This is a genomic window from Cellulomonas jepli, from assembly GCF_047229345.1.
GTDB lineage: Bacteria > Actinomycetota > Actinomycetes > Actinomycetales > Cellulomonadaceae > Cellulomonas_A.
This window is the reverse complement of record NZ_JBFTER010000035.1, coordinates 1-41313: the sequence shown is the minus strand read 5'-3', so window position 1 is coordinate 41313 and position 41313 is coordinate 1. Positions and strand designations below refer to the sequence as shown.

The 41313-nt window shown below is 75.3% G+C and carries 36 protein-coding genes and 1 tRNA gene; 17 read left to right on the top strand and 20 right to left on the bottom strand.

Annotation, left to right across the window (positions count from 1 at the left end):
* Both AB6N24_RS10400 and AB6N24_RS10395 read right to left on the bottom strand, forming a co-directional pair.
* On the bottom strand, positions 1–436 hold a 436-nt coding region (locus AB6N24_RS10400; protein ID WP_412869334.1), incomplete at its 3' end, for a hypothetical protein.
* Positions 437–600: 164 nt separating this feature from the next.
* A complete protein-coding gene (locus AB6N24_RS10395) occupies positions 601–1302 on the bottom strand; it encodes a hypothetical protein (RefSeq protein ID WP_412869333.1) in 702 nt (233 codons plus the stop codon).
* Between the two features lie 134 nt (positions 1303–1436).
* Here AB6N24_RS10395 and AB6N24_RS10390 point away from each other — a divergent pair, with 134 nt between their 5' ends.
* The 6 genes from AB6N24_RS10390 to AB6N24_RS10365 all read left to right on the top strand — a co-directional run bounded on the left by AB6N24_RS10390 (position 1437) and on the right by AB6N24_RS10365 (position 7269).
* Positions 1437–1793 carry an ArsR/SmtB family transcription factor gene (locus AB6N24_RS10390; RefSeq protein WP_412869332.1) on the top strand — a complete coding sequence of 119 codons (357 nt, stop codon included), beginning with the start codon at positions 1437–1439 and terminating at the stop codon, positions 1791–1793.
* Positions 1790–2401, top strand: a complete 612-nt coding sequence (locus AB6N24_RS10385; RefSeq protein WP_412869331.1) for an SRPBCC family protein — start codon at positions 1790–1792, stop codon at positions 2399–2401. Before AB6N24_RS10390 ends, AB6N24_RS10385 begins: the two co-directional genes overlap by 4 nt.
* A gap of 124 nt (positions 2402–2525) precedes the next feature.
* On the top strand, positions 2526–4046 hold the full coding sequence (locus tag AB6N24_RS10380) for a protein kinase domain-containing protein (protein WP_412869330.1): 1521 nt from the start codon (positions 2526–2528) through the stop codon (positions 4044–4046).
* Positions 4043–4549 (top strand): mucin-associated surface protein, encoded by a 507-nt coding sequence (locus tag AB6N24_RS10375; RefSeq protein WP_412869329.1) that lies wholly within the window; start codon positions 4043–4045, stop codon positions 4547–4549. The genes AB6N24_RS10380 and AB6N24_RS10375 overlap by 4 nt, the downstream gene beginning before the upstream one ends.
* Before the next feature lie 153 nt (positions 4550–4702).
* Positions 4703–6883 carry a SpoIIE family protein phosphatase gene (locus AB6N24_RS10370; RefSeq protein WP_412869328.1) on the top strand — a complete coding sequence of 727 codons (2181 nt, stop codon included), beginning with the start codon at positions 4703–4705 and terminating at the stop codon, positions 6881–6883.
* Complete coding sequence (locus AB6N24_RS10365; RefSeq protein ID WP_412869327.1) at positions 6880–7269, top strand: ATP-binding protein; 390 nt, start codon at positions 6880–6882, stop codon at positions 7267–7269. The genes AB6N24_RS10370 and AB6N24_RS10365 overlap by 4 nt, the downstream gene beginning before the upstream one ends.
* An 84-nt stretch (positions 7270–7353) precedes the next feature.
* Here the strand turns inward: AB6N24_RS10365 and AB6N24_RS10360 are convergent, their stop codons facing one another.
* Both AB6N24_RS10360 and AB6N24_RS10355 read right to left on the bottom strand, forming a co-directional pair.
* Positions 7354–9078 carry a metallophosphoesterase gene (locus tag AB6N24_RS10360; RefSeq protein ID WP_412869326.1) on the bottom strand — a complete coding sequence of 575 codons (1725 nt, stop codon included), beginning with the start codon at positions 9076–9078 and terminating at the stop codon, positions 7354–7356.
* Between the two features lie 133 nt (positions 9079–9211).
* The gene (locus AB6N24_RS10355; RefSeq protein ID WP_412869325.1) at positions 9212–9445 is read right to left on the bottom strand and encodes a hypothetical protein; all 234 of its coding nucleotides are present in this window, start codon (positions 9443–9445) and stop codon (positions 9212–9214) included.
* Positions 9446–10131: 686 nt separating this feature from the next.
* Between AB6N24_RS10355 and AB6N24_RS10350 the strand changes: the two genes are divergently transcribed.
* The gene (locus AB6N24_RS10350; RefSeq protein ID WP_412869324.1) at positions 10132–13440 is read left to right on the top strand and encodes a glycosyl hydrolase; all 3309 of its coding nucleotides are present in this window, start codon (positions 10132–10134) and stop codon (positions 13438–13440) included.
* Positions 13441–13509: 69 nt separating this feature from the next.
* On the opposite strand, the gene AB6N24_RS10345 is transcribed toward AB6N24_RS10350, so the two are convergent.
* On the bottom strand, positions 13510–14496 hold the full coding sequence (locus tag AB6N24_RS10345; protein ID WP_412869323.1) for a LacI family DNA-binding transcriptional regulator: 987 nt from the start codon (positions 14494–14496) through the stop codon (positions 13510–13512).
* A gap of 233 nt (positions 14497–14729) precedes the next feature.
* Positions 14730–15314 (bottom strand): DoxX family protein, encoded by a 585-nt coding sequence (locus tag AB6N24_RS10340; protein WP_412869322.1) that lies wholly within the window; start codon positions 15312–15314, stop codon positions 14730–14732.
* A 189-nt stretch (positions 15315–15503) separates the two neighbouring features.
* Here AB6N24_RS10340 and AB6N24_RS10335 point away from each other — a divergent pair, with 189 nt between their 5' ends.
* The 4 genes from AB6N24_RS10335 to AB6N24_RS10320 all read left to right on the top strand — a co-directional run bounded on the left by AB6N24_RS10335 (position 15504) and on the right by AB6N24_RS10320 (position 20815).
* A complete protein-coding gene (locus AB6N24_RS10335) occupies positions 15504–16226 on the top strand; it encodes an alpha/beta fold hydrolase (RefSeq protein ID WP_412869321.1) in 723 nt (240 codons plus the stop codon).
* 47 nt (positions 16227–16273) lie between these two features.
* Entirely contained in the window at positions 16274–17161 is an 888-nt protein-coding gene (locus tag AB6N24_RS10330; RefSeq protein WP_412869320.1) for a class I SAM-dependent methyltransferase, read from the top strand.
* A 150-nt stretch (positions 17162–17311) separates the two neighbouring features.
* The gene (locus AB6N24_RS10325) at positions 17312–19060 is read left to right on the top strand and encodes a bifunctional metallophosphatase/5'-nucleotidase (protein WP_412869319.1); all 1749 of its coding nucleotides are present in this window, start codon (positions 17312–17314) and stop codon (positions 19058–19060) included.
* Between the two features lie 108 nt (positions 19061–19168).
* Complete coding sequence (locus tag AB6N24_RS10320; RefSeq protein WP_412869318.1) at positions 19169–20815, top strand: LCP family glycopolymer transferase; 1647 nt, start codon at positions 19169–19171, stop codon at positions 20813–20815.
* 11 nt (positions 20816–20826) lie between these two features.
* Here AB6N24_RS10320 and AB6N24_RS10315 read toward each other — a convergent pair whose 3' ends face one another.
* The 5 genes from AB6N24_RS10315 to AB6N24_RS10295 all read right to left on the bottom strand — a co-directional run bounded on the left by AB6N24_RS10315 (position 20827) and on the right by AB6N24_RS10295 (position 26423).
* Positions 20827–21291, bottom strand: a complete 465-nt coding sequence (locus AB6N24_RS10315; RefSeq protein WP_412869317.1) for a DUF6069 family protein — start codon at positions 21289–21291, stop codon at positions 20827–20829.
* A gap of 43 nt (positions 21292–21334) precedes the next feature.
* The gene (locus AB6N24_RS10310) at positions 21335–22771 is read right to left on the bottom strand and encodes a glucose-6-phosphate dehydrogenase (RefSeq protein ID WP_412869316.1); all 1437 of its coding nucleotides are present in this window, start codon (positions 22769–22771) and stop codon (positions 21335–21337) included.
* A 166-nt stretch (positions 22772–22937) separates the two neighbouring features.
* Positions 22938–24341, bottom strand: a complete 1404-nt coding sequence (locus tag AB6N24_RS10305) for a DUF2252 domain-containing protein (RefSeq protein ID WP_412869315.1) — start codon at positions 24339–24341, stop codon at positions 22938–22940.
* 92 nt (positions 24342–24433) lie between these two features.
* Complete coding sequence (locus tag AB6N24_RS10300; protein ID WP_412869314.1) at positions 24434–25873, bottom strand: hypothetical protein; 1440 nt, start codon at positions 25871–25873, stop codon at positions 24434–24436.
* Between the two features lie 130 nt (positions 25874–26003).
* Positions 26004–26423, bottom strand: coding sequence for a hypothetical protein (locus AB6N24_RS10295; RefSeq protein WP_412869313.1), 420 nt, complete (start codon positions 26421–26423; stop codon positions 26004–26006).
* Between the two features lie 347 nt (positions 26424–26770).
* Here AB6N24_RS10295 and AB6N24_RS10290 point away from each other — a divergent pair, with 347 nt between their 5' ends.
* Positions 26771–27343 (top strand): HdeD family acid-resistance protein, encoded by a 573-nt coding sequence (locus AB6N24_RS10290; protein ID WP_412869312.1) that lies wholly within the window; start codon positions 26771–26773, stop codon positions 27341–27343.
* A gap of 23 nt (positions 27344–27366) precedes the next feature.
* Here AB6N24_RS10290 and AB6N24_RS10285 read toward each other — a convergent pair whose 3' ends face one another.
* Positions 27367–28812: an MFS transporter gene (locus AB6N24_RS10285; protein WP_412869311.1), complete on the bottom strand. Its 1446-nt coding sequence runs from the start codon at positions 28810–28812 to the stop codon at positions 27367–27369.
* A 358-nt stretch (positions 28813–29170) separates the two neighbouring features.
* Here AB6N24_RS10285 and AB6N24_RS10280 point away from each other — a divergent pair, with 358 nt between their 5' ends.
* The 4 genes from AB6N24_RS10280 (at position 29171) to AB6N24_RS10265 (ending at position 31242) form a co-directional block, all read left to right on the top strand.
* The gene (locus AB6N24_RS10280; RefSeq protein ID WP_412869310.1) at positions 29171–29947 is read left to right on the top strand and encodes a DedA family protein; all 777 of its coding nucleotides are present in this window, start codon (positions 29171–29173) and stop codon (positions 29945–29947) included.
* 86 nt (positions 29948–30033) lie between these two features.
* Positions 30034–30513 carry a hypothetical protein gene (locus AB6N24_RS10275; protein WP_412869309.1) on the top strand — a complete coding sequence of 160 codons (480 nt, stop codon included), beginning with the start codon at positions 30034–30036 and terminating at the stop codon, positions 30511–30513.
* Between the two features lie 16 nt (positions 30514–30529).
* The gene (locus tag AB6N24_RS10270; RefSeq protein WP_412869308.1) at positions 30530–30802 is read left to right on the top strand and encodes an SHOCT domain-containing protein; all 273 of its coding nucleotides are present in this window, start codon (positions 30530–30532) and stop codon (positions 30800–30802) included.
* Positions 30799–31242 carry a DUF6325 family protein gene (locus tag AB6N24_RS10265; protein WP_412869307.1) on the top strand — a complete coding sequence of 148 codons (444 nt, stop codon included), beginning with the start codon at positions 30799–30801 and terminating at the stop codon, positions 31240–31242. Before AB6N24_RS10270 ends, AB6N24_RS10265 begins: the two co-directional genes overlap by 4 nt.
* A gap of 84 nt (positions 31243–31326) precedes the next feature.
* Here the strand turns inward: AB6N24_RS10265 and AB6N24_RS10260 are convergent, their stop codons facing one another.
* Positions 31327–32742 carry an ATP-binding protein gene (locus AB6N24_RS10260; protein ID WP_412869306.1) on the bottom strand — a complete coding sequence of 472 codons (1416 nt, stop codon included), beginning with the start codon at positions 32740–32742 and terminating at the stop codon, positions 31327–31329.
* Positions 32743–32933: 191 nt separating this feature from the next.
* Between AB6N24_RS10260 and AB6N24_RS10255 the strand changes: the two genes are divergently transcribed.
* A complete protein-coding gene (locus AB6N24_RS10255) occupies positions 32934–34781 on the top strand; it encodes a SpoIIE family protein phosphatase (protein WP_412869305.1) in 1848 nt (615 codons plus the stop codon).
* Positions 34782–34963: 182 nt separating this feature from the next.
* Here the strand turns inward: AB6N24_RS10255 and AB6N24_RS10250 are convergent.
* From AB6N24_RS10250 to AB6N24_RS10220, 7 genes are all read right to left on the bottom strand, one after another.
* Positions 34964–35037, bottom strand: a tRNA-Pro gene (locus AB6N24_RS10250).
* Between the two features lie 53 nt (positions 35038–35090).
* Positions 35091–36203 (bottom strand): hypothetical protein, encoded by a 1113-nt coding sequence (locus AB6N24_RS10245; protein ID WP_412869304.1) that lies wholly within the window; start codon positions 36201–36203, stop codon positions 35091–35093.
* Positions 36200–37744, bottom strand: a complete 1545-nt coding sequence (gene der, locus AB6N24_RS10240; protein WP_412869303.1) for a ribosome biogenesis GTPase Der — start codon at positions 37742–37744, stop codon at positions 36200–36202. Before der ends, AB6N24_RS10245 begins: the two co-directional genes overlap by 4 nt.
* Before the next feature lie 34 nt (positions 37745–37778).
* The gene (locus tag AB6N24_RS10235; RefSeq protein ID WP_412869302.1) at positions 37779–38507 is read right to left on the bottom strand and encodes a lysophospholipid acyltransferase family protein; all 729 of its coding nucleotides are present in this window, start codon (positions 38505–38507) and stop codon (positions 37779–37781) included.
* Positions 38504–39253 carry a (d)CMP kinase gene (gene cmk, locus AB6N24_RS10230; RefSeq protein WP_412869301.1) on the bottom strand — a complete coding sequence of 250 codons (750 nt, stop codon included), beginning with the start codon at positions 39251–39253 and terminating at the stop codon, positions 38504–38506. Before cmk ends, AB6N24_RS10235 begins: the two co-directional genes overlap by 4 nt.
* Positions 39235–40350 carry a prephenate dehydrogenase gene (locus AB6N24_RS10225; RefSeq protein ID WP_412869300.1) on the bottom strand — a complete coding sequence of 372 codons (1116 nt, stop codon included), beginning with the start codon at positions 40348–40350 and terminating at the stop codon, positions 39235–39237. Before AB6N24_RS10225 ends, cmk begins: the two co-directional genes overlap by 19 nt.
* On the bottom strand, positions 40347–41313 hold a 967-nt coding region (locus tag AB6N24_RS10220), incomplete at its 5' end, for a pseudouridine synthase (protein ID WP_412869299.1). The genes AB6N24_RS10220 and AB6N24_RS10225, both read right to left, overlap by 4 nt.

Sequence of the window (41313 nt, the reverse complement as noted above, 5' to 3'; positions counted from 1 at the left end):
CCGCGAGGTCGGGCGACGCCCACCAGACACCCACGATCCCCGCGGCCGCGGCGGCGGGCGCCGGCACGACGTCGCCGCCGGCCACCGCGACGTCGGGTGCGTCGGGCCACGCAGCGGCTTCGCGGGTCACGAGGCGGACGACGTCCGCGACGCGGCCGAGCCGGCTGCGCGCGAGCGTCCGCGCCGCGCCCGGGCCGCCCTGCACCGCGTCCCGCAGCAGGGCGGGCGTCGTGCGGGTCCGGGCGTCGACCTCCTCGAGCGAGCGCCACGCGGCCGCACGCTCCCCCGGCGCGACGTCGAGCGCCGCGAGCCCGAGGTGCGTGAGCGCGGTGCCGGTCAGGCGGAACGTCGCGCTGAGCGCACCGAGCAGGTCGCGCGCCGCGGGGTGGCACGCGGCGTCGATCGCGAGCACGGTCGGCGAGGACAGCGTGTACACCGGGGGCCTCGCCTCCGCGCGGGAACTCGGACAGCACGACCGTAAACGCCCGGAGCCCGACCGAGCGGACGAATCCCCCGTCTGCCGCGCCGCCCGCGCCGTCCGGCGCGCGGGGCTCACCCGGCCGGGCGACACGGCGTACCGCCGGTGCGCGGCCCGGCGCGTCAGTCCGCGGCGCCGCCGTCGAGGTGGGCCTCGAGCTCCTCGCGGCTGATGCCGACGTGGTCGGCGATGTGGGTGCGCGTCTGGACGCGAGCGGCGTCGACCCCCCGCACCGCCTCGCGCACGAGGTCGGGGTGGACCGCCGGCCCGCGCGCGGCGAGCTCGCGCAGCAGGCGGTCCCCGTGCGTCGCGTACCAGGCGGCGGCGAGGTCGGTCGGGCTCGGCGCGAGGGCGAGGACCGCGCGGCACAGCTCCCCCGTCGCGACGACGAGCCCCGGTCCGTCGGAGTGGGTCAGCCACGCGGCGACGAGCCGGGTCTCCCGCCGCGCGTCGGTGTCGTCGTCGGCGGGCAGGTGCCGGAACGTGCGGCGCAGGTCGAGCGCGACCTGCATGCGCGTGTCCCAGTCCCACGAGCCGACGGCCTCCGTCGAGGTCGCGAGCGCGAGCGTCCACGGCTCGTCGTGCCCGTGCTGCACCGCCTCGATCGCGCGGAACCGCAGCAGGTGCGCGGCGCTCTGCCCCGCGGAGGCGGTGCGCCGCGCGGCCCTGTGACCGGTGCGGGGGCGCTCCTGTCCGGCCTCCGCGGTGGCCCAGGCGCCGTCGTCGTCGGCTGCGGGCGCCGCGGCGGCCCGGGTCCGGTCGACGAGCTCGAGGATCGGGCCGGCCCACTCGTCGGGCAGCGGGGCGTGGGCACGCGGGGTCATCGGGCGCCTCCTGGGCGTCGGTTCACGGTCGGTGCCCGTCGGCGCACGGGGCGGGCGGACCCCGGCAGCCTACGGCGCACCGGCGAACGCCATAGGCGTTGCCTTATATAAGCACCTACCTATACGCTCTCCCGGTGCACGCCTTCGACGTCCTGGGAGACCCGGTCCGCCGCCGGATCCTCGAGCTCCTGCTCGAGGACGAGCGGTCGTCCGGCGACGTCACGGCCGTCATCCGTGCCGAGTTCGGCATCAGCCAGCCCGCCGTCTCCCAGCACCTGCGGGTGCTCCGGGAGAACGGCTTCGCCCGCGTGCGGGCCGAGGGCGCACGCCGTCTGTACGCCGTCGAGGCGCGTCCGCTCCAGGACGTCGACCGCTGGCTGCAGCCGTTCCGCGAGTACTGGGACCAGCGCCTCGACGCGCTCGGCACGGAGCTCGCACGGGGACGCCGGGACCGGCGCGCCCGCACGTCGACCGAGAGGACCGCACCATGATCGATCTGCTCCAGGAGCTCGCCGCACTGCACCGCGGCGTCGCACGCGACGACAGCGCACAGACCGTCTCCGTGACGGTCGCCCGCGCGTACGACGCCGACGTCGAGGACGTCTGGGACGCCCTGACCGACGCCGACCGGCTCGCCCGCTGGTTCTCCCCGGTGACCGGCGACCTGCGGGTCGGCGGCTCGTTCCAGATCGAGGGCAACGCGGGCGGCGACATCCTCCGCTGCGAGCGCCCGCTCCGGCTCGAGATCACGTTCGGGATGCCGGACAGCGTCGTCTCGGTGAGCCTCGTCGAGGCGGCGGGACGCACGACCGTCGAGCTCGTGCACACCGTGCCGCTCGCGATCGCGGGCAGCGGTGCCGGCGCGTTGTTCGTGGGCCCCGGCTGGGACGGGGCCCTCCTCCAGCTCGGCCGGGGCCTGCGCGGCGAGGCCTCGGGCGACCCGCTCGCGTTCGCCGGGTCGCCCGAGATGATCGAGTTCAACCGCGGCTCGATCGACGCGTGGGCCGAGGCGGTCGACGGGTCCGGCACCGCGACGCCCGACGACGTCGCGGGCGGCCGCGCGGCGGCGGAGGCGCAGTACACGGTCGCGCCGTCCTGAGCCCGGCGGGCGTGCCCGCGGGCGGGGCCGACGTGCGGACCACGTCGGCCCCGCCTACGTTCGAGGCACGACTCGCACGGGGGCGCGCTGGAGTCGGTCGCCCGAGCGCAGGAGGAGGAGCACCGTGGGAGCAGCACCCGACCTCGGCACCCGCACCGTCCTCGCCGACCGCTACCGGCTCGACGACGTCCTGGGGCAGGGCGGGATGGCGACGGTCCACCGCGCGCACGACCTCGTCCTCGGGCGCGACGTCGCGGTCAAGCTCTTCCCGCCCGTCGCGGAGGGCGCCGACGAGCTGCAGCGGCACCAGGCCGAGATGCGGGTCCTCGCCCGGCTCAACCACCCCGGTCTCGTCACCCTGCACGACGCCGGGAGCGTGCCCGCGGGCGGTCCGTTGCGGCAGACCTACCTCGTCATGGAGCTCGTGCCGGGTCGCACGCTCGCGGAGCGGCTCCTCGCCGGAGCGCTGCCGCCGGCGCACGTCGCGCACCTCGGGCGGCAGGTCGCCGACGCGCTCGTCGTCGTGCACGCGGCCGGCGTGGTGCACCGCGACATCAAGCCCGCGAACGTGCTCCTCGCCGGCGTCGGCGAGGGTGACGGGCTCGGCGGCGCGCGTCCCCCGGCGGACGACACGGGCGGCGCGGGCGAGCTCCGGGCCAAGCTCGCGGACTTCGGGATCGCCCGGCTGTCCGACGGCGCACGGCTGACGGTCACCGGGACCACGATGGGCACCGCGAGCTACCTGAGCCCCGAGCAGGCCACGGGCTCGGGGGTCGGACCCGCGAGCGACGTCTACTCGCTCGGGCTCGTGCTCCTCGAGTGCCTCACGGGCGAACGGGCGTTCACCGGGACCGCGCTCGAGGCGGTCGCGGCGCGCCTGACGAGCTCGCCGGCGGTCCCGGGGAGGTTCGGCTCCGCGTGGTCCGACCTCCTCGGCGAGATGACGGCCCGCGACCCGCGCGACCGCCCCACCGCGGCCGAGGTCGCCGTGCGCCTCGCCGTGCTGGCCGAGCAGCCCGCGGGCACGGGGGCCACGCCCGCGCCGACCGTGGCCACGCCGGTCGTGCCCTCGCCCACCGCGGGCTCGGCGACGGCGCCCTCACGGACCGTGCCCTCGCCGACCGCCGCCGCACCCGTCGCGCCCTCGCCCACCGCCGCCGCACCGGTCGTGCCCTCGCCCGCCGAGGGCTCGCGGACCGCCGCCCCTGCGAGCGCGGCACCGCGGGTCGAGCCCGCGTCGCGTCCCGCCGACCCGGGCACGACGGCCGTGCTGCCCGTCGCACCGGGGCGCGGCGTACCCGTCCCCCCCGAGCCGGTCCTCACGCAGCCGGGCGGGGACGCCGTCGCCGGGCCCACGCACGGCTCGACCCGGGTCCCGTCGACCTCGCCCGCGCCGCCCGCGACGGGGGCCGGACGCCCCGCCCCCGTCCTCGACGAGACACCCGCTCCGGGCCGCGAGGCCGACCGGCGCGCGCGCCGCGGCACCCGCCTCGCGGCGGTGGCGCTGCTGCTGTGCGCGGGAGGCGCGACGGTCCTCGCCCTCCAGTCGTCCAGCGGCACCCCGCCGGTGCCGCCGTCGTACCCGGTCGTCGAGGGCAGCCTCGGCGACGCGCTCGACGACCTGCAGCGGAGCGTGCAGCCATGAGCGCAGGACGGGCCCGCGCCCTGCTGGCCCCGGCGCTCGCCCTCGTCGTGGTGCTCGCGGGCTGCGGCCAGGGCGCGGAGCTCGACGCCGAGCGTGCGGCGGCGCTCCAGCAGTCGGTGCTCACGGTGTCGGAGGAGGCCGCCGCGGGCCGCCACGGCGCCGCACAGGCCGCGTTGGCCCAGGTGCGCAGCGAGCTCGAGGCGGCCGTCGACGCAGGCGAGGTGTCGACCGCGCGCTACCGCCAGATCGACGACGCGCTCGACCGCACGGACCAGGAGGTCTCCGCAGCGCTGGCGGCCCAGGCGGCGGCGCAGGCTGCTGCGGAGCAGGCCGCCGCAGAGCAGGCCGCCGCAGAGCAGGCCGCAGCGGAACAGGCAGCCGCCGAGCAGGCCGCAGCAGAGGAAGCGGCCGCGCGGGAGGCTGCGGCGCGCGCGGCGCAGGACGAGGCACCCGGACCCGGGAAGGGCCCCAAGGGCAAGGGCAAGAAGGACGACGACGACTGAGGCGAGCGCCTCACCGTCTTCCCTTGATCCGGGGGCCCCGCCGACCGATAGTGCCTGAGGGGCGCGGTGCACGTCACCGCCCTCCGGGCGCCCGCGACGCGTCCGACGTCCGTCGCCCGGGATCGCTCGGGTCGAACCCGGAGGGGAGGGTCCGTGCCCGGCAGCAGGTCCGACCTGGAGCCGTCCGAGCCGAGCGCCCCGACCCCCGCGGCGCCGACCGGGCGGACGAGCCCGGCGGTGCCGTCCCCGCTCTCCCGCGCCGGCGAGCCCGCACCCACCACCCCCACCGACCCGTCGCTCGTGTCCGCGCTCGGTCGTGCCGGTGTCGAGTCGGCCCAGATCGGCACGTACGCCTGGGACCTCGTGACCGGCGAGCTCGCGCTCGACGAGCAGCTCATGGCCGTGTTCGGCTTCGGGTCGGACGAGTTCGACGGGACGATCGGGGCGGTCGGTCAACGGCTGCACCCGCACGACCGGCCCCGGGTCGCGCGCGCGTTCGAGCTCGCCGTGGAGTCCGAGGGCTACCTCGAGATCGAGTTCCGCGTCCTGGTCCCGCACGCCGACGCGCGCTGGGTGCTCGCGCGCGGGAGGCTCGTGCTGGACCGTGACGGCCGCCCGGCGCGCGCCGTGGGTGCGGCCTTCGACGCGACGGCACGCCAGCAGGGTGAGGCGCGCACGGCACGCCTGCTCGAGGCGATGCCGACGGCGTTCTTCTCGGTCGACGCGGAGTGGCGCTTCACCTACGTCAACAGCGAGGCCGAGCAGCTGCTGCGCCGGCCGCGCGAGGAGCTCCTGGGCGGCGTCCTGTGGGAGGTGTTCCCGGAGACGCGCGGGACCGAGTTCGAGACGGGCTACCTGCGTGCGGCGCACACGGGCGAGACGGTCGGGTTCGAGGCGCACCACCCCGCGCCGCTCGACGCGATCTTCGAGGTGCGTGCCTGGCCCGGGCCCGACGGCCTCGCGGTCTACCTGCAGGACGTCACCGAGCGGCACCGCGCCCAGCGCGCGGCCGAGCACGCCGCGCGGCTCGAGCGGCTCAAGGCCCAGGTCACCGACCGGCTCACCGAGACCCTCGACGTCGAGCAGTCGGTCTCGCGCCTCGCCCCGCTGCTGGTGCCGACGCTCGCGGACTGGTGCATCGTCACCGTCGTCGACCACGCCGACGACCCCGCCACGCCGCCCGTGATGCGCGACGTCGGCTTCGCGCACCGTGACGCGCGCCTGCTCCCTCTCGTCTCCCGGTACGCGGGCTGCCGTCTCGAGTCGCTCCGGGACGAGTCGTACGTCGAGCGCGCGCTGCGCACCGCGCAGGTCGTCGAGGTGCGCAGCGATGCGACGCAGGCGGCACGGTCGGTCCTGGAGCCGGGTGAGGCGCGCGAGCTGGTCACGCGGCTCGCCCCGGGCAGCGGTGCCGTGCTGCCGCTGCGCGGGCGCGGCCGCACGCTCGCGCTCGTCACCCTCTACAACAGCCCCGCCCGCGGGCCGATGACGCGTCAGGAGCTGCGCGCCGCGCAGGACCTCGCGGGCCGGGCGGGACTCGCGCTCGACAACGCCCGCCTGTACCGCCAGCAGCGGCACCTCGCGGAAGAGCTCCAGCGGTCGCTGCTCGCGGAGCCCGCCGGCCCCGAGCACGTCCAGATCGCGGCCCGCTACGTCCCTGCGGCCGAGGCGGCGGAGGTCGGCGGCGACTGGTACGACGCCTTCCCGCAGCGCAGCGGCGACACGGTCGTCGTGATCGGCGACGTGCTCGGGCACGACAGCGCCGCCGCCGCGACGATGGGCCAGCTCCGGGCGGCCCTGCGCGGCATCGCGGTCGCGACCGGCGCCGGGCCCGCCGAGCTGCTCGGCGTCGTCGACCAGACGATGCACACGCTGCGCACGCCCACGATGGCCACGGCCTTCGTCGCCCGGCTCGAGCACTCGTGCGAGCAGGCCGGGCGCGGCGAGGCGACGGTCCGGTGGTCGAACGCGGGCCACCCCTCCCCCGTGCTCATCCAGCCCGACGGGAGCGTCGAGGACGTCGTGGGGGTCCGGCCCGACCTCCTGCTGGGCGTCGACCCGGACGCCGCCCGGTCGGAGGCCACGCTCACGCTGCGGCCGGGTGCCACGCTCGTCCTGTTCACGGACGGGCTCGTCGAGCGCCGCGACGAGGGCATCAGCGAGGGCCTGGCCCGGCTGCGCGCGACGCTCGAGGAGCTGGCCGGTCGCGGCCTGGACGACCTGTGCGACCAGGTGGTGGCGCGGATGCTGCCGTCCCGCCCGCAGGACGACGTCGTGGTGCTGGCGCTCCGCCTCGACCCGGTGCGGACCCGCACGCCCGAGGCGGTCCGGTGAGGACCGACGCGCGCGCCGAGCTGCGCCTCGAGGCCGACCCGAGCGCACCGCACCGCGGGCGGCACTGGGTCGTGCCGGTCCTGCGCGCGCACGAGGCCCCCGAGCCCGCCGTCGACCTCGTCGAGCTGCTGACCAGCGAGGTCGTGACGAACGCCGTCAAGTACGGCTCGGCCGAGCACGGGATCGTGCTCTCGGTGGGCTGGGCGGACAGCCGCGTCACCGTCCGGGTGACCGACGCGAACCCGACGGCCCCCGTGGTGCACCGCTCGGCGCCCGAGGACCTCGGGGGCCGCGGCATGGAGCTCGTCGAGCTGCTCGCGGAGTCGTGGGGTGTCGAGTCGCACGCGGGCGGCAAGACGGTCTGGTTCACGGTGCACGCGGCCTGAGCGCCGGCCGGGCGCACGCCGCCCGCAGGGCGTGACCGGGCCACCCGCCCGCGACGGTGCCGCTCCCGCGGGTCGACCGCCCGGTCAGGGCGTGCGCGCGACCACGTCGTCGAGCTGCACGACGAGCGGGGTGCCCGTCGCGGAGCTCGACAGGTACAGGTTCGCGCCGATCTCCCCGGCGGCCTGCAGCCCCGCGGTCGCGTCGGTCGTCGTGACCTGCCATGTCGCCGGCTCCGGGTCGCCGGCACGCCAGACGCGGGCCCGTACGGTCGTCGGGGACGTGCCCGTGACCTGGACACGCACCTGGAGCCGCGTCCCGGGGACGTGCGCGAGCCCGGGGACGACGACGGCCGGCACGAGCACCGTCTCGCTCGAGCCGGCGGTCCGCGTGAGCGCCACGGCCACGGCGCCGGTCGAGCGGAGGTGCACCTTCGCCCGGTAGACCCCGACCGCGGGGACCCGCCGGCCGTCGACCGAGACGTACAGCCCGCCGCCGGTCGTGGCGCGGTCGGTCGTGGCGGTGAGCGTGAGGTCGGTCGACGCCGAGGAGACGGGCAGCGCGAGCTCGCGCCCGGCCCCGGCACCGAGCTGCACACGCGCTGCGCCGCCCGAGACGGAGTAGCCGGTGCCGCTCGTGCGCCAGGCGCCGCCCGTCTCGGCGCTGCCGAGGCCCGACGCGACCGTGCGCGTGAACGTGTCCGCCGCGAAGGGCGTGCCGCCGGGGTCGGGCGTGCCACCGATCGTGAAGGCGTCGGTGAACGTGCCGCCGTCGGCCCGCACGAACCCGGCCGTGAGCGTCGTGGCGGTCGCGCGCACGTCGAGCACGCCCCACGTCGACGTCGCGAGCCCGGAGGCCGCAGCGAAGTAGGGCGCCTCGCCGTCCGCAGGGTTCACGTCGCGCTGGACGACGCCGCCCGTGCCGACCGTCGCGAAGACCGTGCCGGCGCCCTTGACCATGCTCGCGTCGGCGTCGACCACGCAGTCGAGGTCGGCGGTCCCGGGAGTCAGGCGCGTGCAGCCGGTCCCGTGCCCGAGCTGCTTGGTGCGCTGGTAGAGGTGCTCGTGCCCGTGCAGCACGAGGTCGACGTCCGAGGCGAGCAGCAGGTTGAGGAGGTCGGGCCCCATGTCGCACGGGTACTGGCCCATCGACAGGCACGGGGTGTGCGACCCGACGACGACCCACGGGATCTGCTCGGCCCGTGCACCGTCGATCGCCGCAGCCGTCCACGCGTACCGCGGCGAGCCGGCGGTGTAGGACGCGAGGCCCTCGGGGAACGTCAGGCCCGGCGAGATCATCACGTACCGCACGAGCGGGTCCTGCGCGGGCACGTCGACGTACCACTGCCGACCGTAGGTCCCGACGAGCCCGGGGAGCTGGTTGGGCAGGCACGAGGAGAAGTCGTTGATGTGGCCGTTGGCGCCGTTGGACTCGTGGTTCCCCGCGAGGAGCTCGAACGGGAAGCCCGCGCCGACGTGCTGGGTCACGAGGTCGCACCACGCCTGCTCGCCGCCGACCGCGCCGTACGAGAGGTCGCCGAGCGCGAGGTTGAGGTCGGGTGCGAGGCTGCCGATCAGGCCGAGCACCGCCCGGGACTGGGGGCCGGCGCCGTAGTCGCCGGCGGCGGTGAAGTGCACCTCTCCCTCGACCGCAGCGGCGCCCACGCCGGCGGCGGCAGCCACGCCGGCGGCAGCGGGCGGGCGCGCCGGGAGCCCGGTGGGGGCTCCGCCGACGCCCGTGGCGAGCGTGAGGGTGAGCGCCGTGGCCGCGAGGGTCGCGACGAGCGGGGCGAGTGCGGGGCGGTGCGTCATGTCGGCCTCCGGGCGGCGAGCGGGCGCGCAGCACCCAGACCACCACGAACCGGGGCGAAGCGGAACGGTGCGCGAGGGTGAAGCGCCCCGAGGTGCGCCCGCGCCGGTCCGCCGAGCGGGCGCGGGGCGCGCGTCAGCCCGTGGGGCAGACCCAGCGGCCGCGCGCCGCGACGAACGCGAGCTCGCCCGGCCGGCCCGCGAAGGGTGCGCGTGCGAGCACGTAGTCGGCCTCCGGCGCATCGCCCGGACCGGGGTCGTGCGCGACGTCGGTGACGCCCACCGTGATGGTCTCCCCCGCGCGCACGGACGCCGGCCAGCTGAAGACGTGACCTTCGAGGATCCCGTCGAGACACGTGTACTCCGGCACCGCGGACCTCCCGGTCGTGACGTCGCCCACCGTCGTGGTGGGCGGCGCTCACGCTACGGACGCGCGATGAACGCGCTGTGTCGTCGGCGTGACGGTGCGGGCGCTCGGCCGTCGACCCCCTCGCCACCTGCGACGACGTCGCGGAAGTTCACCCGTCCACCCGCGCGTCGGTGGCCCGCGAGCGCGCGGTGAGGTTTCGGGCCGGTGTCGGGAGTACGTCGAACGGGTGAACCGCGTGACTTCCATTGACTTCGGCGAGCGCCCACCACACGCTGAGCCGTCACCTAGTGACACGATTCACCTACCGAGAACCTCAGCGTGGAGGACTCCTCATGGGCAGCACGAGCTCGCCTGCGGCCGCACCCGCCGCCGCCCCACCCCGTCCGCGGACCGGGTCGGGCTGATCCACCGCCCGCACGCGACCCGGACGGGCCGGCCCAGCGCCGGCCCGCACCGCCGCGCCGGGCAGCACGACCGACGCACCACCTCCCGGCACGCACCACGCCGCCGGGGCACCACCTGCTGACCGGGGGACGCGGGTGACAACGGGGCCGCACCGGCCCCGTGGCGTCCGACGGACCCGTCGGCCGCCCTGTGCACGACCGAGATCGGGAGACATCCGGATGTCTGCAGGGAGAGAACCAACGACGCCGACCTGGCGGCACCGAGCCCGACCCCAGGGCCGCGTGCTCGTCGCGCTCGTCGTCCTCGCGGCGCTGCTCGCCTACGTCCTCCAGGCGGCCGTCGCGCCGCGCGCGGACGCCGCGACCGTCGGGGCCGGCAGCTACGCCGAGGGCACGCCCACGGGCGGGGCCGTCCCGACGGAGTGCAACGGCACGCCCGTGACGAACCCCCGGGCGCACGTCACCGCGAACTTCCCCGCGGGCGCGGTCCCGACGAACGACTGGTGGACGTCGCTGCTGTGGCGCAAGTTCGACTGCGCGTCGATCTCCGAGAACCTCATGGCGCACCCGCTCGCGTTCCACGCGTACACCGACGGGCTCGGGGTCAGCTACCCGACCACCGCGAGCATCTCGGGGACCGCGACCGGCGTCAGCGAGTACCACTACAACTACACCGAGGACTTCCGGCTCGGCATCGCGGGCCTGAGCTCCGACGGCAAGGTCGACGGCTACTCCGACTGGACCGTCAGCGAGCTGTGGACCAACGGCACCAGCAGCCTGCGCACGACGTTCGGCCACGGGCTGCCGTTCGTGTACGCCACGAAGACCGGCGGGAACGCGACGCTGACCGGCAAGGCCGCCCCGACCGTGTGGAGCAACGGCGGCGGCGCTGTCGGCTACACGATCAACGGTCACGACTACGCCGCGTTCGGCCCCTCGGGCTCGACGTGGACCGTCTCGGGCAGCACCCTGAGCTCCTCGCTCAACGGCGGCTCGTTCTTCTCGGTCGCCGTGCTCCCCACGTCGTCGGGCAGCTCGAACGCCGACCGCGTCGCGGCCCTCAACGCCTACGCGCCCTACGCGCACAACCACGTGACCGGCACCAAGGTCTCCTGGTCCTACGACGAGGCCAGCGCGAAGATGACCGCGACGTACGCGTTCACCACGACGGCACGGCAGGGCTCGGGGACCGGCACGGTGTACGCGCTCTACCCGCACCAGCGCGACCAGCTCAGCGGCGCCACGCCGAGCGCGTACTCCTACGTCTCGCCGCGCGGCCCGATGCGCGTCGTGATCGGCAGCTCGCAGTTCCAGACCGTCGCGAGCTTCAACGGCGTGCTCCCGCAGCTCGCGAACACGGGCTTCCCGGCCGGCTCCGCCGACGACACGCAGCTCAACGGCTACGTCGAGCAGGTCGCGACGGGTGACCCGTTCGCCGGCTTCGGCGACGACACCTACTGGACCGGCAAGGCGTTCGGCCGGATCTCCCAGGTCGCGCACATGGCGAACCTCACGGGCAACACCGCCGCGCGGGACCGCCTCGTCAGCTCGATGAAGACGCGCCTGACCGACTGGATGACCGCGTCGCCCGGCGAGACGACCCGCTCGTTCTGGTACAACCCCGCGTGGGGCACGCTCATCGGCTACCCGGCCTCCTACGGCTCGGACACCGACCTCAACGACCACCACTTCCACTACGGGTACTACGTCGTGGGCGCCGCGACGGTCGCGCAGTTCGACCCCGCGTGGGCGGCCGAGTCCGCGTACGGCGGCATGGTCAACACGGTCATCAAGGACGCGGCGAACTGGGACCGCAGCGACACCCGCTTCCCGTTCCTGCGCGACTTCGACATCTACGCGGGCCACGACTGGGCGGCCGGCCACGGCGCGTTCGGTGCGGGCAACAACCAGGAGTCGTCGTCGGAGGGCATGAACTTCGCGAGCGGGCTCATCCAGTGGGGTCAGGTGACCGGCAACAAGGCGGTCCGCGACCTCGGCATCTACCTGTACACGACGCAGGCGTCGGCCATCGAGAACTACTGGTTCGACACCGACGACGAGGCGTTCCCCGCCGCGTTCGGCCACTCGACGGTCGGCATGGTCTGGGGCGACGGCGGCTCGTACTCCACGTGGTTCAGCGCCGAGCCCGAGATGATCCAGGGCATCAACCTGCTGCCCAGCACCGCGGGTCACCTGTACCTGGGCTACAACCCGGCGTACATCGGGCGCAACCTCGCCGAGCTCGAACGCAACAACGGCGGGCCCGCGACGGTGTGGAAGGACATCATCTGGGAGTTCCAGGCCCTGGCCGACGCGCCGACCGCGCTCTCCCAGTTCCGCGCCCAGGCGAGCTCGTATGCCGTCGAGGAGGGCGAGTCGAGGGCGCACACCTTCTACTGGCTCAAGAACCTCGCAGGCCTCGGGACCGTCGACCGCTCGGTCACGGCGAACACGCCGCTGCACGCGGTCTTCGTGAAGAACGGCGTGCGGACCTACCAGGCGGCCAACATGAGCGGCAGCCCGATCACGGTGCGGTTCTCCAACGGCGTCACGCTCAACGTCCCGGCCCGCTCGGTGACGGCGTCCACGACGTCGGCGCCGACCGACACCACGGCGCCGTCGGTGCCGGGCAGCCTCGCCGCGTCGGGCACGACGTCCAGCGCGACGACGCTGTCGTGGAGCGCGTCGAACGACGGCTCGGGCGGCACGGGCGTCGCGAGCTACGAGGTGCTGCGCGGCGGCTCGGTCGTGGGCACGGTGACCGGGACGACGTACACGGCGACCGGCCTGTCCCCCGCGACGGCGTACAGCTTCACGGTGCGCGCGGTCGACGGGGCCGGGAACCGCTCGGCGGCGAGCAACGCCGTCTCGGTGACGACGAGCCCGTCCTCGGGCGGCGACACCACGGCGCCGTCCGTCCCCTCAGGCCTCGCGGCCTCGGGCACGACCGCCTCGGCGACGACGCTCGCGTGGAACGCGTCGACCGACGCCGTGGGCGTCACCGGCTACGACGTGCTCCGGAACGGCTCGGTGATCGGCTCGACCGCGAGCCGGACGTTCACCGTGACCGGCCTGTCCCCCGCGACCGCGTACGCGTTCGCGGTCCGGGCCTACGACGCCGCGGGCAACCGGTCCGCCGCGAGCGCCGCGGTGAACGTGACGACCGCGTCGTCGAGCACGGGCGTGGACGCCACGTCCCGCATCCAGGCCGAGGCCTACAGCGGGATGCTCGGCGTGCAGAAGGAGGCGACGCAGGACGTCGACGGCGGCGAGAACATCGCGTGGATCGCGAACGGCGACCACGTCCGCTTCGACAACGTCAACTTCGGGACGACGCCGCGCGGCACGTTCAGCGCGCGGGTCGCCTCCGGGGCCGGCGGGTCGATCAGCGGACTCGTCAACGTGCGGCTCGGCAGCCCGACCGCGCCGCCGATCGGCAGCTTCGCGGTCGGGAACACCGGCGGCTGGCAGTCGTGGCGCACGATCCCGGCGAACATCCAGCCGACGACCGGTGTGCACACCGTGTACCTGACGTTCGACTCGGGCCAGCCGGCCGACTTCCTCAACGTCAACTGGTTCACGTTCAGCTAGGCCCGCCCGACCAGCAGCACACCGGCCCGGCAGCACACGCTGCCGGGCCGGTGCTGCGTGCGAGCCCGGTCACGTCGACGCGCGCTGCACCACGTGGAAGAGGTCGTCCGGCGCCTGCAGCGACACGCTCGAGCCGTCGAGCGCCGCGAGCACCGCGCGCGTGAGGTGACGGGCCTGCGCGTCGGTCGCCTGCCACACCGTCGTGAGCGCCGGCGCCGCGAGCCCGGCCGCCGGGATGTCGTCGACGCCGATCACCGCGACGTCCTCCGGGATCCGCAGGCCCTCCGCCCGCAACCCCGCGAGGACCGCGAGCGCCACCTCGTCGTTGTAGGCGACGACGCCCGTGACAGGCTCGGGTCCCGCACGCCAGGCCCGCACCGCGGCGGACGCGGACGCGACGTCGAGCTCGACCTCGTGCGGCTGCGGCTCCGGCAGCCCGCGGGCGCCGCACGCGAGCCGCGCACCGGCGAGCCGCCGGTCGGCGAAGACGGCGAGGCGCTCGTCCGCCGGCGCGGCGTACCCGAGCACGCGGTGCCCCCGCTCCGCGAGGTGCTCGACCTGGAGCCGGCCGATCCCGATCTGGGGCACGGAGAAGCTCTCGGGGTGCGGGTCCTCGTCGAGCGAGCTCGTGAGCACCTGGATCCCGGCGCGGCGCATCGCCTGCTCCTCGTCGTCCGTGAACGCCGTGAGCCCGACGACGGCGCGCGGGGTCACGGCACGCCACAGCTCGGCGATGGGCCGGCGCCCGCGGTCGTGGTGCACCAGCATCGACAGGCCCCGGTCGGCGAGCTCGCTCGCGAGGTGGTCGAGCAGCGTGTCGATGACCGGGCCGACCGGCCAGTTCGGCAGCACGCACAGCACGAGGTCGCTGCGGCCCATGCGCAGCGCGCGGCCGGCGACCGACGGGGTGTAGCCCAGGCGCGCGGCCGCGTCGCGGACCCGCTTGCGCGTCGCCTCGGGGATCGCCACGTCGGGGCGGGAGTTGAGGACGTAGCTCACGGTCGTCCGGGAGACGCCGCTCTCGCGTGCCACGTCGGCACCGGTGACGCCTGGCACGGATCCTCCTCGACGCCGCCGACAGCACGTTCAGCGGTCACCCTAACGTCGTGCCCGCACCCGGCACAGCACGTTCCGCCGCGGGGTGCGGTCGGCCGGTACCGAGGGTGACCCCGGGACGAGCATCCGGCGCGCGGGGCGTCCGAGGCGCCTCCCGCGGCCGCCCGGCGCGTACGCCGGCCGGCGAGCCGCGCAGGGGGCGCGTCCCGTCGGCCGGCTGACGGTGGCCGTGCTCAGCGGAGCCAGGACGCCCGCTGCACGACGGGGAGGCCGGCCCACCAGCGGCCGAGACCCCAGGTGTCCCCGGCGAGGAGCGTCGCGCACACGACCAGCACGAGCGCGTACACGAGGTGGTAGTCGACGACCGGGTTGGTCGAGCCCTGAAGGAGCGGCCACTCGGCGACCCACATCAGCACCATCATGATCGAGCCCGCGACGGCGGCGATCCGCAGCCCGACGCCGAGCATGACGGCGGCGCCGATGCCGAGCAGCCCGAGCATGAACAGCCAGTCGCTCACCGGACCGGCCATCGACGCGAACGTGTCCTTGAACGGGCCGACGGCGGCGTACGTCATGAACCCCTGGCTGGGCGTCCCGCCGTCGATCCAGGCGAGGCTCGGCTCGCCCCCGGGGACCGCGGCGCCGGTGCTGTAGTGCAGGCCGAACGTCTTGTCGAGGAACGCCCACAGGAAGATGAAGCCCGTCGCGAGCCGGGTCACGGCGAGCCAGCGCCGGCCGGTGGCGGACGTCACGAGGTCCTGCTCGACGAGCGTGGCGGGGTGGGTCACGCGGGCTTCGGCGGAACGTGTGGCAGACATGAGATGCCTCCTTCATCGGTGGCGTGTTCCGTGCGCCGTGGTGCCTGACCCTTCCGACGATCCTCGTGCGCCCGCGCGCCGCACAGGGCCGAACGTCCCAGGAGCCGGCGGCCCGGGCTGCGGAGGTGACGGGAGGCGCAGGGTCTGGGACCGTCGGGGGTCGGAGCACCGGTGCACGGAGGAGACGGCATGGCCACGTTCGTCCTGATCCACGGAGCCGGCGACGTCGGCTGGTACTGGCACCTCGTCGAGGCGGAGCTGCGGGCGCGGGGCCACGACGTCGTCGCGCCGGACCTCCCGTGCGACGACGACACGGCGGGGCTCGTCGAGTACACCGACGCCGTCGTGGCGGCGGTCGAGCGGTCCCGGGCGGACGCGGGTCCACCGGGCCTGAGCCCCGACGTCGTCGTCGTCGCGCAGTCGTTCGGCGGCTTCACCGCACCGCTGGTCTGCGAGCGGCTCCCGGCGCGCCTGCTCGTGCTCGTCGCCGCGATGATCCCGGCGCCGGGCGAGGTGCCCGCGGAGCACACCGAAAACACCCGTTACGCCGACGACGCGTGGGACGGGTACGGCGACGAGATCGAAATGTTCTACCCCGACGTGCCGCGCCCGCTCGCGCTCGAGGCGCAGCGCCGGGCCCCACGGCAGTCGGAGGCCCGGATGCGCGAGCCGTCGCCGCTGCGCGCGTGGCCCGACGTGCCGACCCGCGTGCTGCTGTGCCGCGACGACCGCGTGCTCACGGCGCGGTACCTGCGGCGGGTGGCCCGCGAGCGCCTCGGCATCACGCCGGACGAGATCGACGGCGGGCACACCCCGGCGCTGAGCCGCCCCCACGAGCTCGCCGACCGCCTCGAGGCCTACGCCGCCGAGCAGGGCCTCGCCGGGACGACGCCGGGGCCGGGACGGAGATGACGGGCGGGCTCCCGGCGGAGCACGGCCCCCGGGTGACGAACGGCGTCGTGAGGGCGGACGGCGTGGTGGCGGACGGCGTGGTGGCGGACGGCGTGGTGGCGGACGGCGCGGCACCGGGCGATGCAGCACCGGGCGACGCGGCGGCGGGCGGGTACGACGCGGAGCTGCGCCGCTACGACCCGGTGCTGCGCCGCGCCGCGGCGGTGCGGCCGGGCGAGCGCGTGCTCGACCTCGGCTGCGGGACCGGCCGGACCACGCGGGACGCCGCCCGGGCGTCGCGGACCGGACGCGCGCTCGGGGTCGACGTGTCCGGGCCCGCGATCGCGCGCGCCCGGGAGCTCGCCCGCGCCGAGGGGCTCGTCGACGTGGCGTTCGAGGAGGGCGACGTGCAGGTGCACCCGCTCCCGCCGGGCGGGTTCGACGTCGCGCTCAGCCGGTTCGGCACGATGTTCTTCGACGACCCCGTGGCGGCGTTCGGCAACGTGCGCCGCGCCCTGGCTCCCGCCGGGCGGCTCGCGATGCTCGTCTGGCAGACGCCGGCGCGCAACGCGTGGCACGTCGAGCTCCGCACGGCGCTCGACGGTGCCGACGCCCCGGCGGACGCGCCGGGGCCGGCGCCCGGGTCCGAGCCCGGTCCCGACCCGTTCTCGCTCGGCGACCCCGACGTCGTGCGCGCCGTCCTGCGGGCGGCCGGGTTCGCCGACGTCGCCCTGACCGACGTGCGCGAGCCCCTGTGCTTCGGTCCCGACGTGAGCTCCGCCCTCTCCTGGGTCCGCGGTTTCACCTGCACCACGTCCGCCCTCGCGGGCCTCGACGCCGAGGCCGCCGCGCTCGCCCTCGACCGCCTCCGCGCGACGCTCGCCGCGCACCGGCGCGAGGACGGCGTCTGGTTCGACGGGCGCGCCTGGCTGGTCACCGCGCGCCGCGACGCCTGAGCACCGACCGGGACCCGGCACGCACCGCTCCGACATCACCTCGTGGACGGCCCGACGTCGCGCCCCGGCCCTCCCCGCGTCGCCGTGCGCGGCGTACCGTCGACGAGGGACGGGCGGGGGTCCGTCCACCGGGCTCGACGGGGAGACATCATGGGCAACGGACCTCTCGTGCGTGGAACGCTCGCCGCGGTCGTCGCGACGACGCTGGCGGGCCTCGCGGTGGCGACGACCGGCAGCACCGCGACCGCCGACCGGGGCGGGTACCGGCCCCGCACGGTCGACGTCCAGCTGCTCGCGCTCAACGACTTCCACGGGGCGCTCGAGCCGCCGTCGGGGTCGGGCGGACGCGTGCAGGTGGGACCGGCGGTGGGCACCGACCCGGCGCCGACCGTGGACGCGGGCGGTGCGGAGTACCTCGCGACCCAGCTCGCGCAGCTCGCGGCGGAGCAGCGCAAGCGCCACACCATCACGGTCGCGGCCGGTGACCTCATCGGGGCCTCGCCGCTGCTGTCGGCGGCGTTCCACGACGAGCCGACGATCGAGTCGCTCGGCCTCGCGGGCTTGGACTACGCGAGCGTCGGGAACCACGAGTTCGACGAGGGCGCCGCCGAGCTGCTGCGCATCCAGGAAGGCGGCTGCCACCCGGTCGACGGCTGCGCCGACGGCACGCCCTACGCGGGCGCCGACTTCCAGTACCTGTCCGCCAACGCCTTCGTGACCGCGACGGGCGAGCCGCTCCTGCCGCCGTACGCGATCCACCGCGTCGGCCCGGTGCGCGTCGGGTTCATCGGCATGACGCTCGAGGGCACGGCCGACATCGTGAGCCAGGAGGGCGTCGCCGGGCTCGAGTTCGCGGACGAGGTGGCCACCGCGAACCGGTACGCCGCGCAGCTGCAGCGGCGCGGCGTCGAGGCGATCGTCGTCCTGCTGCACGAGGGCGGGGCGCAGACCGGTCCGGACGCCTGGGACGTCGACGGGTGCGCGGGGCTGACCGGCCCGATCGTCGAGATCGCGGCGGGCTTCAGCGACGCCATCGACGTCGTGCTCAGCGGGCACACCCACCAGGCGTACCGCTGCGACCTCGACGGCACGCTCGTCACCAGCGCCGGCTCGAACGGCCGCCTCGTCACCGACATCGACCTGACGGTCGACCGCCGCACCGGCGACGTCGTGACCGCCGCAGCGGACAACGTGATCGTGACGCGCGACGTCGCACCCGACCGGCGGCAGTCCGCGCTCGTCGCGCGGTACAGCGAGGTGCTGGGCCCGATTGCCGACGAGGTGGTCGGCGAGACCACGACCGCGCTCACGCGCGAGCAGGAGGCGCTGTTCCCGGGCGCGCTCGGGCAGTCCGCGCTCGGTGACGTGATCGCCGACGCGCAGCTGGCCGCGACGGACGACGAGGCGGGCGCGGTCGCCGCGCTGATGAACCCGGGCGGCGTGCGCGCGGACCTCGACGCGGGCCCGGTCACCTACGAGGAGGCGTTCACGGTGCAGCCGTTCGCGAACAACCTCGTGACGCTCGACCTGACGGGCGCCCAGCTCCAGTGCGTGCTCGAGCAGCAGCTCCAGGTCGGCCGCACGCTGTACCCGTCCGCCACGCTGACCTACGCGGTCGACCCTGCCGGCACGACGGCTCCCGCCGGCACCGACCCGTGCGCGGGCACGCGGGTGGTCGACGCGACCGTCACGATCGGCGGGGTCCCGGTCGACGCCGCGGCGACGTACCGGATCACGGTGAACAACTTCCTCGCGGGCGGCGGCGACGGCTTCAGCACGCTGACGCTGGGCACGAACCGGACGACCGGACCGATCGACCTCGACGCCCTGATCGCCTACCTGGGCGCGCACCGTCCGCTCTCCGCCCCGACCGACGACCGCATCACCGTCGTGGGCTGAGCCCCGGGGCGGGACGAACCGAGGCGGGCGAACCGGGGCGAGACCGACCGGCCCGCACCTTCGGGCGGAGCCTCGCCAGGGCACGGGGGCTCCCGCACAATGGTCCGGGTGAACCCGTCCTCCGGGGTCTCGACCACGACCGGGGCACCGGCCCGCCCGTTCGGGGTGCTGGTGGTCGGCACGCGCAACGTGTGCCGCTCACCCGCCGCCGAGCAGCTCCTGCGCGCGCGGCTCGGCGAGGACGGCGCCGTCGTCGTCCTCAGCGCCGGGACGGCGGTGACGGCCGAGGACGAGCTGCCCGCTCCGCTCCCCGAGCACCTGGGCCCCGTGGAGGCGGACGCGGAGCCGCACGAGGCGCGCGCGCTCGACCCGGACCTCGTGCGCTCGGCGGACCTCGTGCTGACGGCGACGCGGGAGGAGCGCGCCGCGGTCGTGCGCGCCGTGCCGTCGGCGATCCGGCGCACGTTCACGCTGCGGGAGCTCGCCCGCGTCGCGCGGGCCCTGGGTCCGGAGGTGCTGCCCGAGGGTGACGTCGCGGGACGCCTGTCCGCGCTCGTCGGCGTCGCCGCCCGGCACCGCACGCCGACGACACCGCGGGCCGCCGCCGACGACGACGTGCTCGACCCCGCCGGCCGCGACGAGGCCGCGTACGCCGCCGCGCTCCACCAGGTGCTCTCCGCGGTCGAGGGCATCACGGAGACGGTCCGCCCCGAGCTCGCCGCCGAGCACCCCGCCCCGGCGCACGACGAGCGCCCGCCGCCCGCCGCGCGCGCCCGGCGGAGCGTCCTGCGGACCGTCGTCCTCGCCGTCCTCGTGTCCCTCGTGCTCCTCGTGGTCGCGGGGACCACCGGCGCGCTCGTCGCGGTCGACCGCCTCGACAGCCGGGTCCAGCGCTTCCCGGACCCGTTCGCGGACCTCCCGACGCGACCGCCCGAGCCCGCTCCCCCGGCCGCGGGCTCGGCCACCGAACCGGCGCTCACGGTCCTCGTGCTCGGTGCGAGCGGAGACGACGGGGGCGGGGACGACGTCGGAGCGGACGGTGGCGCCGGCACGGACGTCGTGCTGCTCGCCCACGTCGCCGCGGACCGCCGCAGCGCGCAGGTCGTCGCCCTGCCGCCCGACCTCCGCGTCGACGTCCCGGGCTCGGAGCCCGCCCCGCTGCGCTCGGCGGCCGCGCTCGGCGGGCCTGCCGGTGCGGTGCAGGCCGTCGAGCAGCTCACAGGCGTGCGCGTCGACCACGTCGCGCTGACCGACGCCGAGACCTTCGCGCGGGTCACCGAGACGCTGGGCGGGGTCGACCTCGACGTCACGGACGACGTCGTGGTCCGCGGCCGCGTCGCCGTCCCGGCCGGTCGGCACCGGCTGACCGGCGGCCTCGCCCTGGCGTGGGTGCAGGACACCGAGGACGACGCCGCACGGGCCGAGCGCGGGCAGCTCTGGCTGCGCGCGATCCTCGACCGGCTCGGCCACGACGACGTCCGCTCGAACCCGACGACGTGGCTCGAGCTGCTCGACGTCCTGTCGGGCTCGGTGGCGGTCGACGAGGGCCTCGACCGCGGCACGATGCTCGGGCTGCTCGCCAGCCTGCGCACGCTGCGGCCCGACGACGTCCAGGTGGTCACGGCGCCGACGACGCCCGGCACCGCCGCGGACGGCTCCCCGACCGTGGTGCCGGACCCCGGCCCGTTCGCCGCCCTCATGGACGCGCTGCGCTCGGACACGCTCGACGAGCACCTGGCCTCGGGGCGCGGCTGACCCGCGCCCGGTCAGCCGCTCGCGCGTGCCCGGCCGCGGTCGATCAGGGCGCCCTGCGTGCCCAGCAAGGAGCCGATGGCCACCATCACCAGGCCGGACACGACCGACGTCGCCACCTGGCTCCCGCGCGGGGCGTCGTACGCGAACGGCACGAACACGAGGACGACGCCGACGAGGGCGACGATCCACTCGAAGTACGCGACGGGCCGCGGCACCGCCGCCAGGAGCGCGTGCAGCACCCCGGTGAGGACCAGGGCGATCAGCGCCGCGCCACCGGCGACGGTCGCGGTGGTCGACCACCCCAGGCCCGCGATGTCCGCCGCGAGCAGGGGCACGTCGAACACGGCCTGCGACACCGCCGCTCCGGCGAGGGCGATCAGGGCGGCGACGGCTGCCGTGGCGCAGCCCGCCGCCCAGAGTCGTGACGCGTAGGGACGGCCGGCCGTGCGGTTGTCCGGGCTGGTCGGGGCGACCATGGTGCCTCCTCGATGGTGTCGTGCGACGGGGTCGAGCTCGCGCTCACGGTTGCGGGTCCAGCCACCTCGTGCCGGGAGGCAGCAGCCCGTCGGCCTCGGGCGGCCCCCACGAGCCAGGGGCGTACGGGTGCACGGGGAGCCCGGCGGACGTCACGGGGTCGACGACGCGCCAGGCGGCCTCGACCGCGTCCTGGCGGGCGAAGAGCCCCCGCCGGCCGTCGAGCGCGGCACCGATCAGCCGGTCGTACGGGCGCATGTCCGTGCCGGCCTGCCGCGCGAACGTGAGCTCCTCCGCCGCCACCGCCCACCCGGGTCCCGGTCGTTTGCCGACGAGCCGGAGCCCGACGGCGCTGTCGGGCCAGATGCGGAAGCGCAGCCGGTTGGCCGGCTCGTCCGCGAGGCCGCCCAGCACGTCGAGCGGAGGGCGACGGAACTCGAACGTGATCTCGGTGGCCGTGACGGGCAGGCACTTGCCGACGCGGACCAGGACCGGCACGCCCGCCCATCGCCACGAGTCCACGGCGAGGCGCACGGCCGCGTACGTCTCCGTCGTCGACGTGGGGGCGACCTCGGGGGCGTCGCGGTACCCGAGGTACTGGCCGAGCACGGCGCGCTCGGCGTCGAGCGGGCGCACCGCGGCGAGCATGGCCGACTTCGAGGCGACCCACGACTCGGCGACGTCGCCCGTCGGCGGTTCGGCGAGCACGCTCGCCAGGACCTGCAGCATGTGGTTCTGCAGCACGTCCCGGACGGCGCCGGTCCGCTCGTAGAAGCTCCCACGCTCGAGCACCCCGAACGTCTCGGCCATCGTGATCTGGACGCTGCGGACGTGGTCCCGGGTGAGGAGGGGTTCGAGGACCGAGTTCGCGAAGCGCGCGACCAGCACGTTCTCGAGCGGGTCCAGCCCGAGCCAGTGGTCGACGCGGTAGACGCTCGACTCCGGGAAGAACTCGTGGATCGTCGCGTCGAGGCGCCGGGCGCTGTCGAGATCGGTCCCGAACGGCTTCTCCACCATGACCCGTGAGCCGCCGGCACGGCCGACGGCGGCGATCCCCCGCGCGATCCGGCCGAAGAGCGCGGGCGGGACCTCGAGGTAGTAGAGGAACCGGCGCCCGTCGCCCAGCGCGGAGGACAGCGCGGCGTACGTCCCGGGGTCGTCGAGGTCGCCGTCGACGTACCGCAGGAGGTCGAGCAGCGTCCGGGCGGCCGGGCTCCCGGGGTCCATCCCGTTCAGCCGGAGCGACTCCGCGGCGTAGTGGCGGAACTCGGCGAGCTGCCACCCGCTCCTCGCGACGCCGACGACCGGCGCGGTCAGCACGCCCCGCTCGACGAGACCGACGAGCGCGGGGAACGTCTCCAGCCGGGCGAGGTCGCCCGTCGCCCCGAAGATCACCAGGGCGTCCACGGCGCCGGACTGCCGCGTCGTCACCTGCAGGTCGCCGACGGTGCCCTGGTCCGCGACCGGTGGACGGGTCGGCATCAGCGGGCTCCTTCCTCGTCGCGGCGCGGGCACGCTCACGCGACTTCCCCACTGTGCCGACGGGCCCCGAGGTGCACGTCGTCCGGCACGGATGAGCCACGTGGCGAGGGCGGCAGCGACGAGCAGCTCGGGCGGACGGCTCCGCGCTCTCGTCCGGACCGGGACCTCACGCCACCGCGGCCGTGACCCTGCCGGAGGCTGCCGCCTCGGCCAGCGCGTCGTGGTCGCGCGCGTTCAGGTCCGCGTAGGCGTCCGCGAACTCCCCGACAGCCCGGTCGAACCGGTCCGTCGTCCCGAGGTATGCGGCGATGGCCACGCGGTCGCCCGAGCGCGCGTGCGCCCGTGCGAGGGTCCGACCGCAGACCCTCGCGTAGTACGTCATCGCGTCGCGGGCCATCGCCTCGACGACGACCGAGCCCTTGCCGTCGCGCAGCTGACGCACGTAGAAGTCCCGCTCGACGCCGTCGATCCCGTACGCCCGCTGCCATCCCAGGAAGACGTCGCTCGTCGCCTGCAGGAGCCGTTGGCCGAGCACGACCCGCTTGCCCTGGTCGTCGCAGCCCGGGGCGGGCGAGTAGCGGGCCAGGACGGACTCGCCCACCTCCTTGACCTGGAGGAACAGGGGGTCGCCCTCGTCGACACCCTGGAGCAGCAGGATCCAGGCCCGGGTGCCGACGCTGCCCACGCCGACGACCTTGCGGGCCATCTGGACGAAGTGGAACTGCTCGAGCAGGTGGGCGTGGTTCGGCTGCAACGTCCGCCCGTACGCGTGGACGAACCCGTCCATCTGCGCGTACAGGGCGTCGAGCGCCGCTCCCTCCAGCATCTCCTCGACCGGCACGAGCACCGGCGGCATGCTGCGGATCCGCGCGTGGCCGTCGACGACGGACGTGAGCCGCTTGAGTGCGTGGAGGTTGTCCCGGGAGCGGTGCTTCTTGAGCGTGGACCGCATGCGGGCCTGACGTCGTGCGTCCAGCACGCTCCCGATCTCGGACACCAGCTCGTCGGCGTCGAGGTGCTGGTACCACGCGGCCAGGCTGCCGAGACCGGCGAGGTCGGTCATCGCGCTCCGGTAGCCCTCGGCGGCGGACCGGGCGATCCGCCTCGCCTGCTTCCTGCCGAAGCCGTTGCCGCGCGCCGCCACGACGAGGCTCGCGGCGAGGCGCTTGACGTCCCACTCGAACGGACCGGGGAAGGTCTCGTCGAAGTCGTTGAGGTCGAAGACGTGCCGCCGCTCCGGCGACGCGTACACGCCGAAGTTGCTCATGTGCGCGTCGCCGCAGAGCTGGACCTCGAGCCCGGTCCGCGGTGCTCGTGCGAGGTCGGACGCCATCACGAGCGCTGCACCCCGGAGGTGGGCGAAGGGCGACGCGAGCATGCGGCCGTACCGGAGCGGGACGAGCTCGGGGACGCGTGAGGCGGCCTGCCCCTCCAGGAGCTCGACGGGGTCGGTCCGCCCGAGCGTGTCGAGGTAGGCGTGCGCCTCGATCGGCACGGTCTCGCGGACGGACCGGCCGAGCTCCTCGCGCTGCTCTCGGCTCAGCCCGTGGGACTGCTGCTTCAGGAACACCGGGACCACCTCCGGATCGGGTTCGGCGCCGAAGGACGGGGACGAGCCCGACCGGAGCGGGCGTCGTGCCCCCCTCGCCCGCCGACGGCGGTTCAGCGGGCGAGGGTGGCGAGCTCGGGCGGTGGACCCGCGGCCGTGTCGACGGCACCGGCCGGCTCGGGCGTCGCGTCGACCGGGTGCGGGGGGCCCGGTCGGGCGACGAGCTCGAGCAGCGCGACGAGCACCGCGGCGACGAGGGCCGCACCCACGACGAGGCCCGGCGTCGGCGTCGACGCCAGCAGGATCGCCAGCCCGGCGAGCGAGACGATCACCGCACGGACGAACCCCTTGTGCGCCCCGAGCCAGGTGCCGACGGGCCCGGCAGTGACCCCGCGCCGCTCGGCCCAGGTGCGGGACGCGGCGAACGCCCGCGACGTCTCGGCCCGCATGGTGCGCGCCGACGCGCTGCCGCCGCCGAAGTACGCCGCGGCGGCGACGACGAGACCCGCGACGGCGACCGTGCGCAGGGCAGCCCGGATGTACACCACGACCTGGTCGAAGACCACCTCGGCCGCGTCGAGCCGCGCGATCTTGCCGGTCAGCTCGCCCAGGTACAGCGTCCTGCCGAAGGAGAGCGAGAGACCGAGCACGAACATCGAGATCGCCAGGCCGAGCCCGACCACGACGAGCGTCCGGGAGCGGTTGCGTGCCGTCAGGACGCCGGCTGCGAGGAGACCGAGACTGACCCACGGGAGCCAGGTCCCGACGATCCGCACGGTGTTGTAGGCGTTCTGGACCTTCACGAGCTGCGTGGTCTGCACGAGCGTGAAGGAGGCATTCACCTCGGGGATGTTGGCGGCGATGTCGAAGCCCCCCGCGACGAGCCGGTCCTTGAGCGCCGAGATCACCCCCGCGAGCTGGATCGTCAGCTGGCCCTGGTCGCCGACCTGGAGCGTGCTGCCCTCGCTGCCCTGCATGACGGCGACGAGCTGCTCGTGCGCGATCCGGTTGGCCTCGACCCACGCCGTCTCGAACGCGTCGCTCTCGACGACCTGGGTGGCGGCACGGCGCACGAACGACTCGACGCCGCTCGTCAGCGGCTCCTCCATCGCGCCGAGCGCCAGCGCGATGCGCGGGGGCAGACCCTCCTGGCTGCCGATCGCCGTGACGGCGTCGTGCACGAGGGTGTCGACATCGGCGCGTTCCATGACGAGCGCGGTCAGCCGGTTGACGACCGCCGACTGGATGACGGGGTCGCCGGCGAGCGGCCCGATCGTCTCGACGAACCGCTCGGTGTCGGTGAGCTCGCGCTCCGCCCAGGCGGCGACCACCGCGACGGGTGCCAGGAGCAGCCCGCCCACGACGAGGAGGGCCGCCGCCACGGACCTGAGGCGCTGGGGACGGACCGGCCGCCCTGCCGGCGCGGTGCCCCCCTGCGGTGCCGGGGCGGCGACACGTCGGCGGAGCTCGGCGTTCTCGCGCTCGAGGAGCTCGATGCGCGCGGCGAGCTCGTCGGCCGGCGAACCTCCGGCGGGCGTCTGCGTGTCCGGCATCCTCGTGTCCTTCCGCAGGATCGTGCTGGCGTCGCTCAGTGCATGCTTCGTCCCCGGGCGGCCCGGGGCCTCCCCCGTGCCGGGCGAGTCCCGTCGCCGCCACGCGCAGCCACCCCGAGCAGGGCGGAGGTCACGGGGACGCCCGGGGCCCGGCCACCGGCGGCTTCCCGGCGGCGTCCCGCCGGTTGCGCAGGAAGACGAGCGGGAGCAGGAGCGAGCCCAGCGCCGTCACCAGCCAGACGACCAACGTGCCCACGACCCACGCCGTCGCGCCGTCGACGGTGACCCCGCCGGTGATCCACGAGGCCAGGGCGAGCGCGACGAACGTCGACAGCAGCCCGACGCCCCCGAGGAACGCGGAGGCGTAGCGCGCGGTGACCGAGGCGATGAACGGGGCCAGCACGCTCTGCGCCACGGCGAAGATCACCACGGTGGCAAGGAAGCCGGTCGCGGTGAGCCGGAAGTCGTCACCGAGGATCGCGCTCGCCGCCAGCAGACCGAGGGCCGACGACGCCAGGAAGACGAGCGCACGGATCAGGAAGCGGATCATGCGGGCTCCGTCGGTGCTCGGCGGTGGCGGTCACCACGCCTCGACGGACCAGCGTCGTCGAGCACCCGCGGCGTGGCGTGTCCAGGAGCGGACCGGTGCGCTCGCAGCGTCGCGCATCCTCCGGCCCCCGGCGTCATCCCCGACGGATGAGAGCCGCGCGGCGAGGTGCGGCGTCGCCGGTCCTCGTCGCGCGGCCGGGAGCGAGACGTCCGTCGACGGTGGGGCGCGCGCCCCGCGCCTCACCCGATGCAGGTGAGGTCTTGCGGTCCGGACGTCACCACGCTCGACCTCAGCAGGGGGCCCGGTCACCGCGGGCGGGCCCGTCCGGCCGGGACGTGAGGCGACCGATGGCGCAACGATGGGTGACGGCGCTCTACGGCGTCGTGTCGATCCTGCTCGGGATCGTCGTGCAGACACGGCCGGAGCCCGCGGCCAGGATCCTGCTCCTGCTCTTCGCCCTGCACCTCCTGGTCACCGGCGTCGTGCGGATCGTCCAGGCGGCCGCCTCGCGGGGCGTCCCCCGGGGGGCGCGCGTCCTCACGGCGGTGGTCGGCGTGGTCTGGGTCGCCGCGTCGATCGTGCTGCTCCTCGCCCCGATCACGACCCTGACCGTGCTCGCCGTCACGCTCGGAGCGGTCCTGGTCGCCCAGGGGGCGCTCGGGCTCGTCGAGGCGGTCCGGGACCGCACGGTGTGGCCGGCCGTCGCGAACGTCGTGACCCTCGCCGCCGGGATCGCCGTCCTCGTGTGGCCGGGCAGGTCCTTCACGGTGCTCCTGTGGGTCCTGGGCGTGTGGATGGTCGTCTACGGCACGCTCACCCTCATCGGGGCGCTGTTCCCGAACCTCTTCGGGAGCACGGCCCCGTCCGGAGCAGCGGCAGGCGGGCCGTCCGAAGCAGCTGCGCGGGGGCGCCGCGGCTAGCTCGGCTGTGGGGGCGGGCGCGGCTAGCTCGGCTGCGCGGGGCGCCGCGGCTGGCTCGGCACCGCCGGCGAGCCCGCCGGCGACGGCGGCACCGCGGGGAGCCGCGCCGCCGCCACGAGCCCACCGACGCCGATCACGGCGAGGACGCTCATCGCGACGGCGTAGGAGCGACCCGGCTGGGTCGTGATCGCAGCGACGAGGATCGTCCCCGCGATGGCCGCGCCGAGCGAGGACCCGAGGTTGGAGACGCTGCGCGACAGGCCGGAGATCTCGCCCTGCAGGTGCTCCGCGAAGCTCGACTGCACGATGTTCACCGACGGCGTCAGCATCGCGCCGATGCCGAGCCCGATCAGGAACAGCCCGGGCACGAACGCCCAGACGCTGTCGGAGAGGCCCACGACCACGAGGAAGACGACGATGCCGACGATCGTGACGGCGAAGCCCGCGAGGACGAGCGTCCGCTGCGCGCGCCGCTTCGCGAGGCGCTCGGCCGCCAGCGACGAGAGCATCAGACCGACCGTCGCCGCCGTGAAGACCACGCCGGTCTCGATCGCGTTGTAGCCGCGCACGACCTGGAGGTAGGCGGAGACGACGAACGAGACGCCCATGAGGATCATCCACTGGATGTTCTGCGTGACGAGCCCGAGGTTCGACGTGCGGTTGCGGAAGAGCGCCGTGGACAGCAGCGGCTCCTTGCCGGCGCGCTCCTTGGCGCGGGTCGACGCGAAGAACCACACGAGCACGAGCGCCCCGGCGCCGACGAGAGCGAGCATCGCGACGATGTTGTCGTCGGCGAGCAGGATGCCCAGGACGACGAGCACGAGGCCGAGCGCCGACAGGACCGCCCCGCCGGCGTCGAAGGGGCGGGTCCGGTCGGCCGGCAGGGGGTCGCGCACGTACTTCTGGCTGAGCACGATGATCACCACGACGACCAGGGCCTGGAAGACGAACGCGGCCCGCCAGCTGATCGCGGTCGTGATCAGCCCGCCGATGAGGGGTCCGGCCGCCGCCCCGATGCCGCCCATCCCGCTGATCGCCCCGAACGCGCGAGCACGGGAGGTCACGTCGGTGAACAGCAGCGTCGTGAGGATGTAGACCGGCGGGATCAGTAGCGCGGTGCCGATGCCCTCCAGGATCGAGTTGCCGAGGATCAGCACGCCGATCCCCGGCGACACCGCACTGATCAGCGCCCCGACGCCGTACACCGTGAGACCCACGTTGAGGCACAGCTTGCGGCCGTACTTGTCGGTCAGCTTGCCGCCGGGGATCATCAGCGCGGCCATGACGAGCAGGAAGATCGTGATCGCGAACTGCACGCCCTGGACGGTCGTGCCCAGGTCCTCGCTGATGTCGTTGATCATCACGTTCATGTTCGAGCCCGCGAAGCTGCAGATGAACTGCGCGAGCGCGAGGGGGATCAGCACGCGGCGCAGGTCGGTGGACGGTCGCGTCGAGGCAGGATCGGCCACGGTCCCGCTCCTTCCCCCGGCGGCGCGGCAGCGCCTCGATCGCCCCGCACGGGATCGAGTCGCCCCGCACGGACCGACGGGCCCGGAACCGACCCCGGACGCCAGCCTCACGGGGTCCGGAGCGACGCGGCATCGTCCGCGGTGCATGAGGCGCGGCGTCCGGCGCTCCCACCGGCCCGTCGGCCGACCACGTCCGGCGCTCGGCGCGCTGGAGGCGCTCGGGGCGCAGGACGGGGAACGGCACCTCGGCGCTGGAGCCGGTGGTTGCGCGGACGCCCCCGGCGCGCGACGCTGCACCTGACCGGTCGGGCCGCCGCTGCCGCGTCGCTGGCCCTCCGGCGGAGGCGGCGGGTGCGGGATGAGCCAGGGCGGCGCGGACGACGGCACCCCTCGCACGACCGGCCCCCACCCCTCCCACCGCGCCCGGCGAGGGCTGCTCGTCGCGGTGGGCGTCGCAGTCGTGCTGGTCGCCCTCGTCGCGGTCCTCAACCGCGCCGGTGGACGCGACGCGCTGGCCGCCCTGGACATCGAGTCCGAGCCGTGGGCGTACGTCGCCGTCTTCCTCCTCGTGCTCGGCGACGCGGTCATCGCCCTGCTGCCCGGGGAGACCACCCTCAACGCGGCGGCCACGCTGGCGGCGCAGGGCGTGCTGGCGCTCGGCTGGGTCGTCCTCGCGGGGGCACTCGGCGCGGTCGTCGGCGACTCGGCGCTCTACGGGATCGCCCGGCGGGCAGGCGCCTCCGTGGGTCCGCGGCTCGAGGCCACGCTGCGCGACCGGCGCGTCGCGGCGGTGATGTCGTCGATGGGCTCGAGCGCCCCGGTGCTCCTCGTCGCCGGCCGCTACGTGCCCGGCGTGCGGTTCGTCGTCAACGCCTCGCTGGGGCTCGCCCGGTACCCGTACCGCCGGTTCCTCGTGTGGTCCGCGATCGGCGGGACGCTCTGGTCGGTCTACACCTGCTGCCTCGCGTACCTCGTCGGCACGGCCCTGGCGGGCTTCCCGCTCGCCTCGATCGTGCTCTCCGCGACGATCACGACGGTGGCGCTCGCCGCGGTGTTCGTCGTCGTCCGGCGACGTCGGCGCTCGGCGGGCTCGCAGGCCCCGGCCCTGGACGGCGGAGCCGGCTCCGCGCGCTGACCAGTCGCACTGCACACCCGTCGGCGGTGCGGCAACACCCGCGCAGCGGCATTGACAGCGTGCGGGGCGAGGGGTTGCGTGGACGCATGGCCGCCAAGGACGACTTCTCCGAGGACGAGTGGGCTCAGATCGTGCGCGCGCCGTTCGTGGCGGCACTGGCCGTCTCCCTGGCCGACCCCGGCGGTCCGATCGAGGCGGGCAAGGAGCAGATGGCCGCCGTGCGCGGAGCGATGAACCCGCCGACCCGCGAGCCGCTGCTGGCCGACGTCGCCCTCGACGTCCAGGCGATGACCCAGCAGCGCGAGCACCCGCTCAAGGGCTACCGCCCGGGCGGGGGCGGCGACCCGCGGGAGGCGCTGCTGGACGAGCTGCACGCGACCCGCGCCCTCCTGGCCGCCAAGGCGACGCCGCCGGAGGCGACCGCCTTCAGCCGCTGGGTCGTCGACATCGCCCAGGCCGCAGCCGACGCGGCCAAGGAGGGCGGGTTCCTGGGGATCGGCGCCACGCGGGTCAGTGACCGGGAGCAGACCATGCTGGAACGGGTGCGCCACACGATGACCGGCTGATCGAAGGAGCCCGCCGATGATTCTGGTACCCAGGCAGCTGCGGCGCTCGGGGATGACCGGCCAGGTCCCGTACTACGGAGGCCGGCTGACCCCGGCGCAGATCTACTCGCTCCAGCACCCGCAGGAGCAGGTGCCGCCCACGTTGCGGCACCCCCCGACGACCCGGTCCGCGTCCATGCCGCCGAGGGCCGCGGAGCCCGACGCCGTGCGTCAGCTCCGCGAGCTCCGGGACCAGGGAGTCCTGACCGACGACGAGTTCGCGACGTTCGCCGCGCGGGTCTCGCCGTGACCGCTGGACCCGTGCAGGTGCTGGTGCTCGGGCTCGACGAGGCCCACCTCGACGGCTCGGTGCTGTCCGAGCTCACGCGCCTGCGTGCGGCGGGCGTCGTGCGGCTGGTCGACCTGCTCGTCGTGCGGCGCGCCCGGGACGGCTCGCTGGAGACGGTCGAGGGCGACGTCGACGGCCACGGCGAGGTCGTGGCCGCCTTGCTCGAGGGTGTGCACGAGGGGGTCGAGGGCGTCGGTCCCGCCGACAGCTGGTCTCTCGCGGACGTCGTCCCCACGCACGGGCTGGCCGTCGTCGCCCTGATCGAGCACCTGTGGGCCGGACCGCTCAGCGCCGCGCTGCGCGCAGCCGGAGCGACCCTCCTCGAGGAGACCTGGCTCTCGGAGGCCGACCGCACCGTACTCGATGGGCTGTCGTCGGGAGCGCCTGCGCCCCCTGCATGAGACGTCGGCTGCGCACGCCCGACCCCGTCGCGTCGGCGGCCGCCCCGCGAGGCCCGGGGCGGCCAAGGTCTGGGCGGACCGGCGTCACGAGCCTTCGGGGCGAGCGCGCCGCTGCTGCCCCGGATCGCGCGGGTCGATCCACGCGAGGTACAGGGACTGGCCGTCTCCGGCGCCGACCTGCTCGATCACGAAGTCGCACAGCAGCTCGTGGCCCGAGGCGTGCAGGACGGGCAGCAGCAGCGGTACCCCCAGCACGTGGGCTCGGCCCGTGCTGAGGTGCCGGCTGAAGCCGGCGATGTGGGCCTCCCGCAGAGAGGGCGGGATGAGCGTGACGAGGCGCCGCCCGACGAGGTCGTCGACCTCCCAGCCCAGGGAGGCGGCCAGCCCTGCGCTCACACCCAGGATGCGGTTGCGCGCGTCGGAGGCCACGACACCTCGAGGGCTGGACCGGACGCGGTCGATGACCGCCGCGGTCGCGGCGCTCGACCGCGCGGCCTCCGCGTCGACCTCGAAGCGCCTGTCCGCACTGCCGACCCACGGCCGCGGCGGGACCCCGCGCAGCTGGCTCTGCACCTGCTCGCACACCCAGTCCCGGAGGGCGACGATCTCCGGCTGACCGGGGAAGGCCAGGAGCGCACCGTCACGGGCGAGCCGCTCGGCCGCGTCGAGCACGTCCTGCAGGGCAGCGGAGGCGGCAGCGACGGCGGGCGGCACGTCGAGGGCGAGGTGCACAGGTGCCCGGACCTCGCGCAGGGGGCTCGGGTGCCCCTCCGGGAGCGTGACCGGCCGCCCGGTGTCGCTCGGAGCCCTCCGCACCTCGACGTCCACCAGGTCCAGGAGCGCCGTGCGCGCGACCTCCGCGCTGGCGAAGTCGACGCGCGTCTCCGGGTGGCTCGCGCCGTACAGACGGAGCTCGCGCACCATCGCGTCGTGGTGCTCCTGGGCAGCCATCCAGAGCGTCGGGGGCACGCCCGCGAGCACGACCCGGCCGGTCACGGGTGGTGGTGGACCCACGGCCGTCCCGCTCGACGGTGGACTCGGCGTGACCTCCCACTGCTCCTCGTCGAAGGCCGCGAGGATCTCGTCGAGAGACGGCTCCGGCGCCCCCGCGGTGAGGGTGAACCAGGCGATCTTGCCGTCCTCGAGCTGGATCACGCCGCAGTGGTCGGTCATGGCGGCCACCATCCCCATGCCCCGGCCCGTCGTCGCGTGGGCGCCGTACCTGCGCTGCCTGGGGCCTGTGGGGTTGTGGTCGCGGACCTCGACACGCACCTCCTGCGGGCTCAGCATCACGGAGACCTCGATCGCCGTCTGGGCATGGAGGGCCGCGTTCGTGACCAGCTCGCTCACGGCGAGCTCCGCTGCGTCGATCCAGGCGTCGCGTCCGGCACCAGCCAGAAGGTCCCGGACGTGGTGCCGAGCCGCTGCAGGCGCGTGGAGGTCGGGGTCGAGGACGAGATCGCCCCCGGGGTGCAGCCGCAGCGGCCCGTCGTCCGTCACCGCAGCTCCCGCATCGTCGCATCGTACGCACCGCCCGCCGCGCCACCGAGGACCCCTGCGGGTGATCGTTCCGTCCCCGTCGTCGACGGGTGGATCACCGTGCGACGAGCGAGAATGCCTCAGTCAAGGACCTCGCTCACAGCCGTCTGCCTCGTCGCCGACGATCGCGAACCCAACGGGACGGAGTGCACGTGAGTGGGACCGGGGCGTCGCGCGCGGTGGGGCGGACGCACGACGACGCCGCGGGTGACGGCCTTGGACGTGACGTCGTCGTGGACCACGCTGCCCTGTTCGCGCAGATCCCGACGTCCTACCTGGTGATGTCGCCCGTCGCACCCGACTACCGGATCCTCGACGCCAACGAGGCGTACCTCGCCAACGTCGGCCGGGCGCTCGAGGAGATCGTCGGGACCCCGGTGTTCGAGGCGTTCCCGCCGACCGCGGAGACGCTCGACGAGCACGGCGTGCCGTGGATCCGCAGCTCGTTCGACCGCGCGGTGGCGACCGGGCGTCCCGACGCCATGCCGCTGCAGAAGTACGACGTGCCCGACCCGGAGACCGGCGGGATGGTCGAGCGGTACTGGTCGCTGATCAGCGTGCCGATCCTGGACGCCGAGGGTCGGGTGGCCCTCCTGGTGCAGCGCGCGGAGAACGTCACCGACTTCGTGCAGGAGAGCCGGCGCCACGCCGTCGAACGCGAGCGTGGTGAGCACTGGGAGCGTCGCGCCATGGAGGTCGAGGCGGACCTCTTCGCGCGCGCCGAGGACCTCGCGGCGGCACTGCGCGCGAAGGACGTCGCCAGCCGGCGCCTGGCGAGCCTGGCGGACGTGACCCTCCGGGTCGGGTCGGCGGACTCGGTCGCCGAGCTGATCGAGGTGGTGTTCGGGTCCGGGCTCCCCGTGCTCGACGCGAGCGGCGGTTCGATCGCCGTCCGCGAACCCGGCCAGGACGTGCTGCACCTCACGGTCACCCCCTCGCTCGGTGGCGACGTGCAGCGCGCGTTCGGGGAGCTGCCGCTGGACGGGCCGATGCCCTCCTCGATCGCGGCCCGTGGCAGCCTCGTCCTCGTCCCGAACCGCGCCGCGGCTGCCGGGTACCCCGGTCTGCTCGACGCGATGGCGCTGACCGCCGAGCCCACGCATGCCTGGGCGGTGCTCCCGCTGCAGATCGGTCCCCGGCTGCTCGGGTCGCTCGCCGTCGCCTTCGCGAGCGAGCGGACGTTCCCGGCCGAGGAGGTCGAGCTCCTGCGGGCGTTCGCGGCCCAGTGCGCGCAGGCGCTCGACCGGCTCCAGGTGCGCGACGCCGAGCGGCGCCGCGCTGCTGAGGTCCGGAGCATCGCCGAGACGCTGCAGCGTGGGCTGCTCACCTCACCGCCCCCGAGCGACGACCTGGAGTTCGCGGTCTCGTACCAACCCGCCCAGCGGGTCGCTCAGGTGGGTGGCGACTGGTACGACGTCTTCCACACGCCCGACGGGACAGCGCACCTCGTCATCGGGGACGTCGCCGGTCACGACCAGGACGCCGCCGCCGCGATGGCCCAGGTCCGCAACATCCTCCGCGGGATCGCGCAGACGAGGCACGAGTCGCCGGCCGTCGTCCTCGGCGCGCTCGACGACGCGCTGCACCACCTCCAGCTCGACGTGATCGCGACGCTCGTCGTGGCTCAGGTCAGGAGGTCGAGCGACGGCAGCCGGCTCCTGCTCTGGTCCAACGCCGGTCACCCACCGCCGGTCCTGCAGCGCGCCGACGGTCGCGCCGAGCTGCTCGACACCCCGCCCGACCTCCTCATCGGCGCTCGACCCGGGGCGGACCGGCACGACCACAGCATCACGCTCACGTCAGGCGACCACCTCCTGCTCTACACCGACGGGCTCGTCGAGACGCGCGGCGGCGACCTCGCCGCCGACCTCGAACGCCTCGTGCGCCGCGTCGGGGAGCACGACCCGGCACGAGGACCTCAGACCCTGCTCGAGCACGTCGGCGCTCGCCTGACGGCCCACGACGACGACATCGCTCTCCTGTGCGCCCGCGCCCGATGAGGGGCCCGGCTGACGACGAGGTGATGGAGCCATGGTGAGGAGCCGTCCGGGCGTGCTCGTCCGCGCGCGACGGGGCGTGCCCGCGCACGTCCACCGACAGATGGGGCCCCGACTCAGGCGCCAGCGCGCAGAAGAGGCCCGCCCCGACCTGCGGGACGAGCCTCTGACCTGCTGACACACTGTCGGGCTGACAGGATTTGAACCTGCGACCCCTTGACCCCCAGTCAAGTGCGCTACCAAGCTGCGCCACAGCCCGCTGGCCCGCGAACGGACCTCGGAAAGAATACCGCACCCCGGCCGGGGCGCCGGTCACCGACCCCGGGCGGGCTCGTCCGAGCCGGTGTCGGGTGCCTTCGCCGCGGCCCGGGCGAGCCGTCGCTCCGTGATCACGTCGAGCTCCGCGGCGACGACGCCGAGCAGGAACAGGTCGCCGAGGAGCCCGACGGTCGCCGCCCACTCGTCGATGCGGAACAGGAAGATCTGCGTCACGAGCAGGCTGAGCAGGACGGCGCGCCGGAACCAGCGGTAGCCCTCCTCGCGGTCGCGCCGCACGAGCACGAGGCCGCGCAGCGCGCACAGCACCGAGGCCAGCCCGCTCACGAGCATCCCGGTCACGACCCACCCGGGCACGTCGGCGCCCGCGGACCACGCGTAGATCCCGCGCCCGACCGTCGCCGCACCGGTGAGCGTGAGCGCACCCACGGTGACCCACGGGACCCACCGGGCGCGCACGAGGTGCCGCGTGCCGCGCACGATCCAGTGCGCGACCGTGCCGATGACGTCGGGCAGCTCCTCGGTGTCGTCGGACACCCGGTCGAGCAGCGCGCCGACCTCCGCCGCGGCGGGGACGTCGCCCGCGTCGGCCACCAGCCCGCGCGCGTGGCGACGGGCCCGCGGGCTGAAGCCCCCCGCGACGCCGGCCACGGCGTGGTCCACGGCACCCGCGAGCGCCTCCGAGGAGTGCCGCGGGGAGCGGCGGTGCATCGCCTCGACGAGCAGCACGAGGCCGACGACGACCACGTAGATCAGGGCGGCCGTGGGCTCGTAGAAGTAGTCGTTGTCGGACGTGACGAACTTGCCGATCTCGTCCACGAAGAGCCCGAAGCCCACGCCGCCGACGAGCGCGACGACGGGCCGCACGACGGGACCCGCGTAGGAGAGCGACAGCACGATCGCGACCGCGAGCAGCAGCCCGCCCCACAGCACGTGCGCCACGTGCAGGCCGCCGCCGCCGAGCTGCGGGTAGCCGCTGACCGCGAGCAGCGCCCGCGTGAGCAGCACCGTGCTGACCGTCGCGACGAGGAAGCCCGCGAGGTGCTTGGTCGCGGACGGGTCCCGCGGGAGCCCGAGGCGCAGCAGCAGGTGCCGGTCGCGCACGCCGTGGCCCGCGCCCGGCCCGGCGCCGCGCGGCGTCCCGCTCACCGCTTGCGCTTCTCCCGCACCCGGACGGAGATCGAGATCGGGGTGCCCTCGAAGCCGAACGTCTCGCGCAGGCGGCGCTCGATGTAGCGGCGGTACCCGGCCTCGAGGAAGCCGGTCGCGAAGATCACGAAGCGCGGCGGCCGGGTGCTGGCCTGCGTGGCGAACAGGATGCGCGGCTGCTTGCCCCCGCGCAGCGGGTGCGGGTGCGCCGCGACGAGCTCACCGAGGAACGCGTTGAGCTTGCCCGTCGGGATGCGGGTGTCCCACGACGCGAGCGAGCGCTCGAGCGCGGGCACGAGCCGGTCGGTGTGCCAGCCGGTCCTCGCGGAGAAGTTCACGCGCGGCGCCCACTGCACCTGCACGAGGTCCTGCTCGATCTCGCGCTCGAGGAACGGGCGGCGGTCCTCGTCCATGAGGTCCCACTTGTTGTACGCGACGACGAGCGCCCGGCCCGCCTCGATGACCTGCGAGATCACGCGCGTGTCCTGCTCGGTGATCTTCACGCTCGCGTCGACGAGGACGACCGCGACCTCGGCCTTCTCGATCGCGGCCTGGGTGCGCAGCGACGCGTAGAAGTCCGCGCCGGACGTCTGGTGCACGCGCCGGCGGATGCCCGCGGTGTCGACGAAGACCCACGGCCGGCCCTTGAGCTCGACGACCTCGTCGACCGGGTCGCGCGTGGTCCCGGCGACGGAGTCGACGACGACGCGCTCCTCGCCGAGCACCTTGTTCAGCAGCGAGGACTTCCCGACGTTGGGGCGCCCGACGAGCGCGACCCGGCGGGGGCCGCCCTCGGGGATCGCGGCGCCGTGCTTGGAGACGGTGGGCAGCGCGTCCATCGCGGCGTCGAGCAGGTCGCCCGTGCCGCGCCCGTGCAGAGCCGACACCGGGTGCGGCTCGCCCAGGCCGAGGCTCCAGAGCTCGGTCGCGTCGGCCTCCACGCGCGGCCCGTCGACCTTGTTGGCGCACAGCACGACCGGCTTGCCGGCCTTGCGGAGCAGGCGCACGACGCGCTCGTCGGTCGCGGTCGGGCCGACGGTCGCGTCGACCACGAAGAGCACGGCGTCGGCGAGCGAGATCGCGACCTCGGCCTGCTCGGCGACGCGCGCCTCGATGCCGGCGACGTCGACCTCCCAACCGCCCGTGTCGACGAGGGTGAACCGGCGCCCTGCCCACTCGGCCGGGTAGCTCACGCGGTCGCGCGTCACGCCGGGCTTGTCCTCGACGACGGCCTCGCGGCGGCCGAGGATGCGGTTGACCAGGGTCGACTTGCCGACGTTCGGCCGGCCGACGACCGCGAGGACGGGCAGCGGCGCGGAGGGCCCGGCACCGTCCTCGTCGAGCCCGTCGCCCGAGAGCAGCGCGAGGTCCTCGTCCTCGAGCTCGTACTCCGCGAGGCCGACCCGCAGGGCCTCCTCGCGCTGGGCGTCGGTCAGCTCGGTCTCGGCGACGGCTGCGGCGGGTGCGTCGGTTCCCGGGACCGCGGGCGCGGCCGGCGCGGTCTCGTCGGGCAGGCCCGTGGTCGGGTCGGTCTGGCTCATGGGCCCTATCCTCCCCCGCGCACCGCTCGCGGGACTAATGCGACCCGGTCCGCGGCGCGGGCGGACGACGCGGCGCCTCGGGGTCGTCGGTCGGCAGCGGGAGCCCGGTGCGGGCCGCGGCGGCCGTCACGTGCGCGGCGAGGCCCGTCCGGATCGCCTCCTGCGCGGCGGCGAGCGCCTCGCGCCGGGACGCACCGGGCGCCGCGGCCAGGTCGAGCGGTGCGCCGTACTCGACCGCGAGCCGGCGCCGGGGCGCGGGCAGGTGCCGCACGGACTCACCGGTGCGGCGGGTGCCGAGCACCGCGACCGGCAGCACCGTCGCGCCCGAGTTCACCGCGAGCCAGGCGATGCCGGCGCGCGCGCTCGTCACGTCCCCGCGGCCGCGGTTGCCCTCGGGGAACACCCCGACGACGCCGCCGTCCTTGAGCACCGCGAGCGCGGTCGTGAGCGCCGGACGCCCGTTCGCGCGGTCGACGGGGATCTGCCGGCACCAGCGCAGCAGGGTGCCGACCGGCCCGCGGAACATCTCGTGCTTGACGAGGAGGTTCACCGACCGTGGCACCACGCCGAAGAGGATCGGGCCGTCGAGCACGCCCAGGTGGTTGGCCGCGAGCAGCACCGGCCCCTCGGCGGGCACGTGCTCCGTCCCGCTCACACGCGTGTCCCACACCACGTGCGCGAGCAGGCGACCGATCCACTGCCCGCGCGCGTGCCCCGGGGCGACAGCGGCGCCCGCGACCGGGCGGACCCCCGCCGCGCTCATGCCCGGACGCCGGTCGTGCGGGCGACGACCTCCAGCACGGCGCGCACCGTCTGCTCGAAGTCGAGGTCCGAGGAGTCGACCGTGACGACGCCGTCGGCCGCGGTGTGGAAGGTCGAGACCGTCGCGTCGTCGGCGTCGCGGCGCAGCACCTGGTCCCGGGTCGCCTCGACCGCGGCGGCGTCGTCCGAGCCGTGCACGTCCCGTGCCCGGCGGGCGAGCCGCGCCTCCTCGCTCGCGGTCAGCAGGAGGCGCACGTCGGCGTCGGGCGCGATGACGGTGGTGATGTCGCGGCCCTCGGCGACCACGCCCCGGCCCTGGGAGAACGACTCCGGCGAGCTCTCCGCGGCGATCGCCTCACGCTGGAGGCGCCCGAGCTCGGCCCGCACGTCGAGGTTCGTGGCGACGGCACTGACGGCCGCCGAGATGCGCGTCTCGCGGATCGCCGCCGCGACGTCGTGCTCCCCGACGTGCACCGTCGGGGCGTCCGGGTCGACGCCGACGGCGAGCGGCAGGCCGCGGACCGTCGCGGCGACCGCCGCGGTGTCGTCGAGCGGCACGCCGGTCTCGAGGCACCACCACGTCGCCGCGCGGTACATCGCGCCCGTGTCGAGGAACGCGAGCCCGAGCCGGCGGGCCACCTCCCGCGAGACGCTCGACTTTCCGGAGCCCGAGGGCCCGTCGACCGCCACGACCACCGTGCGCCCGCGCGTCGCGGGCACCTGCGTGCTCAACTCACCAACCTCCATCCGCGGGCCGTCAGCTCCGCCTCCAGGTGTTCCGAGCGACCCGGGAGGACCGAGATCGCCGCCATTCCGACCGGGCGGCCCGCCGAGTGCTCGAGCTGCAGGTCCTCGAGGTTGACGCCCGCGTGCCCGACGTCCGTGAGCAGCCGCGCGAGCTCGCCCGGGCTGTCGGGGACCAGGACCGTCACGACCTCGTACGTGCGCTGCGCGCCGCCGTGCTTGCCCGGCACACGGGCGACGCCCGCGTTGCCGTCCGCGACGACCTGCGCCACCGTGGCGAGCGCGCCCAGCTCGATGTCGTCCCAGGTCATCGCCGCGTCGATCTGGTCGAGCGCGTCGATCACGGTGTCCAGGTCGCCGCGCAGCGCACGCAGCACGTCGCGCACCGCGCCCGCGTTGCCCGCGAGGATCGACGTCCACAGCGCCGGGTCGCTCGCGGCGAGGCGGGTCACGTCGCGCAGACCCTGCCCCGCGAGACCGAGCGCCTCGGACGGCGTGGCACGCAGGCGCGCGGCGACGAGGCTCGCGGCGACCTGCGGGACGTGCGAGACGACCGCGACCGCGGCGTCGTGCGCGGCCGCGTCCATCGTGACGGGGACGGCGCCGAGGTCGACCGCGAGCGCACGCACCGCCAGCACCGCCTCGGGGGTGGACTCCCCCGAGTGCACGACCACCCAGGGCCGGCCGACGAACAGGTCGGGCACCGCGGCCGACGGGCCCGAGCGCTCGCGACCCGCCATGGGGTGCGAGCCGACGAACCGGGTCAGGTCCGCGCCCCACGCCCGGAGCTCGTCGAGCACGACGCCCTTGACGCTCGCCACGTCGGTCACGACCGCCCCGGGGTGCGCGGCGAGCTCGTCGCGCACGACCTGCGCCGTGACGTCCGGCGGCGCCGCGACCACGACGAGCGCGGGCGGCTCGTCGTCCGGGTGCGCCGGGCGCCCCGCGCCGACGTCACGCGCGAGCGCGAGCGCGGTGCGCGACGGGTCGTGCAGCACCACGTCGACGCCGCGCGTCGCGAGCCCCAGCCCCACGGACGCACCGAGCAGCCCGGTGCCGACCACGCGCACCGGGCCGCGCGTGGCGACCGCTGAGCTCACATCCCCACCTGCGTCATGAGCGAGCCGAGCTCCTCCTTGCCGAGCACGCGCGTCTTGCCGGGGCGCAGGTCGCCGAGCTTGATCGGGCCCACCTGGGTCCGCACGAGGCGCGTGACCGGGTGGCCGACCTCCTCGAACATGCGCCGCACGATGCGGTTGCGGCCCTCGTGCAGCACGACCTCGATGAGCGCGGCCTGGGGCGTCGAGTCGACGATCCGGTACCGGTCGACCTTCGCGAGCCCGTCCTCGAGCTGGACTCCGTGCAGCATCTTGTTCGCGACGTTGCCGGCCACGTGCCCCTCGACGTGCGCGAGGTAGGTCTTGGCGACCTCGTGCGACGGGTGCGACAGGCGGTTGGCGAGCTCGCCGTCGTTCGTCAGCAGCAGCAGCCCCTCGGTCTCGGCGTCGAGCCGACCGACGTGGAACAGCCGCTCCTCGCGGTGCGCGACGAGCTCGGCGAGCGAGGGGCGCCCCTCCGGGTCGTGCATCGTCGAGACGACGCCGAGCGGCTTGTTGAGCGCGATCGTGATGAGCGACGTGTCGAGCTGGATGCGCAGCCCGTCGAGGTGGATGACCGCCGTCCTCGGGTCGACGCGCACCCCCAGCTCACGCACGAGCACGCCGTCGACCGTCACGCGCCCGTCGGCGATGAGGTCCTCGCACGCGCGCCGCGAACCCAGACCGGCCGTCGCGAGCACCTTCTGCAGGCGCACGCCCTCGGGGTCGTGCACGTCGCGCAGCGGCTCGGCCGCGGGGGCCGGCCGGGTCCGGCGTGCGGGCTGCGCTCCGCGCGGCGCCGCGGTGCGTGAGCCCCGCTGCGGGACGCCGCGACCGGAGCCGGCACCGGCACGCTCACCACCGGCACGGGAACCACCCGCACGCTCACCACCACCGCGCGAGGGGCCACCGCGCTCGCCGCTCCGCTCCCCCGCACGCTCGCCGCCGCGCGCCGCGCCGCCGCCC

Bases quoted from the DNA above. Each gene is read 5' to 3' on its own strand.
- AB6N24_RS10310 (WP_412869316.1), bottom strand. From the start codon at position 22,771: ATGCCGACCCGTCCACCGGTCGCGGACCAGGGCACCGTCGGCGACCTG.
- AB6N24_RS10270 (WP_412869308.1), top strand. From the start codon at position 30,530: ATGATTCTGGTACCCAGGCAGCTGCGGCGCTCGGGGATGACCGGCCAG.
- AB6N24_RS10295 (WP_412869313.1), bottom strand. From the start codon at position 26,423: ATGATCCGCTTCCTGATCCGTGCGCTCGTCTTCCTGGCGTCGTCGGCC.
- der (WP_412869303.1), bottom strand. From the start codon at position 37,744: ATGAGCCAGACCGACCCGACCACGGGCCTGCCCGACGAGACCGCGCCG.
- AB6N24_RS10335 (WP_412869321.1), top strand. From the start codon at position 15,504: ATGGCCACGTTCGTCCTGATCCACGGAGCCGGCGACGTCGGCTGGTAC.
- AB6N24_RS10280 (WP_412869310.1), top strand. From the start codon at position 29,171: ATGAGCCAGGGCGGCGCGGACGACGGCACCCCTCGCACGACCGGCCCC.
- AB6N24_RS10385 (WP_412869331.1), top strand. From the start codon at position 1,790: ATGATCGATCTGCTCCAGGAGCTCGCCGCACTGCACCGCGGCGTCGCA.
- AB6N24_RS10315 (WP_412869317.1), bottom strand. From the start codon at position 21,291: ATGGTCGCCCCGACCAGCCCGGACAACCGCACGGCCGGCCGTCCCTAC.
- AB6N24_RS10340 (WP_412869322.1), bottom strand. From the start codon at position 15,314: ATGTCTGCCACACGTTCCGCCGAAGCCCGCGTGACCCACCCCGCCACG.
- AB6N24_RS10235 (WP_412869302.1), bottom strand. From the start codon at position 38,507: ATGAGCGCGGCGGGGGTCCGCCCGGTCGCGGGCGCCGCTGTCGCCCCG.
- AB6N24_RS10375 (WP_412869329.1), top strand. From the start codon at position 4,043: ATGAGCGCAGGACGGGCCCGCGCCCTGCTGGCCCCGGCGCTCGCCCTC.
- AB6N24_RS10300 (WP_412869314.1), bottom strand. From the start codon at position 25,873: ATGCCGGACACGCAGACGCCCGCCGGAGGTTCGCCGGCCGACGAGCTC.
- AB6N24_RS10395 (WP_412869333.1), bottom strand. From the start codon at position 1,302: ATGACCCCGCGTGCCCACGCCCCGCTGCCCGACGAGTGGGCCGGCCCG.
- AB6N24_RS10360 (WP_412869326.1), bottom strand. From the start codon at position 9,078: ATGACGCACCGCCCCGCACTCGCCCCGCTCGTCGCGACCCTCGCGGCC.
- cmk (WP_412869301.1), bottom strand. From the start codon at position 39,253: ATGGAGGTTGGTGAGTTGAGCACGCAGGTGCCCGCGACGCGCGGGCGC.
- AB6N24_RS10325 (WP_412869319.1), top strand. From the start codon at position 17,312: ATGGGCAACGGACCTCTCGTGCGTGGAACGCTCGCCGCGGTCGTCGCG.
- AB6N24_RS10275 (WP_412869309.1), top strand. From the start codon at position 30,034: ATGGCCGCCAAGGACGACTTCTCCGAGGACGAGTGGGCTCAGATCGTG.
- AB6N24_RS10290 (WP_412869312.1), top strand. From the start codon at position 26,771: ATGGCGCAACGATGGGTGACGGCGCTCTACGGCGTCGTGTCGATCCTG.